Raw genomic sequence first — 55507 nt, 5'->3', positions numbered from 1 at the left:
GGGCATGATCGTCGGCACGGCGGGCCATATCGACCACGGCAAGACCGCGCTGGTCAAGGCGCTGACCGGCACCGACGCCGACCGCCTGGCCGAGGAAAAGGCCCGCGGCATCACCATCGACCTGGGTTTCGCCTATGCCGATCTGGGGGGCGGGGCGATCACCGGGTTCGTGGATGTGCCGGGGCACGAACGGCTGATCCACACCATGCTGGCGGGCGCGGGCGGCATCGACCTGGCGCTGCTGGTGGTGGCCGCCGACGACGGCGTGATGCCGCAGACGCGGGAACATGTGGCGATCCTGGACCTGCTGGGCATCGGGCGCGGCATCGTGGCGCTGACCAAGGCCGATCTGGCCGACGAGGCGCGGCGGGCCGCGGTCGCCACAGAGATCCGCGACACGCTGGCGGGCACCGCCCTGGCCGACGCGCCGATCCTGCCCGTGTCGGCCCTGACCGGCGAGGGCATCGACGCCCTGCGCGCCGCCCTGATCGCCGCCGAGGCGCGGACCACCGCCCGCCATGCCGACGGCCCGATGCGGCTGGCCGTGGACCGCAGTTTCACCCTGACGGGCGCGGGCACGGTCGTCACCGGCACGATGCTGACCGGACGCGTGGCCGTGGGCGATCCGGTGATCGTCGGGCCGCGTGGCCTGCCCGCCCGCGTCCGCGCCATCCACGCCCAGAACCGCCCCGCGGCCGAGGGGCTGGCGGGCCAACGCTGCGCCCTGAACCTGGCGGGGGATGCGATCAGCAAGGATGCCATCGGGCGCGGCGACGTGGTGCTGTCGCCCGGCCTGCACGCGCCCGCCGACCGCATCGACGCCTGGCTGACGGTGCTGCCCGGAGAGCCGAAACCCATCGGCACCTGGTTTCCCGCCCGCCTGCACAGCCACGCGGTCGAGGCCGGCGCCCGTATCGTTCCCCTGGCCGATCCGATCCGGCCCGGCGGCGGCGGCCCGGTCCAGATCGTGCTGGACCGGCCCATCGCCGCCGCCGTCCACGACCGCTTCATCCTGCGCGACGTGTCGGCCAGCCGGACCATCGGCGGGGGGCGGTTCCTGGATCTGCGCCCGCCCGCCCGCAAGCGCCGCACCCCGGAACGGCTGGCCCTGATCGACGCCGCCCGTGCCGACGATCCGGCGGCGGCCCTGGCCGGAATGCTGGCGGTCGCCCCCGTCGACCTGCCCGTCTTCGCCCGCGACCGCAGCCTGTCGGGACCGGCCCTGACCGGCGCCCTGCGCGACGCCGATGCTGCCACGATCGGCGACCTGGCGATCAGCCGGGCGGGCCTGGACAGCCTGCAAGGCCAGCTGGCCGCCACCCTGGCGCAATTCCACGGCGACAACCCCGACCTGCCCGGCCTGGGGCGCGAGCGCCTGCGGCTGGCGCTGACCCCGCGCCTGCCCAAGGATGCCTTTCTGTCGTTCCTGCGTGCCGGGTCGGATGCGGGCCATGCGGTGCTGGACGGCGCCTTCGTCCGCCTGCCCGGCCACGAGGTCCGCCTGTCGCCGGAAGACGAGGCCCTGTGGCACCGCATCGCCCCCCTGCTGGGGGGCGAGGCCCGCTTTCGCCCGCCCCGCGTCCGCGACCTGGCCACCGATTTCGGCATCGACGAACGCGATGTGCGCCGCGTCCTGCACATGACCCAGAAACTGGGCCGCACCGACCAGATCGCCCACGATCATTTCTTTGTCCGCCCGGTTACGGCGGAAATGGTGGCGATCCTCCGCGATGTCGCGGCGCAGGCGCCGGACGGCTGGTTCACCGCCCCCGCGTTCCGCGACCGTGTCCAGAACGGCCGCAAGGTCGCCATCGAGATTTTGGATTTCTTCGACCGCCACGGCGTGACCTTGCGCCGGGGCGATTTACGGCGCATCAACCCGCATCGCGCCGACCTGTTCGGCACGGATGGAAGGGAATCGTCCCCGGTGGGGCGGCCGGACTTCAAATCCGGTTGGGGCAGCGAGACTGTCTCGGGTGGGTTCGACTCCCATTCCCTTCCGCCAGTTTCCTGAAGGGGCTCACAACCAGTGAGTAGCCTGCCTGAGCCACGGAAAATATCAGGGGCGGCTGAAGCCGCCCCGTCTAGTGTTATCGTAAGAGGCGTGCTGCTTGTTCACTCCCTAGGAACCTTCGGCTTTTCAAAACCTCATTCACGCGACCAGGATTCACATCAAAAAAAGCCGCGATGCGATTCTGATATTTACCTCGCCAATGACGCAGCCAGATTTGCACTGCATCGTCGTATGTTAGCCGATGACTCGGCATGCTATTCGCTCTCACGTGAGCGTCTCCTCGGTTAGAGCCGCTAACTAAGGCGCTTGACGTCGGAGTCCTCAAATGCGAGAAACGCAACAGGATATCCTAAATCACCGCCCCTCAACGGCGGACTTGCTTGGTCGCAGGGTGGTAGCACACCCTGCGACTTCTTAATTTACAGCATAGACTCTAGCTGTCGCAAGCTGTCCTGATTAGTTTTCCACACTAAGCTGTGGGCCAAGCTGTGGATAGGTTGTGGGTTATTTTAGTAGAATTCTTGTAGCATAATTACTAGAAATACAGCATGACCGATTTCGACGACTGGCTGCGGGCGACCTTCGCCGAGACCGACGGCTTCACCGTGCTGATCGTGGTGCTGGGCCTCGGCGGCGGGCGGGTGGATCTGCTGAAATCGGCGCATCTGCACGTCATCGGCGATGACATCGACTGGCCGCGGATGGCCGAGCATCTGGACGGGTCCGGCATGGCGTGGGGTGGGGTCGTGATGTTTCGGGCGGGGCGCGAAGGCCTTGTGGCCGACGACATCGCGCGCGACCGATTGGATCAGCTTGCGCGCGCGCTGAACGGCGACCGGACGCTGATCCGCGACGGGGAATTCTTCAACCGCGACGGGCTGCGGATGCGGCTGGACGATGCCGAACCCCAGCCGCCCGTCCTGAACTAATTAGCAGTCCGTCGCAACGGCCTGAACGGCGACGGGTTCGGCCCGACCGGTCAGATCCAGACCGCGCGCGGTCGGCGGCTGCCAGGTCGGCGACGCGGGAAGGGCGCCCTGGGCGTTCGTGCCAAGCTGCGATCCGCCCAAGCCCCCGCTCCAGCCGCTGCTGCCGGAATTGTTGGCGTCGGTGCTGTCGGCGCCGGGCTGCGGGGCGGTCGCGGGCTGGGCGACCGTGTCGGGGGCCGGACAATCGCCTTCGCCGGACTGGCCGCGTTCCTCGGGGGTGGCGGGCGCCCCGGCGACCGCGCGCGGCGGATCGGCGGACGGGACGGCAGCGGGCGGGGTTTGCGCCCATGCCGCGCTGATCGTCACAAGACTGGTTGCAAGAACGGCGCTGAAGCGGACCATGGCGGACACCCGGACGTTTGGAAAGGACGGGGCAAAACGCCCCGCCCGCCGCCGCAGTTCCGGCCGCATGTCCGCAATCCGCTTGCAGCGACGCGTCCCCGCGACTAGAAGAACGGGAATTTTTCAGGCCGCCCCGTCTTCCGGCGGCCCTTATGCCACGAGGACGATGATGCAGGTCAAGGAAACCCGGAACGACGGTCTCAAGCGGGGCTACCAGTTCACTCTGCCCGCAGCCGATCTGGCCGCGACGGTCGATGCGAAGCTGAAGGAAGCCCAGCCCGAAGTCGAGATGAAGGGCTTTCGAAAGGGCAAGGTGCCCATGGCCATGCTGAAGAAGCAGTTCGGCCCGCGCATCCTGGGCGACGCCATGCAGGACGCCATCGACGGGGCGCTGAAAAAGCACCTGGACACGTCGGGCGACCGCCCCGCGACCCAGCCCAAGGTCGAGATGGAGAACGGCGACGGCTGGAAGGAAGGCGACGATGTGGTCGTCAACGTGTCCTATGAAGCCCTGCCCGCCATCCCCGAGGTGGACCTGTCCACGCTGACGCTGGAAAAGCTGACCGTTCCCGCGGAAGACGCCGCCATCGCCGAGGCGCTGGAAAATCTGGCGAAATCCGCGCAGACCTTCGAGGATCGCCGCAAGGGCAGCAAGGCCAAGGACGGCGATCAGGTGGTCATCGACTTCAAGGGCTTTGTCGATGGCGAGGCGTTCGAAGGTGGCGCCGGAGAGGATTATCCGCTGGTGCTGGGATCGAACAGCTTCATCCCCGGTTTCGAGGATCAGCTGGTCGGCGCCAAGGACGGCGACGACGTGACCGTCACCGTCACCTTCCCCGCCGAATACGGCGCCAAGCATCTGGCGGGCAAGGAAGCCACCTTCGAATGCACGGTCAAGGCCGTCAAGGCGCCCAAGGCCGCCGAGATCGACGACGAGCTGGCCAAGAAATTCGGGGCCGAGGATCTGGACGGGCTGAAAAAGCAGATCGCCGACCGCCTGGAACAGGAATATGCCGGGGCCGCCCGCGCGATCCTGAAACGGTCGCTGCTGGATCAGCTGGACGAAAAGGTCAAGTTCGACCTGCCCGAATCGCTGGTCGAGGCCGAGGCGCACCAGATCGCCCACCAGCTGTGGCACGAGGAAAACCCCGAGGTTCACGACCACAACCACGGCAGCATCGATCCGACCGACGAACACAAGACGCTGGCCGAACGCCGCGTGCGTCTGGGCCTGCTGCTGGCCGAGATCGGGCAAAAAGCCGAAGTGACCGTGACCGACCAGGAAATGACCCAGGCCGTGCTGCGCGCCGCCCGTCAGTATCCGGGGCAGGAACGCGCCTTCTTCGAATTCGTGCAGCAGAACCAGCAGGTGCAGCAGCAGCTGCGCGCGCCAATCTTTGAAGACAAGGTCGTGGATCTGATCGCCGAACAGGCGAAGGTCGAGGAAAAGACCGTCACCAAGGAAGAACTGGAAAAGGCCGTCGAGGCCCTGGACGAGTTGTGATCGCCCGCTGAGACCCGTTCTGGAAAGGCCGCGCCGTCCGCGCGGCCTTTTCGTTTCGCCCGGCCTTGTTAGCCCTGCCGAGGCCCCCTATCTTGCGGCCATGTCAGCACATCTCCACCTGATGAAGCTTTGCGTGGGCGCCGAAGGGCCGGACGAACTGATCCATTGGCAGCGGCGTTTCGGCGATGGCCCTGCCGTCCATGTCACCCGCATGTGGCCGCGGCGCGAGGCCGAGCTGCTGGCGGGCGGGTCGATCTTCTGGGTGTTCAAGGGGGTGATGCTGGCGCGCCAGCGCATTGTCCGGCTGGACGAACACCGCCGCGATGACGGGATCCGCCGCTGCGCCCTGATTCTGGACCGCGACCTGGTTCCCGTGACCGCCGTGCCGCGCCGCCCGTTCCAGGGATGGCGTTACCTGGAGCCTGCGGACGCCCCCGCCGACATGGCGCAGAACCGCGCGGGCGACGCGACCCTGCCCCCGCAGATGGCCGCCGCCCTGGCCGAGATGGGGCTGGTCTGACCGCTTGACGCCGCCCCGGCCATCGTTTAGCCAAGGCGCCACGCGGGTGTAGCTCAATGGCAGAGCAGCAGCTTCCCAAGCTGAATACGAGGGTTCGATTCCCTTCACCCGCTCCATCATTTCCGATGATCGTCCAGCCGGCGGAAAATGCCGGAACGTTGCCGCATTGCGGGAAATAAGTCTCTGGCGGCTTTATGACAGGAAAATACCTTGTTCGTAAGCAATGCAGCCATCTGCGGTTGCATTTTGCAAGCCGTTTTCCCTCGCGATTTAGTTGATTCTGAATCAGCTTCCCGTCCAAAAGAACGGGAAATTACCTCTCCTGCCGGGTCAAGGCCGGAAAAAAGCCGCAGCATCAAAGACATCCTTGCGCCTGCGGCGCTGCACAGCCATATCTATATTAACTTATATTAATTCCAGACTGGCTTGCACGAACTGCATGTGTAAATAACATTGCTGTGTGTTAAGAGGTATTCGCATGGGTTTGCGTTCGTTCCTGTGGTCTTTTTTCCCCTATGCCCCCCTTCTATGCCAGGTCTGCGGATGCCTTCACGACATGGCCAAGGCCCTGTCGGTGGATCGTTCCAGCGGCGCGCGCTGCGTGGACCGTGCGGCCTGTCAAAGGCGTGTCAGGATCAACATGGGCACCTGTCCGGGGGGAAGCCCGGATCACATGCAGCCGGACTAGCGGCAGGCCTTTATGTCGCCACCCGCCCGGCTGTCGTGCATCCGCACGTCGTGGAGCGCCGAGGCCGTGCCGTGCCCCCGGCCCGCCCGTTCCTGTCAGAACCCGAACGAAAACCGCCGCACGATGCCCAGTTTCAGCGAGGGCTGGTATTCGTCCTGGACCACCGGCGAATCCGCCGCGTCGCCGATCAGCTTGCCGTATTCGACCTCGCCCAGCAGGGCGGTGTTTTCGGTCAGGGCATAACGCGCCTCGAAGGTGATCGCGGCCTTGTTGAAGCCGCCGCCGATGTCATAGGCGGGACGGCCGGGCGCGGCATCGGCCGCATCCACGCCGAAATAGGTGTCGTTGTATTCGCCGTTGCCATAGCCCAGCGACAGGCCAGACCACAGCGACACGCGGTCCGACAGGTCGGTGCGATATTTGGCGCCCACTTCGCCGGTCAGCCCTTCATGGCCGTCAAAGCCCCGGCGGACCGACCCCGACATCATCACCGGACCCATGCCATAGCTGACGCGCAGGCCCAGTTCATAGGCGCGGCCCAGAGCCTCCATCCCGGCCAGGTCCGGGTTGTCGGACGCCTCGCGCTCTCCCACGGTGCCGAAGGATGGAGAAAGGGCAAAGCCCTCGCTTTCGTTGGTGCCCGGCTGGCCGAAACCGGCGTTGCGCCAGATCAGCCAGGGCCCGGCCTCGGCATCGTCGGAACCGGGATAATCGGGACCGACATCCACGCCGACCCCCAGATCGACCGAGAATTCGCGGCCTGCAAAACCGAAATCCTGCGCGACGGCACCCGTGGCAGCGGATGCGGCAAGAACGGTCAGGGCCAGCAGGTGTTTCATGGTCGAATCCTATGGGGGGGGTCGGCGGGATCACATTCGTCGTAATCGCGAATCGTTACACCGCACAAGGCGCCGCGCGCCGTCTTGTCAGCAATCATCGCGCGGGCGGCGCATTTGCGCAACAGCTAACCCGGAACGGCCCCGCCCCTCTCGGCGCCGTCAAGGTTTTCAAGGGCGTTCATCCAGATATCCTCGGCCCGCGCCATGGCCTGCACGGCCTCGGCCCGCTTGGCGGACCACCGCTTGGCCTCGTGGGGATCGTTGTACAGCGCCGGATCGGCCAGCTTGACATCCAGCTTGCCCAGCATCTCGGCCAGCTTCTGCACGCGTTCCTCGGCGCGGCGAACCTCGGCGCGCAGGGCCAGAACCGCGTCGCGGGGCGCGCGTTTCGGGGCGGGTTTCGGCTTTTCCTCGACCACCCTGGGTTCGTCCCCGCCCAGCAGGAAACGGCGGTAATCGTCCAGATCGCCGTCATAGGGGGCCACCGCACCGTCGCGCACCAGCCACAGCCGGTCGGCCACCAGCCCCAGCAGGTGCATGTCGTGGCTGACCAGCACCACGGCGCCGGTATAGTCGTTCAGCGCCTCGGTCAGCGCCTCGCGGGATTCGATGTCCAGGTGGTTGGTCGGCTCGTCCAGGATCAGCAGATGCGGCGCGTCGATGGTGGCGATCAGCAGCGATAGCCGCGCCTTTTGCCCGCCCGACAACTGGCCCACCTTGGTTTCCGCCTGCGCCTCCATCAGGCCAAAGCCCGCCAGCCGGGCGCGCTGCCTGGCCTGCCCCTCGTTCGGGCGCAGGCTGCGGATATGATCCAGCGGCGTTTCGTCCAGATGCAGTTCGTCCACCTGATGCTGCGCGAAATAGCCGATGCGCAGCTTGCCGGACCGGGTCAGCTTGCCCTCCATCGCGGGCAGGCGTTCGGCCAGCAGCTTGGAGAGCGTCGATTTCCCCTGCCCGTTCCGGCCCAGCAGCGCGATCCGGTCGTCTTGGTCGATGCGCAGGGTCAGTTTGCGCAGCACCGCGCGGTTGTCGTAACCCACGCTGACCCCCTCCATCGCGACGATGGGGGGCGACAGTTCCTCGGGCTGGGGAAAGCCGAAGCGGAACAGGCGGGCTTCCTCGGGCGCGGTGATCGGCTCCATCTTGGCCAGCATTTTCACACGGGCCTGGGCTTGGCGGGCCTTGCTGGCCTTGGCGCCGAAGCGGTCTACGAAGCCTTGCAGATGGTCGCGCCGGGCCTGCTGCTTCTTGGCCTCGGCCGCCTGCAACGCGCGGCGTTCGGCCCGCATCCGCGCGAAATCGTCATAGCCGCCGGTATAGAGCACCAGCTTGCGCGCCTCGAGATGCAGGATATGGCCCACGGCGCGGTTCAAAAGGTCGCGGTCGTGGCTGATGATGATGACCGTGTGCGGATAGCGCGCCAGATAGGTTTCCAACCACAGCGCGCCTTCCAGATCCAGATAGTTGGTCGGCTCGTCCAGCAGCAGCAGGTCGGGCTGCGCGAACAGCACCCCCGCCAAAGCGACGCGCATCCGCCAGCCGCCGGAAAAGTCGCTGGTGGGCCGCGCCTGGTCGGCGGTGGAAAAGCCCAGGCCGTCCAGGATCGAGGCTGCCCGCGCCTCGGCCGACCAGGCGTCGATGTCGGTCAGCCGGGTCTGGATCTCGGCGATGCGGTGCGGGTCATGGGCGGTGTGGCTTTCCGCCAGCAGGGCGGCGCGTTCGGTGTCGGCGGCCAGCACGGTTTCCAGGACCGAGGTGGCGGTCGCGGCCGATTCCTGAGCGACCCCGCCGATGCGGGCGCGGCTGGGCAGGCTGATGTCGCCGCCATCCAGGCCGAGTTCGCCCCGGATCAGCCGGAACAGCGTGGTCTTGCCCGCGCCGTTCGGCCCGACAAGGCCGACCTTGTGGCCTTCGGGAATGGTCGCGGTCGCGCCCTCGAACAAAGGGCGGCCCTGGATGGAATAGGAGATGTCGTCGATGCGCAGCATGGGCGGGGGATGGCCGATGCCGGAGGGCGCGTCAAGCGGCCTTGGCGCCCCCGGCCGCCACCGCGTCAGTTGGCGGGCGGCGTTGCCCCAGCCGCCGGTTCCGCGCCCTCAGCGGGCTGGGGCACGGTGCTGTCCGCCTCGACCGCGGCCTCGGCCGCCGTTTCGGACGTGTCGCGCCCCGACAGCACCATGAAGGCGACCAGGATCAGAAAGCCGATGGGAATAAGGGCATAAAGCAATGCACGAGACATGCCGCGTCTGGGCTGGGGTTCCGGGGCCATGAGGGTTCCTTTCCGATGTGTGGGGAACAACGGGGAAGGGCGTGGGGTGGTTTCAGGGGCAACCACCATGGTTCAGCTAAAGTTTTCTTTCCAGAAGTCGTTGCACCCGCTGTTCAACGACATTCTGCGAAATTTCGAAGCCGTCAAAAGCCCTCATGAGAGGTGCAATCACGTGACCAACCGCAGGCGCTATTGCTGATACAGGAGTACCAGCGGAGACTTCTACAAAACTTTCCACTCGTTGGTCAAATGCCTCTCGCCCGGGAGAGAAATAGGATATTCTGTCGGCCCAAGCATCCAGTGTACGTCCTCGCAATTTGTCCCAGCGGAAAAGGAAACCAAGCCGAGTGTCTTCGGCCTGCCCCAATGCGCGAGCAAAGCTAAGCCCGACTGCAATTGTTTCGGCTACCCGATAGATTATCAAGATCGGATCTAGCTTTGTTAGTGGTTCAACTTTGTTAGTTAAATCATCTTGCAACAACCGCCAGAGGTAGAACACTCCAGATGCATCCATAGTTTGAATATCAAGGTGACTGCTCCAACCAGCGCCAATATTTGCGATAACACTTTGCCAAACGCCGTCCATCAAACGAGGAGCCGCAGATTTGTCTATAAATCTTCTGGAGTCCAGCCATATTGGCCACCCTGTAAGCTGAGGGTTAGCGGAACTGATCGTGTTGAGGAAGGTCCGGTTGGACGCATCGGCTCGAGAAGGAGCAAAGACTAATGCTACACTCCATGAACCCAGACTACCCGCTGCTTTTCTCTCCTCCGCTGTGATAGTTTGGATAAGTTGGTCCCGGCGACGGTCCCCTTCGGCGAGTGCTTCGGCTGCACGTTCCCGTAGAGAGAACTCTTTGGTTCCTTTGGCAGACAAAGCACTTGCCAACGAAGCACGTCCGTTGCCGTCCAGATGTCGCCGCAAGAAACGCCCGATGTCGGCTTCTCTGTTCTCAAAACAAATGTCTGCCAACTCTCGCCAGTCTCCCCAATTAATTGCCGCAGAACTAGGAGTTCCGTTCGCCTGTAGAGTTCTAAAGTAAACTGCGTTTTGATTTAAATGTTTTATTCCATTAACGTGCAGATCAGCCTTACATGCTACAGGCACTATCGATCCTTCAGGCACTCCTATTACAGGAAATTCTTGACCGTCGCGAAAGGCGAACCCGACGCCTACTTCAAATGGAATAGCCGCATATTTCGAAATAATGGCTTGCAGAATGTCGATGTGAAATGCCGTGCGGATATTGGCAGGTCTGCCATCCGTTACTGGCAACATCGTTGAATCATCTAGGCCAATAATCAAGTAGCCGCCGTTCCTATTGCGCAACGCAAGTGCGGCTTTCGCAATCTTGCCCTTACCTTCGGGTGAAGCAGGATCTATCCAGCTTTTAATCTCAACGTTTAGGCTTTCTGATGGAGCCACGAGTAGTGCATTAATCCGGTCTTGCGTGAGGTCCATGCCGCATCTTATCCCTATAAGAAAGGCCCCGCCACCCGGCGAGGCCCCTTTCCTTCATCCTCAGCAAATCAATACCGCCCAGCCATCACCGACAGCGGCAGCGGCACGATCCTGTCGGCATTGCCGGCCGTCCCGAACGCCTCGAAGCGGTCCTTGCAGACCTGCGACATCATCTGCATGGCAGGCTTCAGATACTTGCGCGGGTCGAACTCGGACGGGTCCTCGGAAAACACCTTGCGGATGGCGGCGGTCATGGCCAGGCGGTTGTCGGTGTCGATGTTGACCTTGCGCACGCCGTGCTTGATGCCGCGCTGGATCTCCTCGACCGGGACGCCCCAGGTCGGCTTGATGTCGCCGCCATAGCTGTTGATGATCTGCTGCAGATCCTCGGGGACCGAGGACGATCCGTGCATCACCAGATGGGTGTTGGGCAGGCGGGTGTGGATTTCCTCGATCACATGCATCGCCAGGATGTCGCCGTCGGGCTTGCGAGAGAACTTGTAGGCGCCGTGCGAGGTGCCCATGGCGATGGCCAGCGCATCGACGCCGGTGTCGTTGACGAACCGCACCGCCTCGTCCGGGTCGGTCAGCAGCTGGTCGTGGCCCAGCTGTTCGGTGGCGCCGTGGCCGTCCTCCTGATCGCCCATGCCGGTTTCCAGGGAACCCAGCACGCCCAGCTCGCCCTCGACCGAGACGCCGCAGGCATGGGCCATCTGCACCACCTGGGCGGTCACGTCGCGGTTATAGTCGTAATCGGCGGGCGTCTTGCCGTCGGCTTTCAGCGACCCGTCCATCATCACGGAGGTAAAACCGTTCTGGATCGCGGTGGCGCAGGTCGCCAGCCCGTTGCCGTGGTCCAGGTGCATGCACAGCGGGATGTCTGGGAACGCCTTGGCGAAACCCTGGATCAGCCCGGCCAGCACCAGGTCGTTGGCATAGGCGCGCGCGCCCCGGCTGGCTTGCAGGATGACCGGCGATTTCGTCGCCTGCGCCGCGGTCATGATCGCCAGACCCTGCTCCATGTTGTTGATGTTGAAGGCGGGGACCGCGTAGCCGTTCTCGGCCGCGTGGTCGAGAAGCTGGCGCAGGGTAATCATGGGCATGTCGTTATCCTTCGGTGGGTTCGGCCAGATAGCCGAGGATCGTCTCGACCTCGTCCTTAGCGCCGAATATCAGGGGCGTCATGTCGTGTAGCGTTAACGGTTTGCGGTAACGGATGGGCTGGGCGCCATCGGATGCCCGCCCGCCCGCCTGTTCGATCAGAAACGCGATGGGCATCGCCTCATAGACCAGACGCAGCTTGCCCTTGCCGTATCCGGGGCGGTTGTCGGCCGGATACAGGAACGCGCCCCCGTTCAGCAGGATGCGGTGCAACTCGCCCACGGCGGCGGCGAGCCAGCGCATGTTGTAGGTCTTGGCCAGCGGCCCGTCCCGGCCCGCCCGCAGATCGGCGACCCAGCGTTGCAGCCCCGGCGCCCAGTGGCGTTCGTTGGACGCGTTGTAGGCGATGGTGGACGCCTTGGGCTTCAGCGTCACATTCTCGCGCACCAGGCGGAAGTCCTGCGCCTCGGCGTCCCAGCCGGCGATGTGGGTGCCATCGCCCAATGACCAGCCGAAGTCCATCGAATGGCCAAAGGACGCATAGCCCGCCGCGACCACGCTTTCGCCCGTGCGCAGGAATCCTTCGGGCGCGGCGGGCAGGATGGAAAACAGCATCCCCAGCGGCGCGCCGATGCCAATGCTGCCGGACCCGTCGATGGGATCCATCGCCACGTCCCATGCGCCGTCGGGGTTGAGGTCGATCACCGCCTCGGCTTCCTCGGACAGCACCTGCCGGACGCCCGCCCGGCGCAGGGCCGCGATCATGTGGTGGTGGGCGCCGACATCCAGGGCCTTTTGCCGGTCGCCGGTGTCGTTGACGCCCACGATCTCGGTCGGGTCGCCGTGCAGGCGACCGGCGGCAAGGCGTGCCATCAGCGGGGGCTGCGCCCGCGCGATGGCGCGGACGATGGCGGCAGGGCCATCCCCGGTCAGCACCTGCGACAGCAGGCGGCCCGTGGCCGGGCCGTCGTTCGGCAGTTTCAGCATGCCTCAGGCCTTGTTATATTTCGCATCGACCGCGTCGATGGCATTCACGTTGCCCGCCGACTTGCCGGCCTTGTCGAAGTTTTCCGTTTCCGCCAGGAACGCATCCGCGATGGCCTTGGCCAGTTCCGGGCCGATCACGCGGGCGCCCATGGTGATGATCTGGGCGTCGTTGGACAGCGCGGCGCGGGTGGCGGAATAGGTGTCGTGGGTCAGCGCGGCGCGGATGCCCGGCACCTTGTTGGCCGCGATGCAGACGCCGATGCCGGTGCCGCAGACCAGGATGGCGCGGTCATAGGTGCCGTCCCTGACCTGGCTTGCCACCCGGTCGGACAGGTTGGCGTAGAAAGCGTCGGCGCCCGCGTCGGTGCGGCTGATCTCGGCCACGTCATGCTTGCCCTTCAGGTGATCGGCCAGCACCTTGGCCAGACCTTCGCCCGCGCTGTCGCCTGCGATTGCCAGTTTCATGTCTTGTCTCCGATAGTTGCGGCGCAGCGCGCCAGGATGTCGAGATAGCCGTCCACATTCCAGGCGGACCGGCCGATGAACAGCCCGTCGATGTGCGGGCATCCGATCAGTTCCTGACAGTTTTCAGGATTGACCGAGCCGCCGTAAAGACAGGGCACGGTGCGGCCCAGGACGTTCTGGGCGACCGCGATGATTTCCGCCTGACGGGCGTCGGCATAGTCGGACGTGGCGGGGATGCCGTTCACGCCGATGGCCCAGACGGGTTCATAGGCCAGCAGGATTTCGGCGTTCTTCTGATCGCCCGACAGCCGGGACAGAGCGCCGCGCACCTGCGTTTCCAGCACGTCCTGCGCGCGGCCGGATTCGCGTTCGGCCAGCGTTTCGCCGATGCAGACCAGCGGGATCAGGCCGTGGCGCACGGCGGCCTCGGTTTTCAGGCCGACGGTCTCGTCGGTTTCGCCGAAATGCTCGCGGCGTTCGGAATGCCCCAATTCCACGATGTCCAGGTTGCAGTCGCGCAGCATCATCGGGGACACTTCCCCGGTCCAGGCGCCCTCGTCGGCCCAATGCATGTTCTGCGCCCCGACCTTGACGGATGTATCGGCCAGCCATTCCTTGACCTGCCGCACGGCGGTGAAGGGCGGGATGACAAAGCGCCGGATGCGCGGGTCGCGGTCGGCGTCGGCGGCGGCCAGCCCTTCGGCAAAGACGCGCGCCTCGGCCAGCGTCTTGTTCATCTTCCAGCTGGTGCCGATCCAGAAATCGCTCATGTCAGTCCCCCGTTCAATCCTTTGCGATGGTCAGCCGCAGCCCGGCCCGGTCGATCGCGGCGCGATCCTCGGGGGCGGGGGCGGCGTCGGTGATGATGGCGTCGAAATCGGTCAGATCCGCCAGCGCGTGCAGCGCGGACCGGCCAAAGCGGCTGTGGTTGACCAGCAGCACGGTCCGGTCGGCGGCGGCCATCATGGCGCGCTTGGCGCGGACCGCCGCGTCGTCCATGTGAAACGCCCGCAGCCCCGCCACCGCGGGGGTCGAGATGAAGGCCAGATCCGCGCGCAGCCGCGACAGCGCATCTTCGGTCACGGTGCCGAAAAAGCCGTTGAACTTGGCGCTGTAGGTGCCGCCCAAGGCGATCAGCGTCACGCGGGGCGCGTCCTTCAGCCGGTCGATCACGGCGGCGTTGTTGGTGATGACGGTCAACGGCGCCCTGCCCGTCAGGCTGGCGCCCAGCAATGCGGCCATGGATCCGTCGTTGACCATCACCGTCATGCCGGGTTCCACCAGATCCAGCGCCGCGCGGGCCATGCGCGCCTTGGCGTCGCCGTCCTGCAAGGCGCGGATGCGGAAGTCGCTTTCGAACTGCGTCCCGGCCTCGATGGTGGCGCCGCCGCGCACCTTGCGCAGCAGGCCCGCCTGTTCCAGGTCGTCCAGGTCGCGATGGATGGTCATGCGCGACACGGCGAAGCGGTCGGCCAGGTCGTCCAGATCGACAGCCCGCGCGCCCACCAGAAGATCCATGATCGCCTGCCTGCGGTCGTCGCGCTTCACCTGATCCTCCGTCGTTGGCTTAGTTCTAACATCTGCGGCGCAAATCGCAACATATTTTTTGTGAATTTGTGATGAGAAAATGTGATTATTGTTGTGATCGCGTTTCGTCCGCGTTATGCCATCCCAAACCGTCGGAGGACCACATGCCCCTAGATTCGCCCCAAGACCCCAAGATCGCCGCCAAGGCCGATCTGGATCCGCAGAATTTCGCGCTGGCCAATTGTATCCGCGCGCTGTCCATCGACGCGGTGAACGCCGCGAACTCGGGCCATCCGGGCGCGCCCATGGGCATGGCCGACGCGGCGACCGTGCTGTTCCGTAACCACCTGAAGTTCGACGCCAAGAACCCCGACTGGCCGGATCGCGACCGCTTCGTGCTGTCGAACGGCCACGCATCCATGCTGCTCTACAGCCTCTTGCACCTGACGGGGTATGAGGACATGACGCTGGAGCAGGTCAGGAACTTCCGCCAGTGGGGGTCGATCACGGCGGGCCACCCGGAATACGGCCATGCCCAGGGCATCGAGACGACGACCGGGCCGCTGGGCCAGGGCATCGCCACGGCGGTCGGCATGGCGCTGGCGGAACGCGCGCTGGCGGCCGAATTCGGTGACGATCTGGTCGATCACCGCACCTATGTCTTTACCGGCGACGGCTGCCTGCAAGAGGGCATCGGGCAAGAGGCGATCAGCCTGGCGGGCCATCTGGGCCTGGGCAAGCTGATCGTGCTGTATGACGACAACGACATCACCATCGACGGCCCGACCTCGATCAGCTTTTCCGAGGATGTCCCGGCCCGCTTCCAGGCCTGCGGCTGGCATGTCCAGAAATGCGACGGCCATGACGGCAAGGCGCTGGACGCGGCCATCGCGGCGGCCAAGGCGGAAACCGGCAAGCCGTCGCTGATCGCGATGAAGACAGTGATCGGATTCGGATCGCCCAACAAGGCGGGGACGTATTCGGTTCACGGATCGCCCCTGGGCAAGGATGAGGCCGCGCTGACCCGCGAGGCGATCGGCTGGCCGCACGAAGCCTTTGTGATCCCCGACGATCTGGCCGCCCAGTGGCGCGACATCGGGGTGCGCGGCGCCAAAGACCGCGAGGCGTGGGAGGCGCGTCTGGCCGGGAAATCCGCCGATCTCCGCGACGAATTCAACCGCCGCATCGCGGGCACCCTGCCCGAAGGGTATGACGCGGCCGTCAAGGCCGCGCGCGGCGCGCTGTTCGCGGACCCGAAAAAGGCCGCGACCCGCAAGGCCAGCCAGATGGCGCTGGAGCCGCTGACCGCCGCCCTGCCCGAGATGATCGGCGGATCGGCCGACCTGACCGGATCGAACCTGACCCGCGTCAAGGCCGTGGACAGCCAGTACACCCGTCAGGCGCCGGGCCGTTACATCGGGTACGGCGTGCGCGAATTCGGCATGTGCGCGGCGATGAACGGCATCAACCTGCATGGCGGCTTCATCGCCTATGGCGGGACGTTCCTGGTGTTTTCCGACTATGCCCGCAACGCCATCCGCCTGTCGGCGCTGATGGGGGTCGGCACGATCTTCGTGATGACCCATGACAGCATCGGGCTGGGCGAGGACGGCCCGACCCACCAGCCGATCGAGCATCTGGCGTCGCTCCGCGCCATCCCCAACCTGACGGTGCTGCGCCCCGCCGACACGGTGGAAACGCTGGAGGCCTGGGACATCGCGATCCGCAACCGCCATGTGCCGTCCTTGCTGGCCCTGTCGCGCCAGGACGTGCCGCAACTGCGGCTGGACGCGGGCGACGAGAACCTGACCGCCAGGGGCGCCTATGTCATCCGCCAGTTCGGGGAAGGCCGCGACGTGACCCTGATCGCCACGGGGACCGAGGTCGCGTTGGCCGTGCAGGCCGCCGAGGCGCTGCACGAAGGCGGGCTGGCCGTCGCCGTCGTGTCGATGCCGTCGTGGGAACTGTTCGACGCCCAGCCGGACGATTACCGCAAGGCCACCCTGGGCGACGCGCCGCGCATCGCGGTGGAAGCCGCGGGCAAGTTCGGCTGGACGCGCTATGTCGCGTCCGAGGACGACGTGATCGGCATGACCGGCTTTGGCGCCTCGGCCCCCATCGAGCGGCTGTATCAGGAGTTCGGGATCACCAAGGAGGCTATCGTGGCGCGGGCCAAGGCGGTGGCCGGACAATAATCCATTCCCCGCGCGGGATCAGACGACAGCGAACGGGCCGGGCATCGCGTCCGGCCCGTTTCGCCATCGGTCATCCCGCAAGGGCCGCCGCCGTCACCTCGTCGGTGATAAGCCCCCGCAGCCGCCCGCTGTTCAGCGCGGCGCGGATCGCCTCGACCTTGTCGGCGCCGCCCGCGATCACCACCGTCCGGCTGTCGCCGGGTTCGTCCAGGGACGCGGACAGGGTGCGCGCGGTCAGGGTCGTGTCCAGCACCCTGCCCGTCGCGTCGAAGAAATGGCCCATCATCTCGCCCACGCCGCCGCCCGCGCGGATCTCGTCGATCTCGCGCGGTTCGATCATGCCCGATGCGACAAGCTGCGCGCCGGGATCGACGGTGCCCATGCCCACGAACTTCAGCCCCGCCCCGTTGGCGCGGTCGAACAGGTCGGCCACGCCCGGCTGGGCCAGCAGCACCGCGCGGTCGCGTTCCGAATTGGAAAAGAACGGCACCGGCAGCACATAGGCCTGCGCCCCGGTCTTTTCGGCCAGCCGGTGCATCACGTCGTGGCGGTTGGCCGAATAGCTGCGCGTCAGCCCGCCCAGCAGCGACACGAAGCTGGTGTCGTTGGCGTCGAACCGGGGCATCTGTTCCACCGCGGCCGCCAGCGTGCGGCCATGGCCCAGCCCGATCAGGCTGTGTTCGCCGCGCTCGATTTCCCGGCGCAGAAAGCTGGCCCCGGCCAGGCCGAGAGCGCGCAGGGGCATTCCGTCCTCGCCCAGGTCGGGGGCGACCTCGCAGAAGGCCAGCCCGTATCGCGCGCACAGCCGATCCTCGAGCATGGCGCATTCGACGATGGCGCCGTCGATGCTGACCTTGACCACGCCGTCCGCCACCGCCCGCGCGATCAGCCGGTGCGCCTTGACGCCGGTGACGCCCAGCCGCTTGGCGACCGCGGCCTGGGTCAGGCCGCCCGCGTAATGCAGCCAGGCCGCCCGGATCGCCAGGCTTTGTTCGGGGTCGTTTCCGTCGCGCCGCGCCATCAGCCCGCATCCTCCATCGCCCGGCGCAGGTCGGCTGTCGTCAGCGCCGCCGGATTGGCCTTCATCGAGGATGACGCGGCCGCAGCCTCGGCGGCGGCGGCCTGCGCTTCGGGGCCGATGCCAAGGGCGGACAGGGCGGGCAGGCCGGCGGCATGGGACCAGTCGGCCAGGGCGCGCGCGGCCTCGGGGGCCGAGGCGTGGGGCCGGCCAAAGGCCGCGCCGATCCAGTGGGCGACCTGATCCAGCCGGGCGATGATCGCGGGATCGGCCGCGGCGCGCCGGTTGGCCGCCAGCACATGCGGCAGCAACGCCCCGCAGATCGCGCCATGCGCCGCGCCGGTCAGCCCCCCCAGCGGCCCGGCCAGGCCATGCACCGCGCCCAGCCCGGCATTGGCAAGGGCAAGCCCGCCGCACAGGGAAACCCAGGCCATGTCGTCGCGCGCGGCCGGATCCTCGGCCTCCATCAGCCGCCGGATCGCCACGATGCCGCGCGGAATGGCCTCGCGGCACAGCGCGTCGGTCAGGGGATTGGCGCGGGTGCAGACATAGGGTTCGACGACTTGCGTGATGGCGTCCAGGCCGGATGCCAGCGTCACCGCGCGGGGGCAACCGTCGGTCAGCGCCGGATCGACGATGGCCAGGCGCGGCAGCATCCGCGCATCGCGCAGGCTGACCTTGCGGCGGTGGTCCGGCACGCCGATCACCGCGTTGCGCGTGACCTCGGCCCCGGTGCCCGCCGTGGTGGGGATGGCGACAAAGGGCAGGGGCGGATGGTCCAGCGGCAGGCCCCGGCCCACGACCTCCAGATGGTCCAGCATGGGGCGCGTCGCGGGAACCAGCGCGGCGACGGCTTTCCCCGTGTCGATCACCGCGCCGCCGCCCAAGGCCACGACGACCTGCGCGCCATTTGCAGCCAAGATGCCGTCCTGGACCAGCGGAATATCCGGTTCGCGCGGCACGGCGAATCCCGTGACCGCGCAGCCTTGTGCCGCCAGCGCATCGGCCAGCCAGGACGCGCGGCGCGCGTCGCGGCCATGGACCAGCAGCACCCGCCCGCCCATGTCCGCCACCCGCGCCGCCGCATGACCCGCCTGCCCCCTGCCGAACAGGATCGCGGTCGCGGTGGCGAGGGCGAAGGGCGCGATCATCAGATCTTCAGATCCCTGGCCCCGCTGTCGATATGCGGCGCCCAAAAGGCCACGCTTTCGGCGATCTGGGCGATCACCTGGCGGTCGTTCGGCTCTCGCTCCTTGAAGGACAGTTCCAGGCAGATTTCGTTGTCCACCGCGCCGCCCGCCGCGAACGCCGCCAGCAGCGGTTCGGGCTGAATGGCGCCCTTGGCGTTGTATTCGGCGGTAAAGGGGCGGTGGCCCGACTTGTCCATCATCGACTGCTTGATGTGGATGATCGGGCTGACCCTGGGGACCGCGCGCGCCCAGGCATAGGGGTCGGTGTCGTCGGGGTCGGGGCTGGTCACGTCGCCGTGGTCGATGTCGGCCATCATCCACATCGGCACCGCCATGTCCGCCGCCGTCAGCCGGTCTTGCAGGTCCATGCAGGCCGCGATGGTTTCGCCGAATTCGCGGGCCACGCTCATCGGTTCCCAGAACACATAGTCCAGCCCGGCGGCCTTGGCGTGATCCGCGACCTCGGCCCAGCAGTCGATGGCAGTCTGGATCAGCGCCTCGCGTCGGATGGGATCGTCGTAATCCTGATAAGTGAAGATCGCGAATTGCGTGCCGACCGACGTGCCGCCCAGATCGCCGATGATGTCGGCAAAGGTCTTGAACCAATCGACATAATACCGCCGCACGTCGCGGTCGGGATGGCCGAAATGGTTCAGCCGCCCATAGGGGCCGGTCATGCCGCTGGTGACGCGCACGCCGGTCCGGTCCAGGGCCGCCGCCATCTGGCGCGTCAGGCGGCGGATCACCGGGGCGGACCAGCCTGGGTTGATGAATTCGTGCGTCAGTTGCAGGTCGCGGATGCGAAGGTCGCGCGCGACCATGTCGATCAGGTCGTCGGGATCGGCAAAGCGGTTGACCAGCGGGTTGGTGTTCAGCGACAGCGTCAGGGCCATGGCGGTCACGCGGCCTGCGCCAGATCGGACCGGCCGAACCAGTCGGCAAAGGCGTCGCGTTCCTGCGGCGTCAGGTGCAGGTAATGCTTGGTGCGCCGCAGCAGGATGTCGTCGGGCGTCTGCGCCCATTCGCGGGCGACCAGATAGCGGACCTCGGCTTCATAGAGCGTGCCGCCGAAATGCCGGCCCAGGCCGTCCAGGTTCATCGCTCCGGCCACAACGTCCTTGGTCCGCGCGCCATACAGGCGGGCGTAATGGACGACCAGCGGGCGGGGCATCCAGGGATGCAGTTCGCGCAGCAGGTTCAGAAAGGATTCGAAGTCGGCGTTGGCGATCTCTCCGCCCGGCAGGGGGGCGTCGCCGGTCCAGTCCGGTCCCATCTGCGGAAAGATGTCGCGCAGCCGGTGGATCCCGCGTTCGGCCAGTTCGCGGAACGTGGTGATCTTGCCGCCGAACACGTTCAGCAGCGGCGCCCCCCCGGTCGTGTCCAGGTCAAAGACGTAATCGCGCGTCACGGCGGACGGGTTGCCCGCCCCGTCGTCGAACAGCGGACGCACGCCGGAAAAGGCATGGATCACGTCCGACCGGCGCAGCTTTTCCTTGAAATAGCGGTTCACGGCGGCCAACAGGTAATCGACCTCGGCATCCGTGATCGCCACATCCTCGGCCCGGTCCTCCCAGGGGATGTCGGTGGTGCCGATCAGCGCCTTGTCGCCTTCGTAGGGGTTGATGAAGATCACCCGCTTGTCGTGGTTCTGGACCAGATAGGCCTGCGACCCCGACCACCATTTCGGCACAATGATGTGGCTGCCCTTGACCAGCCGGACATTGCGGCTGGAATTGGCGCCCGCGACGGTGTTGATGACCTGCGACACCCACGGCCCGGCACAGTTGACGATGCAGCGCGCGCGGAAGGTGCGGGTTTCGCCCGTGGATTCGTTGCGGGTCTGGACGGTCCAGGCGCCATCCTCGCGGCGGGCGGACACGCAGGCGCTGCGGGTCAGGACCGTGGCGCCCTTTTCGGCGGCGCCCACCGCGTTCAGCACGACCAGCCGGGCGTCGTCCACCCAGCAGTCGCTGTATTCGAACCCCTTGTGATACCGGTCCAGCAGCGGCGCGCCCTCGGGGTCGCGGCGCAGATCCAAGGTTCGCGTCCCCGGAAGTTTCTTGCGGCCCCCCAGGTGGTCGTACAGGAACAGCCCCAACCGGACCAGCCAGGCGGGGCGGTCGTCGGGCGAATGCGGCAGCACGAAGCGCATCGGCCAGATGATGTGCGGGGCGGCGGCCAGCAGCACCTCGCGCTCGATCAGGGCCTCTCGGACCAGGCGGAATTCGTAGTATTCAAGGTATCGCAGGCCCCCGTGGACCAGCTTGCCGGACCGCGACGAGGTGCCCTGCGCCAGATCGTCCTTTTCGCACAGGACGACCTTCAGGCCCCGGCCCGCCGCGTCGCGGGCCATGCCCGCGCCGTTGATGCCGCCGCCGATCACGAACAGGTCGATCAGGTCAGAATCAGAGGTCATGGTCGGTGTCCTTTCAGGGATCGGGCCGCGGCCAGCGCGTCCCAGGCGGGCGGCAAGGCGCGTCGCGACGCGGCAAAGGCAGGAAACAGCGCGTCATAGGCGGCGACAAGCGCGGGATCGGGGATTTCGGCGTCGCCCAGCAGCGGCGTCACCCAGTCGGCGATGCAGGCCTCCATGTCGGGATAGGCGCCGATGGCGACGGCGGCCATCATGGCGGCGCCCGCCGCCCCGGCCTCGTCCCGGCCGGACACGCGGACGGGGGCGTTCAGCGATGCCGACAGGATCCCGCGCAGGCCCCGCGATCGCGCCGCGCCGCCGGTCAGGCGCAGTTCGGCGGGCAGCGGACCCATCGCGGCGTAACAGTCGCGCATGGCCATGCCCAACCCCTCGGCCACGGCGCGGATCAGGTCGGGATAGCGGTGGCCCGCCGACAGGCCGACAAAGCCCGCGCGGGCATCGGCGTTCACGAACGGCCCGCGTTCGCCCGCGTCCGAGATATAGGGGTGATAGACGATCTGGCCGGGCCGGGACTGCGCCAGCCAGCCCTCGATATGGGCGACCAGATCGCGATGGTTCACGGCATGGCCCATGTCGGACAGGATGCCCGCCGCCAACCCCAGAACCCAGTCCAGGTTCAGGGTCGCGGCCATGTTGGTCTGGACCTGCGTGACGATGCCGGGGATCGGCAGGCAGATGACATAGCCAGTGCCCTGATCGTTCAGATGCACGTCCTGCGACCGCACCGCGCGCAGGTGCACCCCGGTGGATCCCACGGTGGAACAGGCCACGTCGCCCGCCGCCCCGCCATAGACGCCGGCGCCAAGCGCGGTCATCACCATGTCCACATAGCCCAGGCTGACCGGCGTTCCCGCCAGCAGCCCGGTCTGGCGCGCGGCGTCGGCGGTCAGCGGATGCGTGACCTGCGTGCCGTCGATGATCGGGGGCAGCAGGTCGCGGCGATGGGTCAGGCCAAGCGCCGCGATCACCGCGTCGTCGTATTGACGGGTGCGGAAATCGCCGAAGGTGAAGCTGGCCTCGGACGGGTCGGTGGCCCGCACGCCGGTCAGGCTCAGATACAGCCAGTCCTTGCAATGCAGCGCGACCTGCGCCCGGTCCAGCAGGTCGGGCGCATGGGCATCCATATGCGCCATTTGCGCGCCCTGCTGGCAGGTGTTCAGCCCGGTCCCCGTCGCCTCGAACCGCGCGCGGTCGGCCCCGCCGCCCGCCAGCCGCGCGACCGTTGGCGCGGCACGTGCGTCCAGCCACAGCCAGGCGTCGCCCACCGGGCCGTCGCGGCCCACCAGCCACGTCCCGTCGCCCTGCCCCGTCACCGCCAGCGCGGCCGCGCGCGCGGCCAGCCCGTCGACCTTGGCGCCAAGCCCGCGCAGCGCCGTCGCGCAGTCGTCCCAGGTTCGGGCCAGCGACTGCGTGGCCGCCCCGTCCGCGCCCGAATGATAACGGTTGGCAACCGACGATGCCGCGACCTGCCGCCCGCCCAGGTCAAAGGCCACCGCCTTGATGACCGAGGTGCCTGCGTCGATCCCGATCAGCAGGTCACGACCGGACATGGACAAAATCCCCGCGAATGGGATCGAACACGTCGGCTGTCATTCCAAGCCCTCCTGCGCGGGACCATGAACAGGACCGCGCCCCTTGGGAAATCCATACACGAAAGAACAGGGATCGTGAATGCATTTTTTTGCAGACACCGAAATAAATTTCAGATATGGTCGGGGGCAAGCGCAGGTTCTGCCCGAGGAAGCACCCTGCCCGTCCGATGCCTGTGGCCTTTGGCCGCCGACCGGGCGACGAACGCAAAGGGGGGATCGGACATGCCCGGCAGGCCAGCCGCCAACGCGCGGCGACAACGCACGGTTTCCCGCGGCGGCGGTTGTCGTTTCCGCCGGCCCGGCTTTTGCTGATCCCGTCCACCACCATGCAGGGCCACCCGTCATGACGCGAAACATCGCCCCCACCACGCCCGCGCCCAAGGCCCCCGCCCCGTCGCGGCGCGGCCTGACGATCGGGGTCGCCGCCGCCGTCCTTGTCGCTGCGGCGATCGCCTTGGATACCACCGCGGTTCCCATCGGATCGGACGCCGACGTGCGGGTGCAGGCCTTTTCGCCCGATGCCTATGGCCAGACCGAATTTCCGCGCATCCAGGCCTTCGTCAAGGAAAAGGCCGTCGATGCCGCGACGCTGGCCCCCGCCGTGCTGGCCGACAAGGACGCGGCGGCGGCGCAATACGGCACGCCGTCGTCCACCGGCGCGATCCTGTTCGTCAGCCTGACCGGCGTGGCCGGAGAGGCGCGGTCAGGCGTCTATCCCCTGACGGTTCAGGGCATGCCCGAGGACATCACCGTCCGCGTCCAGACCGGCCCCGCGATCAACGGCACCGACCTGCGCGATGCGCCGGGCGACATCGCCTTTGGCGGCTTCAAGAACCAGATCGAATATCAGGACGCCGGATCCGGCATCAACCGCGCCATGAAGGCCGCCGTTCTGGACGGGATCGACACCGCCAGCCTGACCGGAAAGTCCGTGACCGTCACCGGCGCCTTTCGTCTGGTCAATCCCAAGAACTGGATGATTACCCCGGTCGAGGTGGCGGTTCAATGAGCGGGCCAATGACCGCGCAGACCCAGGGCGCCCCCGACGCGCGCGACGTCGTGCTGGCCGCGCGCAACGTCGCCAAGTCCTATGGCAGCGTCCACGCGTTGAAGGGCGTGAACTTCGACATCCATCGCGGCCAGGTCACCACCCTGTTCGGGGAAAACGGTGCGGGCAAATCGACGCTGATGAAGATCCTGTCGGGCGTCATCCAGCCCACCACCGGGGACATCATCCTGGACGGCCGGCCGGTTTCCTTCGCCAACGCCAACGAGGCGCGCGACCGGGGCATTTCCATCATCCACCAGGAACTGTCGCTGGCCCCCAACCTGTCGGTGCGCGACAACATCTTCATGGGGCGCGAACTGCGCGGACCCCTGGGCGTCGACTTCGCCGAGGAGGAACGCCAGACCCGCCGCCTGATGGAGGAGCTGGAGGAGGAGATCGACCCCCTCACCCCGGTCGAGGAACTGCGCCTGGGCCAGCAGCAGATCGTGGAAATCGCCCGCGCGCTGTCGGTGGACAGCCGCATCCTGATTATGGACGAGCCGACCAGCGCGCTTTCTGCCTCCGAGGTCGAGGTGCTGTTCAAGGTGATCCGCGACCTGACCGCCAAGGGGGTCAGCATCGTCTATATCTCGCACCACCTGGAAGAAGCCCTGACGATCACCGACCATGCGGTGGTGCTACGCGACGGCGCCATGACGGCCTATGCGCCGCGTTCGGACATCGACCTGGACTGGATCGTGCGCAACATGGTGGGCGAGAATTACGACCTGGGCAGCCCGCCCGACAGCGACCGGCGGGATGTCGCCCTGTCGATCCGCAATCTGTCGGTGCCGGACGCGACCGGCAAGGATCTGGTGCGCGGCCTGTCGCTGGACGTGCGCGCCGGGGAAATCGTCTGCATCTATGGCCTGATGGGCGCGGGGCGCACCGAACTGCTGGAAACCTGCGCGGGCCGCCTGCGCGCCACGGGCGGCCAGATCGTGCTGGAGGGGCAGGAAGTGTCCCACCTGTCCATCGCCGAACGCATCTCCCGCGGCCTGGCCCTGGTCCCCGAGGATCGGCAGCGCGACGGGCTGGTCCAGACCATGAGCGTGGGCCAGAACCTGTCGCTGGCATCCATCGCCAGCTTCACGCGCGGGCTGTTCACGTCGACCGGGGCCGAGAAGAAGCTGATCGAGGACAGCATCCGCACCGTGACGGTCAAGACCTCGGGCGGCGGCGCGCCCATCGGATCGCTGTCGGGCGGCAACCAGCAAAAGGTAGTGATCGGCAAGATGCTGGCGACGAAACCCCGCGTCATCATGCTGGACGAGCCGTCGCGCGGCATCGACATCGGCGCCAAGGCCGAGGTGTTCCGCCTGCTGGCCGACGGCGCGCGCCGGGGCCTTGCCGTTCTCTATTCCACGTCCGAGGTCAGCGAATGCCTGTCCATCGCCCATCGGATCGTCGTCATGCACAAGGGCCGCATCACGGCCGAATTCGATTCCACCGTCACCAAGGAAAAGATCATGGCCGCCTCGGGCGAGTCCGTGGCCGCCTGACGGATCATGTGAGGGGAGGAAAACCAATGTCTGCCACCACCGCAACCGCATCCGGGGCGCGCGACTTCAGCATCGGCCGCCTGCTTCTGGAGGGCCGGGCCTTTTTTGCGCTGATCGCGATCATCGCGGTCTTTTCGTTCCTGTCGCCGAACTACTTCACGCTGTCGAACCTTCTCATCATGTCGTCGCAGGTGGCGATCTATGGCATCCTGTCCATCGGGATGCTGCTGGTGATCCTGAACGGCGGCATCGACCTGTCGGTGGGATCCATCCTGGCGCTGTGCGGGGTCTGCGCGGGCGCGATGATGCAGGGGCTGGAACTGCCCTGGGCCGGGGTGATCCTGTACATGCCGGTCTGGGCGGTGGTGGTGCTGACGGTCGCCGTGGGCGCCCTGGTCGGCGCGCTGAACGGGGTGCTGGTCGCCTTTTTCAAGGTGCCGCCCTTTGTCGCCACCCTGGGGGTGATGTACGTGGCGCGCGGGGTCGCGCTGCTGATGACGAACGGGCTGACCTACAACAACCTGCGCGGGACCGAGGCCCTGGGCAACACCGGCTTCAACTGGCTGGGCTTCAACCGCATCGGCGGGGTGCCGATTTCGGTGATCGTGCTGGCGGTCGTCGCGGTGCTGGCCGGGCTGATGCTGTCGCGGTCGTCCTTTGGCCGCTGGCTCTATGCCTCGGGCGGGAACGAACGGGCCGCGGAACTGTCGGGCGTGCCGGTGCGGCGGGTGAAGATCACCGTCTACACGATTTCCGGCGCGCTTGCGGCGATCGCCGGGCTGGTGCTGGCCTCGCAGTTGACATCCGCCGGGCCGACGGCGGGCACCACCTATGAACTGACCGCCATCGCGGCGGTGGTGATCGGCGGGGCGGCCCTGACCGGCGGGCGCGGCGGCGTGCGCGGCACGATGCTGGGCGCCTTCGTGATCGGCTTCTTGTCGGCGGGCCTGGTCATCATCGGCATCAGTTCGTACTGGCAGACGGTGTTCACCGGCGCGGTGATCGTGCTGGCCGTGCTGATGAATTCGATCCAATACGGGCGCGGCGGGCGCAAGTCCTGACGGCCCACGCCTTCCTGTCCGGGCCGGGGGGTCCGGGCGGATCGTTCTGCCGAGAGCGGCAGTTTTACCACCCAGAGGGAGAGAGACCATGTTCACACTGACCCGCCGCGCGCTGCTTGCCGCCGCTGCCTCGGCTCCGCTGATGGCGGCTGCGGCCCAGGCCGAGGGGCTGATTACCATCATCGTCAACGACCCGGCGAACCCCTATTGGTTCACCGAAGGCGAGGTCGCCAAGGCCACGGCCGAGGAACTGGGCTATACCGCCAATGTCGCGGCCCACCGGGGCGACACCAACACCGAAAGCACCCTGGTCGATACCGCCATCACCAACAAGTCCGTGGCGCTGATCCTGGATCCGGCCAACGCCGACGGGTCGGTGGGCGCGGTGCAGAAGGCCGTCGATGCGGGCATTCCGGTCTTCCTGGTCAACGCCGAGATCAACCAGGAAGGTCTGGCCAAGGCGCAGCTTGTGTCGAACAACGCCCAGGGCGCGGCGTTGGGCGCGCAGGCCTGGGTCGAGGCCGTGGGCGATGCGGGCAACTATGTCGAACTGTTCGGCGCGCCTTCCGACAACAACGCCCAGACCCGGTCCAACGGCTTCGAGACGGTGCTGACCCAGTATCCCGATCTGGTCAAGGCGGGCCAGGAAGTCGCCAACTGGGACCGCACCCAGGGCTATCAGAAGATGCAGTCGCTGCTGCAAGCCAATCCCGACATCATCGGCGTGATTTCGGGCAACGACGAAATGGCCCTGGGCGCGATCGCCGCGCTGAAGGAATCGGGCAAGCTGGAACAGGTCAAGGTCGGCGGCTTCGACGGTTCGCCCGACGCGGTCGAGGCCGTGAAGGCCGGTGAAATGCAGTACACCGTCCTGCAACCCGTCGCCGTCTTCGCCGAGGAAGCCGTGCGGCAGGCCGACAATTTCATCAAGACCGGCTCGACCGGCGTGGACACGGAAAAGCAGCTGTTCGACTGCATCCTCATCAACGCCGACAACGTGGACCAGATGACGGCGCCGTTCACGCTGGCGCAGTAGGGGTGAGCAAAACGGACAGGGGCGCGGGAAACCGAGCCCCTTTCCTCTTGCTAGTTGACTTCATGAGTGGCTGTCAGCCGACAAACAAGCCCTTGATGCGATCAGCGAACAAGATGACAGCCGACAAAAGCCCGACACCGGTCGCCAATGAGGTAATGATAAATCCCTTCGAAGGGAGATGCGCCACGCGTTCTGAAAGTGTGGCCAAGTTGATCTCGACACCGCGCAGTCGGTCATCGACTTTCTCGACCCTAGCTTCTAGCCTTTGAAGACGGGCTTCCACTCCGTCGCCTCCACCTGGATTGTCTGGACCTTTCGGCTCGTCGGGCGTGCGCCCATGCCGTTCACGAAACTTGTCGGTGAAGCTGGCAACAGCCTTGTCAAGGTCACTCATCTCCACCCTCACTTGGTATATAAGACCTAGCAAGAGCCATCAATGCATTACCATATATTTCTGCTGCTCGGCTCATTGCTTTCTCAACGTCAGCAGCCTCTTCACTAGATGACAGGTCAGGTCGAGCTTTCATCATCAATTCATAGATCGCTAATAATGCTTCCTGCTGTGCAGCCAAGATGCCATAGAGACTTGCAAGTTCGCGAATGGCAACGGGTGTTTCAACCTCTTGAAAAGAAGATAAAATCAGATCGAACAGCTTATCTGCTTCAAATTTAATTATGCCTACCACAGTTTTTTTCTCGCAGTGTTCATCTACAAAATTTTTAACTGACGATCGACCTGATCTTACTCAGTCTGCTCCGCCATCTCCTCTTGACGCCAGGCATGGTCCGGCTCAGGCCGTCCCGCCTCGTCATGCTCGGCCAGCCAGGCTTCCGCGTCCAGGGCGGCCATGCAGCCCATGCCCGCGCTTGTCACCGCCTGGCGATAGATGTGGTCGGTCAGATCCCCCGCCGCGAAGACGCCGGGGATCGAGGTGCGGGTGCTGCCCGGTTCCACCTTGACATAGCCGCCGTTGTGCAGGTCCAGCTGGTCGCGGACCAGTTCGCTGGCGGGCGCGTGGCCGATGGCGACGAACACCCCGTCCGCCGGAACCTGCCGCGTGCTGCCGTCCAGGGTCGAGGTCAGCACCGCCCCCGTCACCCCCATCGGCGTGTCCACCCCCTGAACCTCGGTCAGGGCGTGGTTCCAGATCACCTGGACCTTGGGATTGTTGAACAGGCGCTGTTGCAGGATCTTCTCGGCCCGCAGGGCGTCGCGGCGGTGGACCAGCGTCACCTTGCTGGCGAATTTCGTCAGGAACAGCGCCTCCTCGACCGCGGTGTTGCCGCCGCCGATCACCAGCACCTCGCGGCCCCGATAGAAGAAGCCGTCGCAGGTGGCGCAGGCGGACACGCCGAAACCCTTGAACTTCTCCTCGGACGGCAGGCCCAGCCAGCGGGCCTGCGCCCCGGTGGCCAGGATCACCGCGTCCGCCGTGACCACGCGGCCGCTGTCGCAGGTGGCCGTGAACGGCCGCCGTTTCAGGTCCAGCGACGTGACCAGATCCATCACGATCTCCGCCCCCATCGCGCGGGCGTGTTCCTCCATCTTGACCATCAGGTCGGGGCCTTGAATCTCGGTGTCGCCGGGCCAGTTCTCGACCTCGGTGGTGATGGTCAACTGTCCGCCGGGCTGCATCCCCTGGATCAGCATGGGTTCCAGCATGGCGCGCGCGGCATAGACGGCGGCGGTATAGCCCGCCGGGCCGGACCCGACGATCAGAAGTTTCACATGCGAAATGTCGGTCATCTTGCGTCCCAATCGGAGTTTGTGCATGAGGTAGTCCTTCCCACCGGAAATCGCAACGCGGGCCGAACCAAGAAAGAATGTTGCGTGCAGGGTGCCCGCATTGTAGTTTCCGGCATTCTCTACGACCCCATCAAGAAAGAACAGCATGGCCGGCGCGAAACTGGACGACATCGACCGCAAGATCCTGGCCGAGTTGCAGGCCGACGGCCGGATGACCAACGTCGAACTGGCCCGTCGCGTGGGTATCTCGGCCCCGCCTTGCCTGCGCCGCGTCCGCGCGCTGGAGGAAACGGGCTTCATCCGCGGATACCACGCCGACATCGACGCGCGCGAACTGGGCTTCGAGGTGCAGGTCTTCGCCATGGTGCGCCTGGCCAGCCAGTCCGAACGCGACCTGTCCGCCTTCGAGGCGCTGGTGCAAGGCTGGCCCCTGGTCCGCGAATGCCACATGCTGAACGGAGAGATCGACTTCATCCTGAAATGCGTCTCGCCCGATTTGTCGTCGTTCCAGCGGTTCCTGACGCAGTCGCTGACGGCGGCGCCGAACGTGGCGAGCGTCAAGACGTCCTTGGTGATCCGGGCGGCGAAGGACCAGCCGGGGGTGCCGTTCGAGGTGGTGGAGGAGCGGGTAAGGGAGGCGGGGTGAGGAGCGGGATCAAGGCCATGCGCCGCCTGGCACGCCTAACGCTTCTTTTGTGGGCCGTTGTGCCGGTGATATTGGCGGCAATTGTGATGGCACAGCATCCCTTTGCTTCTCCGATCATTGAAAGGACTACGACCGAAGCACATCTCGCTCTTACTATGGCAGTCGCCAGGACGGTCACACCCGAATGGATCGGGCCTAGAATTGAGCAGGCGTTAAATGGGAAAGACCTCCAGCGCCTCTCACTTCTGAATGACATGGCACGAGAGAATGGGGTGACACTGTCTGCCAGTCAGCGCATCCGCGTTGACGAGGAACTAGCAAGCCTCGAAGGCTGGCGCGCTACGACAGGAAACTGCATTCGCTGTATGCGTGATGTTAACGCGTGTCCCGACCTTACGCTCATAGCGTCATGCACAATTCCCTTTGAATTATCTCCCGCCGGGGATGTCGCGGCTGTGTCGCGGCAAACCCTTAATTGGTTGAAAGGCGAGGAAGTAGATGAGGTTGACGCTGCCCTCGGCGCACTTGGAATTGCGGCAACCGCTACCACAGTAGTTAGCCTTGGAAGCGGCGCACCGGTTAAGATGGGACTCACGACTTTGCGCGTCGCAAGAAAGGCCAATGCCATAAGTCCAGGGCTGCGCCGCTCATTAATTGCCGCATCGAAAACTGAAGGTGGATTGCGCAAGGCGTTGGGCGATGCAAACCGCATTCGTAACTCTACATCATCAGGAGAGGTGCTGGTAATTTTACGTCATGCGGATGATGTGGACGAACTATCCCGGCTTGCACGACTTTCAGAGGTTGCAGGCAAAGACACTAGAAAGGCTTTGGAGGCTTTGGGTAAGCCACGCAGTCTGCGCCTGCTTAATCGGGTAAGTGACCTTACAGTGGCAGCTATTGGATTGCTAGCGCTTATTACCGCACAGATTATTACATTGGCACATTCCATTCTGAAACTGATGCTTCGCCGCGCCATCGCGCCGGGAAGGAACAGATAACGCCTTAATCCCGCTCTACCCTTCCCTCAATCGCCACCCAGATCGCTTCCGCCGCGTTGATCCCGTCGAACCGCTCCAGCTCCTGGATCCCAGTGGGCGAGGTCACGTTGATTTCCGTCAGCCAGCCGTCGATCACGTCGATGCCGGTGAAGATCAGGCCCTTTTCGCGCAGAACCGGGCCGATGCGCTTGCAGATCTCGTATTCCCGCTCGGTCAGGCCGATCTTTTCGGCGCGGCCGCCGACATGCATGTTCGACCGGGCCTCGCCCGTCTGCGGGACGCGGTTGATGGCGCCGACGGGTTCGCCATCGACCAGGATGATGCGCTTGTCGCCCTTGCTGACGGCGTGGATGTATTTCTGCGCGATCATCGGCTCGCGGCTGATGCCCGCGAACAGTTCCAGCAGCGCTGACAGGTTGCGGTCCTCGGGGTCAAGGTGGAACACCCCCGCCCCGCCGTTGCCGTAAAGGGGCTTCACGATGATGTCGCCGTGCCTTTCGCGGAAGGCGCGGATGGCGGCGGGGTCGCGGGCGATGATGGTGGGGGGCGTCAGGTCGGGGAAATCCAGCACCATCAGCTTTTCGGGGCAGTTCCTGACCCAGAACGGGTCGTTGACCACCAGCGTTTTCGGATGCACCCGGTCCAGCAGATGCGTTGAGGTGACATAGGCCATGTCGAAGGGCGGATCCTGGCGCAGCCAGACCACGTCGAAGTCGGACAGGTCCACCTCGGCCCAGTCGCCGAAGGTGACGTGGCCGCCCCGTTCCCGCCGCAGCGTCACGGGGCGGCCGCGCGCGATCACCCGGCCTTCGTCATAGCGCAGCTGGTCCACGGTGTACTGGAACAGCCGGTGGCCGCGCGCCTGCGCCTCCAGCCCGATGCGGAAGGTGCTGTCGGCGTCGATCGAGACGGCCTCGACCGGGTCCATCTGCAAGGCGACATACAGGCTCATGGCGGTTCTCCTTCGGGCGTTGGGCCGGTTGTCGCGCGGCATCGGGCGGGATGCAAGCCGCCGCTTTGCATTGACTTGCACGGGCGTTGTCCCAAGTGATAGACGAAGCGTCAACTTGGACAGGGCGGGCGCAAGGCCCGCAGGAAAGGCACGATCCGCATGGCGATGGAGAAAACCAGCTTCGACCACGACGACCTGCTGGCCTGCGCGCGCGGAGAGCTGTTCGGCCCCGGCAACGCGCAATTGCCCGAACCGCCGATGCTGATGATGACCCGCATCACCGACATTTCCGAAGACGGCGGCGCGCATGGCAAGGGCCATGTGGTGGCCGAATTCGACATCACCCCCGACCTGTGGTTCTTCGCCTGCCATTTTCCGGGCAACCCGATCATGCCGGGCTGCCTGGGCCTGGACGGGCTGTGGCAGCTGACCGGGTTCAACCTGGGCTGGCGCGGCTGGCAGGGGCGCGGCTATGCCCTGGGCGTGGGAGAGGTCAAGCTGACCGGCATGGTCCGCCCCGACCGCACGCTGCTGCGCTATCATGTGGATTTCACGAAAGCCGTGCAGACACGCCGTCTGACCATGGGCGTGGCCGATGGCCGGGTCGAGGCCGACGGCGACACCATCTATCAGGTCAAGGACATGAAGGTCGCCCTGTCGTCAAGCTGACGGCGGCCCATCGATTTCATTGCAAGGAGGAGGCCCCATGAGACGCGTCGTCATCACCGGCCTTGGCATCGTCTCGCCCATCGGCAACAATGCGGGCGAAGTGACCGAAAGCCTGAAGGCGGGCCGTTCCGGCATCGTTTTCGCGCCCGAATACGCCGAACACGGGTTCCGCAGCCAGATCCACGGGATGCCGCAGATCGTGCTGGAGGATCACATCGACAAGCGCAACCTGCGCTTCATGGGTCCGGGCGCGGCCTACAATTTCATCGCCATGGAACAGGCGATCCAGGATTCGGGGCTTGAGGAAAGCGACGTGTCCAACCCGCGCACGGGCCTCATCATGGGATCGGGCGGGCCGTCCACCAGCAACTTTTTCCTGGCGCACCAGACGGTGATCGAAAAGGGCAGCCCCAAGCGGATGGGGCCGTTCATGGTGACGCGCTGCATGTCGTCCACCAACTCGGCCTGCCTGGCGACGCCGTTCCAGATCAAGGGCGTGAACTATTCTATCACCTCGGCCTGTTCGACATCGGCCCATTGCATCGGCAACGGGGTCGAGCAGATCCAGATGAACAAGCAGGACATCGTCTTCGTGGGTGGCGGCGAGGAACTGGACTGGACGCTGTCCTGCCTGTTCGACGCCATGGGCGCGATGTCGTCGAAATACAACGACACGCCGGAAACCGCGTCCCGCCCCTATGACGCCACGCGCGACGGATTCGTCATCGCGGGCGGCGGCGGCGTGGTCGTGCTGGAGGAACTGGAGCACGCCCTGGCGCGCGGCGCGAAAATCTATGCCGAAGTCACTGGCTATGGCGCGACCAGCGACGGATACGACATGGTGGCGCCGTCGGGCGAAGGTGGGGAACGGTCGATGCGGCTGGCGCTTTCCACCCTGCCCGAGGGACGGTCCATCAGCTATATCAACGCGCACGGCACCTCGACCCCGGTGGGCGACATCGGCGAGGTCAAGGCGATCCGGCGCATCTGGGGCGAAGGAAGCACCCCGCCGATCAGTTCCACCAAGTCGCTGACGGGGCATTCGCTGGGCGCGACCGGCGTTCACGAGGCGATCTACAGCCTGCTGATGTTGCAAAATGACTTCATTGCAGCCTCTGCAAATGTGACGACGCTGGACCCGGAAATCGCGCCGGGCGAGATTGCCACCAGCCGGGTGGACAATGCCGGCCTTGATTCCGTGCTGTCCAACAGCTTCGGGTTCGGGGGCACCAACGCCACCCTGCTGATGTCGAAATACCGGGATTAGACGGGGACAGAACCATGGGCGATTTTCTTCAAGGCAAGCGCGGGCTTGTGATGGGGGTCGCCAACGACCATTCCATCGCCTGGGGCATCGCCAGGGCCGTGGCCGGACAAGGCGCCGAGCTGGCCTTTTCCTATCAGGGCGAGGCGTTCGGCAAGCGCGTGCAGCCTCTGGCGGCGTCGGTCGGGTCGGATTTCCTGCTGGATGTGGATGTGGCCGACGACGCGTCGCTGGACGCGGCCTTCGGCGCCATCGCCGACCGCTGGGGCAGGCTGGATTTCGTGGTCCATGCCATCGCCTTTTCCAACAAGAACGAGTTGACCGGCCGCTTTGTGAACACCAGCCGCGCCAATTTCAAGCACAGCCTGGAGATCAGTTGCTATTCGCTGATCGAGGTCGCGCGGCGCGCCCATCCGCTGATGGCCGCCGGCGGGTCGATCATCACCCTGACCTATGGCGGGTCGAACCGGGTGACGCCGTTCTACAACGTCATGGGGGTGGCCAAGGCGGCGCTGGAATCGACCGTCCGCTATCTGGCCAACGACCTTGGACCGGACGGCATTCGCGTGAACGCGATCAGCCCCGGCCCGATGAAGACCCTGGCGGGCGCGGCCATCGGCGGGGCGCGCAAGACCTTTCGCCATACCGAGGCGAACGCCCCCCTGCGCGCCAATGCCACGCTGGAGGCGATCGGCGGCACCGCCGTCTGGATGCTGTCGGACTGGGGCGCCTGCACCACCGGGGAAATCGTGATGGTCGATGGCGGATATCATGTGCTGGGAATGCCGCAGAGCGAGAATTTGTGAGGCCGCACCGGGGGACTTCACGTCCCCCGGACCCCCTGTGGGATATTTGGGTGAAGAAGAAGCATGTTCTTTGCAACGGATGACGGGGCGCGGCTGGCCTATTCGGACGAAGGCGAAGGGCTGCCGGTCCTGTGCCTGGCCGGGTTGACGCGGAACAGGGGCGATTTCGATTATGTCGCGCCGCATCTGTCGGGGGTGCGCCTGATCCGCATGGATTACCGGGGGCGCGGACAGTCGGACCGGACCGGACCCGCGACCTATACCGTGCCGCAGGAGGGGAGCGACGCCCTGGCGCTGCTGGATCACTTGGGGATTGCCCAAGCGGCGGTTCTGGGCACGTCGCGCGGCGGGCTGATCGGGATGCTGCTGGCGGCGGTCGCGCATGACCGGCTGCTGGGGCTATGCCTGAACGATGTCGGCCCGGTGATCGAGCGTTCGGGCCTTGAGCGGATCTTCGATTACGTCGGGCGCAACCCGGCAACGCGGACGCATGAGGCCTTGGCGGCGCGCCTGCCCGAGGCGATGGCGGGCTTTGCCGACGTGCCCGATGGCCGCTGGCTGGCGGATGCGCAGCGGCATTACGACGAAACGCCCGACGGGCTGCGGATCCGGTACGACCCCGCGCTGCGCGAGGCATTCCTGGCTGCGTTCGAGGGCGAGTCCCCGGACCTGTGGCCCTTGTGGGACGCCACGGCGGGCCTGCCGGTGGCGCTGATCCGGGGGGCGAATTCAGATCTGCTGTCGGCCGAGGTCGCGGCCGAGATGGTTCGCCGCCGTCCCGACACGATCTTTGCCGAGGTGCCTGGCCGCGCCCATGTTCCCTGGCTGGACGAGCCGGAATCGCTGGCCGCCATCGACGCCTGGCTGGACCGCTGCGGGCGTTAGAAGCGCATCCCCACGCTGAAGCTGGCGCCATCCGTCCCGATGCCGAAATCGGCGGCGCCGAAACTGAACCCGATCAGCGCGCCGGTCAGCGCCTGCCGCAACGTGTGTTCGCCCGCCTGGACGCGGCTGGCTGCCGTCAGGCCCGCCGCGCCGTAAAGGCCGATCCCTGCCGCGCGGTCGTCGGGAAAGCACTTGCCCGCCAGATCGGCGGCGCCGAAGGCCGCCGAGGCCGCGTGGCCCGAAGGAAAGCCCCGGCCTTCGCCGTCGGGGCGAACCGACAGTGGCGTGCCGTCCAGCCACGATTTCAGGCCCAGCACCAGCACGGCCTGCAAGGCGCCGCGAAGCGCGAAATCCTCCAACCGGTCGTCGCGGGCGGCGCAGACGGCGGCGGCCAGCGGCAGGCCGTATTTCATCGCGGTGCCGAAATCCTCGAACGGATCGGCGGCGGCGGGGGCCGCGGCCAGGGCGGCGATCAGGACAAGGCTACGCAAGGCGGATCACCCGATCCATGCGCTGCGCCAGACCGTGGTTGTGGGTGGCGATCAGCGCCGACAGGCCGGTGTCGCGCACCAGCGCCATCAGCATGTCGAACACCCGGTCGGATGTTTCGGGGTCGAGGTTCCCGGTCGGCTCGTCTGCCAGCAGCAGCGCGGGCTGGTTGGCAAGCGCGCGGCAAAAGGCCACGCGCTGCTGTTCGCCCCCCGACAGCGCCGCCGGGCGGTGATGGGCGCGGTCCGTCAGGCCCACGCGGGACAAAAGATCGGCGGCGCGGGCGGCGGCATCGCGCCCGGCCACGCCGTTGGCAAGCTGCGGCAGGACGATGTTTTCGGCCGCGCTGAATTCCGGCAACAGGTGGTGGAACTGATACACGAAGCCCAGTTCGGCCCGCCGCGCCTCGGTCCTCGGCTTGTCCGGCAGGCCCGTCATGTCGCGCCCGTTCAGGATCACCCGGCCCGTGTCGGGCGTGTCCAGCAGCCCCGCGATGTGCAGCAGCGTCGATTTGCCCGCACCCGACGGCGCCACCAAGGCCACCACCTCGCCCCGCGCGATGGTCAGGTCCAGGCCGTTCAGCACGGGAACCGGGGCGAGACCGTCCTTGCCATAGGTCTTGCCGACCCCTTCCAGCCGCAGCACGTCATTCATAGCGCAGCGCCTCGACCGGGTTCATGCGCGCGGCGCGGCGCGCGGGGAAGATAGTGACAATGAAAGACAGCGCCAGCGACAGCGCGACCGCGCGGAAGATGTCCCATGCCCGCAGGTCGGCGGGCAGGCGATAGATGCCGCGCACCTCGGGCTGCCAGGCGCCGCCCCCGGTCAGCGCGTTCAGCGCCGCCATGATGCTGTCCACGTTCAGCGCCAGCAGCACGCCCAAAACCACGCCCGCCAGCGTGCCGAGGATGCCGGTGAAGGCGCCGCAGAGGAAGAAGACCCGCAGCACCGCGCCCTCGGTCAGGCCCATGGTGCGCAGGATGCCGATGTCGCGGCCCTTGTTCTTGACCAGCATGATAAGCCCGCTGGTGATGTTCATGGACGCGATCAGCACCAGCACCGACAGGATCACGAACATCACGTCATCCTCCATGTCCAAAGCCGCCAGGAAACTGCCGGAGGAGTCGCGCCAGTTCCAGACCTGCGCCCCCTCGCCCGCCGCCCGCAACAGCGGCACCGTCCAGTCGTCCACCCGTTCGGGATCGGCGACGAACACCTCGATCTCGTCCGCGACCCCCTCGCGGTTGAAATAGGACTGCGCCTCGGCCATAGGCATGTAGATGCGGGTGCGGTCGATGTCATAGCGCCCGGCGCTGAAGATGTAGGTGACTTCATAGGCCTTGACGCGGGGGGTGGTGCCGATGGCGGTGCGCGCGCCCTCGGGGGCGATCAGGCGGATGCGGTCGCCCAAGCCCACGACCAGTTCGCGCGCGATGCCGGACCCGATGGCGATGCCCCGGTCGAAATCCTCCAGGCTGCCGACGGATGTTTCCGGGTCCACGATGCGCGGCATTGCCGTGAGATCGGAAAGGCTTATGCCGAAAACCTCGGCCACGTTCGAGCTGTCGTTGGCGGTCGCCATGACCTGCCCGCGCACGACCGGCGCGGTGCGCGTGACGCCGGGCACAGCCGCCAGCGTGTCGGCCATCGCATCGTAATCCGCGATCCGGCCGGGGACGACATACACGTCGTCGGTGAATTCGTTCTCGATCCGCTGGGGCGCCATATAGACGGTGGTATGCGCGTTGGCGCCCAGGATCGTGTCCACGAATTCGGCCCGGAACCCCGCCCGCACGGCCAGCGTGGCGATCAGCGCCATCACCCCCAGGGCAATGCCGATCAGGCTGATCCAGGTCATCACGCTGACCCCGCCTTCGGCCCGGCGGGCGCGCAGGTATCGCCAGGCGATCAGGAATTCATAGCGGGAAAAGGGTCTGGGTGTGGCCATTGGGGGCGCCTTGGTTTTGCGCGCGGAACGTGACCGGGCAACCCGCAAAGATCAAGCCGACAATGGCGTGAGGGCGCCAACTTGCGCCGACCGCCCACAGGTGCCACATACCCGCCATGGCAAAATCCACCAACGCGTTCACCTGCACCGCCTGCGGCGCATCGCACAAGAAATGGGCCGGGCGCTGCGACGCCTGCGGCGCCTGGAACACCATCGTCGAGGAAGCGCCCCTGTCCCAGGGACCGGGCCGGGGCCTTGGCGCGCACAAAGGGCGCGCGGTGCCGCTGTCCAGCTTGCAAACCACCGAAGCCCCGCCCCCCCGCAGCCTGTCGGGGATGGAGGAACTGGACCGCGTGCTGGGCGGCGGGCTGGTGCCCGGCAGCGCCGTTCTGATCGGCGGCGATCCGGGCATCGGCAAATCGACGCTGCTGCTGCAAGGCGCGGCGGCCTTTGCCCGACGTGGTGCCAATGCCGTCTATATCAGCGGCGAGGAAGCGAGCGCCCAGGTCAGGATGCGCGCGCAGCGGCTGGGGCTGGCGGATGCGCCGGTCCGGCTGGGGTCGGAAACCAACCTGCGCGACATCCTGACTACGCTGGACAACGAACGCCCCGATCTGGCGATCATCGATTCCGTGCAGACCCTGTGGTCCGATCAGGTCGAGGCCGCGCCCGGCAGCGTGGCCCAGGTCCGCGCGGCCGCGCACGAGCTTGTGACCTTCGCCAAGCGCAAGGGCGTGGCGATCTTCCTGGTGGGCCATGTCACCAAGGACGGCCAGATCGCCGGGCCGCGCGTGGTCGAGCACATGGTCGATACCGTGATCTATTTCGAGGGCGAGCGCGGCCACCAGTTCCGCATCCTGCGGTCGGTCAAGAACCGCTTCGGCCCGGCCGACGAGATCGGCGTGTTCGAGATGACCGGGGCCGGCCTGGCCGAGGTCGCCAACCCGTCGGCCCTGTTCCTGTCGGAACGCGGCCAGCCGGTGCCCGGCAGCGCGGTGTTCGCGGGAATCGAGGGCACGCGCCCTGTGCTGACCGAAGTGCAGGCGCTTGTCGCGCCATCGACGCTGGCCAGCCCCCGCCGCACGGTCGTGGGTCTGGACAGCGGGCGGGTCAGCACGATCCTGGCCGTGCTCGAGGCGCGATGCGGCATTCCCTTCGCGGGCCTCGACGTGTTCCTGAACGTCGCGGGCGGAATGCGGGTCAGCGAACCCGCCGCGGATCTGGCCATCGCCGGGGCGCTGCTGTCCGCCCGAGAGGACAGCGCCCTGCCGCCCGAGGCCGTGCTGTTCGGGGAAATCAGCCTGTCGGGCGCGCTGCGTCCCGTGGCCCAAGCGGAAAACAGGTTGAAAGAGGCGCAGAAACTTGGTTTTTCACAAGCGATTTTGCCCGACAGCCAAAAGGTCGAGGGCGCGGGCGGCATGGGCGTCAGCCGCATCGCCGACCTGACGGGATTTGTGGGAGAGGTCTTCGGCGCCGGCTGAAGTGCTTGATTCGAAAAGATAACCGGCGCAGGGGCAGGTTCTATGGACGGTTTCACGATCATCGACGCGGTGGTGGCTGCGGTCATCATCCTTTCGGCCATTTTGGCCTGGTCGCGCGGCTTCGTGCGCGAATCGCTTGCGATCCTGGGCTGGATCGGGGCGGCTGTCCTGGCCTTCATCTTCGCCGCCGCCATGCGCCCGCTGATCGCGCAACTGCCGGTTCTGGACCGTTTCCTGGGCGACAGTTGCGAATTGGCCACCATCGCGGGCTTCGCCGTGGTCTTCGCGCTGGCGCTTGTGGTGTTTTCGATCATCACCCCGCTGTTTTCGTCGGTCGTCCAGCGGTCGGCGCTTGGCGGCATCGACCAGGGCATGGGTTTCCTGTTCGGGGTGGCGCGCGGCATCCTGCTGGTTGCCATCGCCTTCATCGTCTATGACCGGGTGATGACAAGCCAGCAGGTCGCGGTCGTGGAAAACAGCCGCAGCGCGCAGGTGTTCGAACGGATGCGCGGGCATATGGACGAACAGATTCCCGACGACGCGCCAGGCTGGATCGTCAGCCGTTACGAACAGATGGTGGCGGGCTGCATCGCGGCGACAGCGCCGCAGGCCACCGACACGCCCCCTGCCGCGGACTGATGCGACAGCCTTGCAACGGCCGCATGGCTGCCTTGCCATGACGCATGGATGACGAAAAACCGCCCCCGCCACCGCGCGGGGGCGTGACTTTGGGACGCACGGGCACTACATACCCGGTGACAGCCCAAAGCCATTCAGGACGCCATGATGCAACCCTTCCTGGCCCACCCGTTCGATTCGGACCGCCTGCACGAGGAATGCGGCATCTTCGGGGCGATCGGCGTGGCAGACGCGTCGAACTTTGTGGCCCTGGGCCTGCACGCGCTCCAGCATCGCGGACAAGAGGCCGGCGGCATCGTCGCCCATGACCCCGAAAGCGGGTTCAACAGCGCGCACCGGTTCGGCTATGTGCGCGACAACTTCACCAAGGCCGACGTGATGGCCACCCTGCCCGGCCCCCTGGCCATCGGGCATGTGCGGTATTCCACCGCCGGGACCAAGGCCGCGACCGCGATCCGCGACGTGCAGCCGTTCTTTGGAGAATTCCACATGGGCGGATGCGCCATCGCGCACAACGGCAACATCACCAACGCCGCCGCCCTGCGCCGCGAACTGATCGAGCGCGGGTCGATTTTTCAGTCGTCGTCGGACAGCGAATGCATCATCCACCTGATGGCGCGGTCGATCCAGCGCAACATCCCCGAACGGATGAAGGACGCCCTGCGCCGGGTCGAGGGCGCCTTTTCCGTGATCGCCATGACCCGGACCAAGCTGATCGGCGTGCGCGATCCGCTGGGCGTGCGCCCGCTGGTGCTGGGCAAGGTCGGCGACGATGGCTTCGTGCTGGCATCGGAAACCTGCGCCCTGGACATCATCGGCGCCGATTTCCTGCGCGAGATCGAGCCGGGCGAGATGGTCGTCATCTCGCGCGGGGCGGTCGAATCCTCGCGTCCCTTCGGGCCGTCCACGGGCCGGTTTTGCATCTTTGAACACGTCTATTTCTCGCGTCCCGATTCGATCATCGGCGGGCGGTCGGTCTATGAAACCCGCCGCCAGATCGGCGTGGAACTGGCGCGCGAGGCGCCCATCGACGCCGATCTGGTTTGCCCCGTTCCCGACAGCGGCACGCCCGCCGCCATCGGCTATGCGCAGGAATCGGGCATTCCCTATGGCATGGGGATCATCCGCAATCAGTACATGGGCCGCACCTTCATCGAGCCAACCGAGCAGATCCGCAACATGGGCGTCCGGTTGAAGCTGAACGTGAACCGGTCGCTGATCGCGGGCAAGCGGGTGGTGCTGGTGGACGACAGCGTGGTGCGCGGCACCACCAGCCGCAAGATCAAGGACATGATCCTGGACGCGGGCGCCGCCGAGGTCCATTTCCGCATCGCGTCCCCCCCCACCGCCTGGCCCTGTTTCTATGGCGTGGACACGCCCGACCGGGACAAGCTGCTGGCTGCGAACATGACGCCCGAGGAGATGCGCGACTGGATCGGCGTCGATTCACTGGCTTTCGTGTCGCTGGACGGACTGTATCGCGCCGTGGGCGAGGCCGGGGGGCGCAACACGGCCAGCCCGCAATATTGCGACGCCTGTTTTTCCGGCGATTATCCGGTCGCGCCGTTCGACCAGCTTGAACGCGGCTTCCGCATGAAGGCCGGGTCGGAAACGGCGGTCAGCGAGGCGGCGGAATAAGCCGGGGGACTTCACGTCCCCCGGACCCCCTGTGGGATATTTGAAACCAAGGCAAAGACCTAGCGGACGATCCGTTCCAGCGGATCGTACCAGGCGGCGTGCTGCCCCCAGACGGCGCGGGCCAGCATTCCGGGCTTGTGGCGCAGCGTGCGAAGGTCCGCGCGCGTGGCCCAGCGGAAGCGGTTGACCACCTTTTCGGGGTCTTCAAGGGTGATCGTGGTGTTGTCGAGCGAGGCGCGGAAGATGATCTCGACCTGATGAAAGCCCCGGTCGGGGTCGTGGAATTCGTTGACCAGGATCGGCGCGCCGATTCTGATGGCAAGGCCGGTTTCCTCGGCGACTTCCCTCATCAGGTTTTCGGGCAGAGACTGGCCGGGTTCGACCCCGCCGCCGGGCAGGCACCACAGGTCCGACTGCTGCCCCGGATAGGCGTTGACCAGCAGCAGCCGGTCGCCCTTCAGGATCGCCGCGCGGACGGCCAGCCGGGGCCGCGTCATCTGGCGATCCGGTTGACATGCCCCATCTTGCGCCCTGGCCGCGGCGCGCCCTTGCCATACAGGTGCACCTGCACGTTGGGGGTTTTCAGCAGATCCGGTACGCGGTCCAGATCGTCGCCGATCAGGTTTTCCATCACCACATCCGCGTAACGCCTGCCATCGCCCAAGGGCAGGCCCGCCACGGCGCGGATGTGCTGTTCGAACTGATCCACCGCGCAGCCCCCTTGGGTCCAGTGGCCCGAATTGTGGACGCGCGGCGCGATCTCGTTCACGATCAGCCCGGCGGGGGTGACGAACAGTTCAACCCCCAGGACGCCGACGTATTCCAGCGCGTTGGCGATGCGCCCGGCGATCAGCACGGCATCGGTGACGATCTTGGCGGGCAGGCCGCATGGGACGGTGGTAGTGCGCAGGATGCCATCGCAGTGGACGTTCAGGCCCGGATCGAAGGCCGCCACCTGCCCGTCCGCGCCACGCGCGACGATGACGCTGATCTCGGCGCTGAAATCGACGAAACCTTCCAGCACGGACGGGGCGCCGGTCCATTCGGCCGGGCCGTCACTGATGCGCACCTGACCCTTGCCATCATAGCCCATGCGCCGGGTCTTCAGGATCGCGGGGCGGCCGATGGCCGCGACGGCGGCGTCCAGGTCGGCCTGGGTCGGCACGTCGGCAAAGGGCGCGGTCGCCAGGCCGATGCCGTTCAGAAAGGTCTTTTCCGTCAGCCGGTCCTGCGACACCGCCAGGGCGCGGCGGTTCGGGCGGATCGGGCGGATCGATTCCAGCAGATCGAGCGCCGCGGTCGGCACGTTCTCGAATTCGTAGGTGATGACGTCCACGCTGTCGGCGAAGGCGCGCAGCGCGTCCGTGTCCTCATAGGGCGCGGTCGTCACCCGCCAGGCCACGTCGCCCGCGGGCGCGGCGCCCGGTTCATAAATGTGGCAGCGCAGGCCCAGGCGGCTGGCCGCGACCGACAGCATCCGGCCCAATTGGCCGCCGCCCAGGATGCCGATGGCGCGAACCTCACTCATCGCGCGGCGCCTCGGGGATGGACTGGGACAGGGCCTGGCGCCAGGCGTCCAGACGCAGGGCCAGGGCGGGGTCGGACAGCGCCAGGATCCCCGCCGCCATCAGCCCGGCATTGGCCGCGCCCGCCGACCCGATGGCCATGGTGGCGACCGGATAGCCCTTGGGCATCTGCACGATGGAATACAGCGAATCGATCCCGGACAGCGCGCGCGTCTGGACCGGCACGCCGATCACCGGCAGGCGGGTCTTGGAGGCCATCATTCCCGGCAGATGCGCCGCCCCCCCGGCGCCGGCGATGATGACGCGCAGCCCACGCGACACGGCGGTCTTGCCGTATTCCCACAAACGGTCGGGGGTCCGGTGGGCGCTGACGATGCGGGATTCGTAGCCCACGCCCAATTCGTCCAGGATCGTCGCGGCGTCCTTCATCGTGGGCCAGTCGGACTGGCTGCCCATGATGATGCCCACAGGTTTGTCCATCCTTGTCCCCCGGTTTTGCCCGCCCGTCCTATCGCGCAGGGCAGCAGGCCGCAATCAGGCGATGATGTCGGGGGTGATCTCGTCCTCGATCCGGGCGATCTGGTCCTTGAGGACCAGTTTCTGCTTTTTCAGCCGCTGCAACGCCAGCGAGGATGTCAGTTGCTGGGCCGACAGTGCCGCGATCGCCTCGTCCAGGTCGCGATGTTCGCAGCGCAGGGCGATCAGCCTGGCGCGGATGATCTCGTCGTGGGACATTTCGTGGTGCATGTTCATCTGGCGTGGCCCGGCTGGACGTACGAGACGTCGTTTTTCCAACCATAGCGCGTCTGTGTGGCGCTGTTAACAGGCAGCCGTGGTCAACGCTGCAAATCCCGCACAGGCGCCTGCCTTGCGTCGGGCGGCGGCACCACACATATAATCCCTGACGGGTTGCCGGATCGGGGCCTGACACACAGTCGCTTTGCCGCGAAAGGGCTGGCCATGACGAAGATTTCACTGGGGGCGCATCCCTATCTGCTGGGTTTCGACCAGCTGGAGCGTCTGGCCGAACGCGCAGCCAAGGGCGCCGAGGGCTATCCCCCCTGCAACATCGAACATATCGCGCCCGACGGGTTTCGGATCACGCTGGCGGTGGCCGGGTTTTCCGACGCGGATCTGTCCGTCACGACCGAGGACCGGCAACTGGTCATTCGCGGACGGCTGGCCGAACCCGACACGGATCGCGTCTTCCTGCACCGGGGTATCGCCGCGCGCGCGTTCCAGCGCAGCTTCGTTCTGGCCGATGGGGTCGAGGTCGCGGGGGCCGAAATCGCGAACGGCCTGCTGCATGTCGATCTGATCCGCATCCAGCCCCAGCAGGTTGTCCAGACCATTCCGATCAGCCGCAGATAAAGGGGATCATCATGGATACCAAATTCGACTTCGGCGGCATCGACGCCGAAAGCACCGTCTATATCCGGCAGGTCGAAACCCGCACCCTGCCTCGGGAAATCCGCGACCAGCTGGAAGGCATCGACAGCATGTATGCCGTCCACGATGCCGACGGGGAACGCCTGGCCCTGGTCAGGGACCGGTCGCTGGCCTTTGTTCTGGCGCGCCAGAACGAACTGACGCCGGTCAGCGCCCACTGACCGGCGGCTTGGGCGCCGATGTCCCGACGGCGCCCCGCGACAGCTTGCGCAGCGCCAGGATCGCCAGGATCGCGGCAAAGGCGCAGATCTGATAGATCAGCGCATGGGACATCGCAGCGGCGTAATCGCCGCCCGGCTGGCCGCGCAGCCTGACGAAGAACAGGCTGGACACGACCGCGATGCCGACCGCCGCCCCCACCTGCTGAAACGCCTGCATCGCCCCCGATCCCGCGCCTGCGTCCTGGGGGGGAACCGATTGCAGGACGGTCTGGAACAACGGCGAGATCGTCAGGCCCATGCCGAACCCGCAGACCGCCAGCGGCGCGATCAGCGTGGCCGCCGTGAACGGCGACGGCGGGCGGCCCGTGACGTGGCGCAGATAAATCATGCCCGCCAGCATGATCCCGACGCCCACGGCCATGCGCAGCGACATGACCTTCGTGCCGAATCGCCCGGTGACATAGCTGCTGACCATGATGCCCAGGGGGAACGGCGCCGTGGCGATGCCCGATTGCAGCGGGGTCAATCCGAACCCGGTTTGCAGATAGATCGCCAGCACTAGGAACATCCCCGGTATGGCCGAGAAATGCAGCATCACCATCGCCACGCCCGACAGGAACCCGCCGTTGCGCATCAGCGTCACCGGCAGAAGCTGCGCCCGTCCCCGACGCGCCAGAACCGCCTGCCGCCAGACGAACAGCGCGCCGGTGGGCAGGGACGCGGCCAGCATCGCCAGGCACCACCAGGGCCAGCCCAGCAGCGCGCCCTCGATCACCGGCAGGACGACCAGGATGACAGCCAGCGAAAACAGCGCGATGCCGGGCCAGTCGATCTGCATCCGCCGGTCCGACGACAGCGCCGGGATCCAGCGGATCCCGGCCAGGATCACGAACAGGCCCACCGGCAGGTTGACCAGAAAGATCGGGCGCCAGTCCAGCCCGGCGATGTTGCCGGTAATCAGCGCGCCCCCCATCAGCGGCCCCGTCACCGCCCCCAGGCTGGCCACCACACCCGCCAACGCAAAGGCGCGCGCCTTTTGGTCGGGCGGAAACATCACATGCATGATCGCCATGACCTGCGGCACCATCATCGCCCCGCCGATCCCCTGCAAGGCGCGCGACCAGATCAGCATGGGCATGTCCAGCGCAAAGCCGCACAGGGCGGATGCCATCGTGAACAGCCCGATGCCCATCAGGAACAGCCGCTTGCGCCCGAACTTGTCGCCAAAGCGGCCGAACGGCAGCAGGCCCGCCGCGAAAGCCAGCACATAGGCCGCCGAAACCCATTCGATCTGCGCGGCGGTGGCGTCCAGGTTCGCCTGGATCGACGGCAGCGCGACATTGACGATGCTGACATCGATCAGGTTCATGAAATTGCCCAGCAGCAGCAGCACGGTCGCCAGCCAGGGGTTGAAACCGGGGTCGCCTGGGCATGTGGGGGTCATGGGCCTGCCTTGTTGCAGAGCGTGAACTTGCGGCGGGTCTAGAGGTTCCTGCCGTCTTCCGCCAGCCTCACGCTGATCCGGTCCTGATGGGTCCGATAGAACCGTCGCGCGGCCGGATCGGCCAGCACCAGATGCGTGGCGCCGTGATTGCCCGCCACCATGCCCCGCCACAGCACGCCCTGGGATCCGGGCGGCGGGGCGACCGGCAGCGGCGCCAGGACCGCCCCGTCGGGCACCCGGACCGCGACCCCCGGAAAGGGCTGCACCAGCAGCAGGGCGTCCAGCCGCTTCGACAGGTCGGATGCCGCCTCGATCTGGTCGGAACGGTCGGGCTGGATCGCCAGAACCCGTTCGGCGCCCCGGTCGCGGAACAGCGCGCGCAGGGCGTTGGGGCGGGCGCCGCCGGACGGGCGCCCCAGCCCCTTGACCTTGCCGCCCAGCAGCACCGGATCGCCCCATTTGTCGGTCACGGACAGGATCGCCAGCACCGCGCCCCCGGCATCGCGCAGGGCGATGTCGTCGCCGGGCTGCACGTCGCAGGCCAGGGCGCCGTCCACCGGCAAGGCCAGCGGCACCGGCCAGGGGGATACCGCCCCGTCCCGGACCGCCTGGTGGTCCGCCTGGGTCATGTAGCCGCGAAGGGGGGCAAGGCCGCCGTTCGTCAACAGCGCAAGCTCGCCTGCCTGCCGGTCGTCCAGCGTCCAGGCGCGCAGCCTTGCGGCCTGGGCCAGCAGGGCGCCTGCGGCCTCGGGCGATACATGCAACTCTCGGATCGGGGCGTGGTGGGGACGGGTCATGCCCTTGGCCTAGCGCAGGCGGCGGCGTTTGTCATCCGGGTCCGGGGCGTGTAGGAATGGCGCCGTTAACGCCATCAGAGAGACCCCATGACCAGCATTCGCGCCGTGATCTTTGACATGGACGGCTGCCTTGTGGACAGCGAACCGATGTCGCTGGAAACCCTTGGCGACATGATGGGGGCCGAGGGCCTGCCGACCACGCGGGACGAACTGCGCCAGCGGTTCCTGGGCGTGTCGATCCAGGCCATCGTCCGCCAGATCGGCGAGGCCCTTGGACGCGACGACCTGCACGATTTCGCCGCCACCTTCGAGGAACGGCTGCTGGCCCGCTATCCGTCCGAACTGCGGCTGATTCCCGGCATCTGCGGCCTGCTGGACGACCTGGCCGCGCGGGATATCGCGGTGGCCATCGCCACAGGCAGTTCGGTGCGCAGGCTGGGCATCACCTTGCGGGTGGCGGGGCTGGCGGATCGGTTCGGAAACATGACCTTCAGCGCCGACCAGGTGAACCGCGGCAAGCCCGCGCCCGACCTGTTCCTGCTGGCCGCCGAGCGGCTGGGCGTCCGGCCCGATGCCTGCGCGGTGATGGAGGATTCGCCCCACGGCATCGCGGGCGCCCGCGCGGCGGGAATGCGCGCCGTGGGGTTCACCGGCGGCAGCCACCTGCATGGGATGCAGGCCGATCACGCCCGCCGTCTGCGCGAGGCGGGGGCCGCGGCGGTGCTGCCCGACCTTGCGGGCATGGCGGATGCGCTGCTGGACCGGCAGGCCACGGGCGTTTGACGCAGAAACGGCCTTTCGGCCAGATAGGGCGGCGGGATGGGGGACGCGCGACATGAGCTTTCTAGGAATCGACCTTGGCACATCCGGCCTGCGGGCGCTGCTGGTGGACGGCGGCGGCAGGCCGGTGGGATCGACCGAGCGGCATTATCCGGTCAGCCAACCCCATTCCGGCTGGTCCGAACAGGATCCGGCCGACTGGATCGCGGCGCTTGACGCCGCCGTCGCGGACCTGCGCGACCGGCACCCGGAATTTTCCGCGCTGCGCGGCATCGGCGTGGCCGGCCACATGCACGGCGCCACCCTGCTGGACGCGGACGACCGGGTGATCCGCCCCTGCATCCTGTGGAACGACACCCGCAGCCACGAACAGGCCGCCCGCCTGGACGCCATTCCCGGTGTCCGCGACCTGTCGGGCAACATCGTCTTTCCGGGCTTTACCGCGCCCAAGCTGGAATGGGTCCGTCAACACGAACCCCGGAACCACGCGCGGGTCGCCCGCGTGCTGCTGCCTGCCGCCTATCTGAACCTGCATCTGACCGGCGATCATGTGACCGACATGTCGGACGCGGCGGGCACGTCCTGGCTGGATACCGCCGCGCGCGACTGGTCGGACGCGCTGCTGGCCGCAGGGCACATGCGCCGCGACCAGATGCCCCGCCTGGTCGAAGGATCGGCCCCCGCTGGCCAGTTGCGCGGCGATCTTGCCCAACGCTGGGGACTGTCCCACCCGGTCGTGGTGGCGGGCGGGGCGGGCGACAATGCCGCCGCCGCCTGCGGGATCGGCGCGATGGCCGAAGGCCAGGGCTTCGTGTCGCTGGGCACCTCGGGCGTGCTGGTGGCGGCGCGGGACGGGTATCATCCGGCGCCCGCCACGGCGCTGCACACCTTCTGCCACGCGGTGCCCGACACCTGGTATCAGATGGGGGTGATGCTGTCGGCGACCGACAGCCTGAACTGGCTGTCCCGCATCACGGGCGCATCCCCGGCGGATCTGGCGGCGGGGGCGGGGGACAGGCTTCAGGCGCCGGGCGCGGTGCGGTTCCTGCCTTATCTGTCGGGCGAACGCACGCCGCACAACGACGCGGCGATCCGCGGGGCCTTCACCGGCCTGGGGTCGGGGACCACCCGCGATGATTTGACCCGCGCCGTGCTGGAGGGCGTGGCCTTCGGCCTGCGCGACAGCCATCAGGCCTTGCAGGACACCGGGGCGCGGCTGGACCGCATGATGGCCATCGGCGGCGGGGCGCGGTCGCGGTACTGGCTGCGGGTGATCGCCACCGCGCTGGACGTGACGCTGACCCTGCCCGCCGACGGCGAATTCGGCGCGGCCCTGGGCGCGGCTCGCCTGGGGATGGCGGCGGCCGGGTCCGGCAGCGTTGCCCGGATCATGACCGCCCCCGACGTGGTCGAGGAGATCGCCCCCGATGCCGCCCTGCGCGAGCCGTTCGATGCGGCCTATCAGGCATTCCGGGCGGCTTATCCGGCGGTGCGCGCCATCCAGTGACGCGATCGCCCGCCGACGGGCCTGCGGCGCCGGTTCCGCCACCCGCGGTCCGCAGGGTCGCCAGGCCGGCGGACGCGGCCAAGGCCCTTTCCGGCGATATGCCGGCGGTGTTCGAAAAAACCGCCGAAAAAAGCGGAAACCGCGAAACGGCTTCCAAAAAAGCATTGTGTCCCGTTCGGATGCTGGCGCAAGCTGGCGCCAGCGTGACGGCGCAGCAAAGCGCCGCATAACCAGTCTGGGAGGACACATGACCGCATCGAAGCTGATAGGCGCGCTTTTCGCCGCCACGATCCTGACCGCGCCCGCCTTTGCGCAAACCTATCCCGAACGCCAGATCACCATGGTCGTGCCGTTCGCGGCGGGCGGTCCGACCGACACGGTGGCGCGCCTGGTGGCCGAACGCATGTCGGCCGACCTGGGCCAGCAGATCGTCGTCGAAAACATCGGCGGCGCCGGGGGCACGCTGGGCGCGGGCAACGTCGCCAAGGCCGAACCGGACGGATACACGGTTCTGCTGCACCACATCGGCATGGCCACGTCCGAAACCCTTTACCGCAATCTGGCCTATGACACCCTGGACGCCTTCGAATACGTGGGACTCGTGACCGAGGTGCCGATGGTCGTCACCGCGCGCCAGGATTTCGAACCCGCCGATTTTCCGGCCTTCGTGGACTACGTCAAGGCCAATGCCGATTCGCTGACGCTGGCCAATGCGGGGATCGGGGCGGCCAGCCACCTGTGCGGGATGCTGCTGATGCAGGCGCTCGAGGCGCCGCTGGTGACGGTTCCCTACAAGGGGACGGGTCCGGCGATGACCGACCTGCTGGGCGGGCAGGTGGACATCATGTGCGACCAGACCACCAACACCACCCAGCAGATCAAGGGCGGCACGATCAAGGCCTATGCCGTGACCACCCCGGAACGGTTGGATCTGTTCCCCGACCTGCCGACCGCCGCCGAATCCGGGTTCGAGGCGATGCAGTTCGGCATCTGGCACGGCATCTATACCCCCAAGGGCACCCCGGCCGAGATCAATCAGCGCCTGTCGCAGTCGCTGCAAACGGCGCTGGCCGACGAAGGCGTGGCCAAGGCCATGGCTGATCTCGGCACGTCCCCGTCAAGCCCCGAGGACGCCACCCCCGAGGCGCTGAAGGCCAAGCTGGAATCCGAGATCGCCCGCTGGAAGCCGGTGATCGAGGCCGCGGGCGTTTACGCAGACTGACCGGCCTTGCCCCGCCGCCGGGAATGTGGCGGCGGGGCGTCCGGCATCCAGGGGGGGATCATGTCCACGAAACCGAACGACACCACCGACATCGCTGCGGGCCTGCTGTTCATGGCCTTTGCCGCGTTCTTCGGATTGCAGGCCACCGGGCTGGAGATGGGCACGTCCCTGCGGATGGGGCCGGGATATTTTCCGGCCGTGCTGTCGGCCGTTCTGTTCCTGCTGGGCGCTGTGATCCTGTTCAAGGCGCTGGGCCGCCCCGATGACGAACCCTTTGGCCGGATCGCCTGGCGGGGCATCCTGTTCATCCTGCCCGCGCCGATCTTCTTCGGCCTGACGGTCCGCGGCCTGGGCTTCGTGCCCGCGCTGTTCATCACCACGCTGATCGCGTCGCAGGCCTCGGTGCGGATGCGGCCCCTGTCCGCGCTGGTCCTGGCCATCGTGGTCACGATCATGTCCACGCTGATCTTCAGCTATGGCCTGGGGCTGCCGTTCCGGCGCTTTGGCCCCTGGCTGCCGTTGTAGGGGGCGATCATGGACCTGCTGTCAAATCTGGCCCTTGGCTTCGGCGTCGCCTCGTCGCTGGCGAACCTGGCCTTCTGCCTGATCGGGGTGCTGCTGGGCACGCTGATCGGCGTGCTGCCGGGCATCGGCGCCACCGCCACCATCGCCATGCTGCTCCCCATCACCTTCCAGCTGGAACCCGTGTCCTCGCTTATCATGCTGGCCGGCATCTATTACGGCGCGCAATACGGCGGATCGACCACGGCCATCCTTATCAACATGCCCGGCGAAAGCAGTTCCGCCGTGACGGCCATCGACGGATACCAGATGGCCCGCCAGGGCCGCGCGGGAACGGCGCTGGCGACCGCCGCCATCGGGTCGTTCTTCGCGGGAACGGTTGCGACGTTCCTGGTCGCGATCTTCGCGCCGCCGCTGACCGCCATCGCGCTGAAGTTCGGCGCCGCCGAATACTTCAGCCTGATGGTCATGGGCCTGGTGATGTCGGTGGCGCTTGCCCATGGATCGGTGCTGAAGGCCCTGGCGATGGTGGTGCTGGGCCTGCTTTTGGGCATGGTCGGCACCGACGTTTATACCGGCGCGCCGCGCTTTACGATGGGCATCACGCAATTCGCCGACGGGCTGAATTTCGTCGCGGTCGCCGTGGGCGTCTTCGGAATCGCGGAAATCCTGCGAAACCTGGAAGACGAGCACGACCGAGAGGTGATGACCAAGAACATCAGCCGCCTGTTCCCGACGCGCGACGAATTCCGCCAGATGATCGCCCCGGTCCTGCGCGGCACGGGCATCGGGTCGGTCCTGGGCATCCTGCCCGGCGGCGGCGCGATCCTGGCGTCCTTTGCCAGCTATACCGTCGAAAAGAAGCTGTCCAAGCACCCCGAGGAATTCGGCAAGGGCGCCCTGGCCGGCGTCGCCGGACCGGAATCGGCCAACAACGCGGGCGCGCAGACCAGCTTCATCCCGCTGCTGACGCTCGGCATCCCGGCGAACCCGGTCATGGCGCTGATGATCGGAGCGATGATTATCCAGGGCATCGTGCCCGGCCCGAACGTGGTCAGCGAACAGCCCGCGCTGTTCTGGGGCATCGTCGCGTCGATGTGGATCGGCAACCTGATGCTGGTGGTGCTGAACCTGCCGCTGATCGGTCTGTGGGTGAAACTGCTGACCGTGCCCTATTACATTCTGTTCCCGATCATCATGGCGATGTGTTCGATCGGGGTCTATTCGGTGAATTCGAACACCTACGACCTGTTCGCCGTCGCCGGGTTCGGCCTGCTGGGATACGTTCTGTCCAAGCTGCGCTGCGAACCCGCGCCCCTGCTGTTGGGCTTCGTGCTTGGCCCCCTGCTGGAGGAAAACCTGCGCCGCGCCATGATCCTGTCGCGCGGCGATCCCACCACCTTCGTCACCCGCCCCATCAGCGCCACGCTTCTGGTGCTGTCGCTGGCCATTCTGGTGCTGGTGTTCCTGCCCCAGATCCGCAAACGCCGCGACGAGGTGTTCACCGAAAGCGACGGTTGACGCCCATTCCCCTGCCCCGAAAGGACAAACCATGACTTCGATCACCCGTCGCATCCTTCTGGGATCGGCCCTTGCCCTTGGCCTTGCCGGAACGGCCGCCGCCGAATATCCCGAACGCCAGATCACCCTGGTCATTCCCTTTGCCGCTGGCGGGTCCACGGACGTGGTGGGCCGCATCGTGGCCGAACGCATGGGCCGGGAACTGGGCCAGCAGATCGTCGTGCAGAATGTCGGCGGCGCGGGCGGCAGCCTGGGGGCGCAGCAGGTGGCCCAGGCCGATGCCGACGGCTATACGATCCTGATGGGGACGGTCGCCACCCATGCTCTGAATCCGCTGATCCTGACGCAGAAACCCTATGACCCGGTGGCGGATTTCGCGCCCGTATCGCTACTGGTGCTGGTGCCGAACGTGCTGGCGGTGAACCCCGAACTGCCCGTCAACACGGTCCAGGAACTGATCGACCTGGCCAAGGAACAGCCGCTGGCCTATGCCTCGTCGGGCAACGGCACCCCCCTGCACCTGTCGGGCGAACTGTTCAAGTCGATGGCGGGCGTGGACATCACCCACATCCCCTACAAGGGATCCGGTCCCGCGCTGACGGATGTGCTGGGCAACCAGGTGCCCATCATCTTCGACAACCTTCCCTCGGCTTCGGGTCACATCGCCAGCGGCAAGCTGCGGGCGCTTGGCGTCACGACCGCCGAACGCGCCGCCAGCTTTCCGGACATCCCCACCATCGCGGAAACCCTGCCGGGATACGAAACCTATACCTGGAACGCGCTGTTCGCCCCCGCCGGCACCCCGCCCGAGGCGATCGAGACGCTTGCCGCCGCCGCCAAGGCCACCATGGCCGATCCCGCGGTGGTCGAACGCATGGCCGAATTTTCCGCCACCATCGTCGCGTCCGGCCCCGATGAACTGGCCGCCCATGTCCAGGCCGAAATGGCGAAATGGGAACCCGTGGTCAAGGACGCCAACGTCAGTCTGGACTGAGGCGCGCGCGCCGGGGGTTTGCTTCCGGCGCGATCTTTGCCAATGATCGCGCCCGACACGGTGGATGAGGATTTCATGAGCGGACTGCTGGCACTTCTGGACGACGTGGCCTCGATCTCCAAGGTCGCGGCGGCATCCATCGACGACGTGGCGGGCCAGGCCGTCAAGGCCGGGGCCAAGGCCGCGGGCGCGGTGATCGACGACGCGGCGGTGACGCCCAAATACGTCAACGGCTTCGACGCCAGCCGCGAATTGCCCATCGTGTGGAAGATCGCGCGGGGGTCGCTGTTCAACAAGATGGTGATTCTGCTGCCGATCGCGCTGCTGCTGTCGGCCTTCGCACCCTGGGCGATTTCCCCCCTGCTGATGCTGGGGGGCGCCTATCTGTGTTACGAAGGGGCCGAAAAGGTCGCGAACGCCTTCGGCTTTGGCGAAACCCACAAAAGCGAAAAATACACTCGTCCCAAATCCGGCGGCGCCGCGCTGGAGGAACAGCGCGTCGCGGGCGCGATCAAGACCGATTTCATCCTGTCGGCCGAGATCATGACCATCGCCCTGTCCACGATTCCCGCGGACGACACGCTGTGGATGAAGGCGTTGATCCTGACCCTGGTGGCCGTGGCCATCACCGCCGCCGTCTATGGTTTCGTGGCGCTGATCGTCAAGGCCGACGATGTGGGCGTCTATCTGGCCACGCGGCAGAACGGCCTGTCCGCGACCCTCGGGCGCGGCATCGTCAAGGTCATGCCCGGCTTCATGAAGGTGCTGACCATCGTCGGCACGGCGGCGATGATCTGGGTGGGCGGGCAGATCGTCTTGCACGGCCTGTCCGAACTGGGATGGAGCGCCCCTTACGACTGGATCCATCGCCAGGCCACGGCAGCGGCCACCGCCGTTCCGCAGGCGCCAGGCGTGACGGCCTGGGCCGTCACCGCGTTCTTCGACGGCATCTTCGGCCTTGCCCTGGGTCTGATCCTGATCCCGATCGCGCACAAGGTCATCAATCCGGCGCTGGCCGCCACGGTCCTGCCGCTGATCTCCCGCCTTCGCGGGGGCGTGAAGACCTGATCGGCGGCGACTTCGGTCATCAACCGCAGGCAGACACATGCCTGCGCCGCGCCGCCGCCGTTGCCATGGCGGCGGCCGGACCTTGATACGATCAGGCCGCCGTGCGTCCGGCGCCCTTGTCCAGATCAAGGCGCAACGACACGCCGTCGCGCAACCGCATGCTGGCCAGATGATCGCCCATCATCGCATTCACTTTCGATCCGATTTCGCGCGGCAACGCTGCGGCAGCGTCCGCGATCTGAACGACTGACGCCAGCTGTTGCTGCTGGGCTTCGTCCAGGCCGATGGCCTCGATCCAGGCGATCCTGCGGCCGCCAGCCTGTTCGTGGACCGGGCCGACAAGATCGCTGAGGTCGATTCCGCCGAACCGCCTGGGATCGGGATCGGGAAAGCGCCGCGCGACCTCGACATACAGCGGAATGCAGATCCTCTGGCCAATCATTTCAAAACAGATTTCGGCTGGCATGGTAAAAGATAGTGTCCCAGCACGTGGTGTAGGAGGCCGCGCGCGGAGCCTTCGGCGTAGCGCAAGCCGCGCGGCCGTGGGTTACGCTGGCGGTCACCGCCG

At 66.6% G+C, this 55507-nt stretch carries 57 protein-coding genes, 2 tRNA genes and 1 pseudogene (1 of these 60 cut by a window edge); 30 read left to right on the top strand and 30 right to left on the bottom strand.

Annotated elements, in window-relative coordinates:
* From selA to CHB77_RS13330, 4 genes and pseudogenes are all read left to right on the top strand, one after another.
* On the top strand, positions 1-8 hold the final stretch of the coding sequence (selA, locus tag CHB77_RS13345) for an L-seryl-tRNA(Sec) selenium transferase (protein WP_089388715.1). Its footprint begins 1360 nt before the window's first position; 8 of the gene's 1368 nt are visible here — the last part of the coding sequence; the start codon falls outside the window, past its left edge; its stop codon occupies positions 6-8.
* Positions 5-1861: pseudogene (gene selB, locus CHB77_RS13340) on the top strand (selenocysteine-specific translation elongation factor); the annotation flags it as partial. The gene selA and the pseudogene selB, both read left to right, overlap by 4 nt.
* Positions 1862-1909: 48 nt before the next feature.
* Positions 1910-2005, top strand: a tRNA-Sec gene (locus CHB77_RS18365).
* Between the two features lie 557 nt (positions 2006-2562).
* Positions 2563-2943, top strand: coding sequence for a hypothetical protein (locus CHB77_RS13330; RefSeq protein ID WP_089388712.1), 381 nt, complete (start codon positions 2563-2565; stop codon positions 2941-2943).
* Here CHB77_RS13330 and CHB77_RS18105 read toward each other — a convergent pair whose 3' ends face one another.
* A complete protein-coding gene (locus CHB77_RS18105; protein ID WP_131023366.1) occupies positions 2944-3414 on the bottom strand; it encodes a hypothetical protein in 471 nt (156 codons plus the stop codon).
* Positions 3415-3514: 100 nt separating this feature from the next.
* Here CHB77_RS18105 and tig point away from each other — a divergent pair, with 100 nt between their 5' ends.
* The 3 genes from tig (at position 3515) to CHB77_RS13310 (ending at position 5485) form a co-directional block, all read left to right on the top strand.
* A complete protein-coding gene (gene tig, locus CHB77_RS13320) occupies positions 3515-4849 on the top strand; it encodes a trigger factor (protein ID WP_089388774.1) in 1335 nt (444 codons plus the stop codon).
* Between the two features lie 100 nt (positions 4850-4949).
* Positions 4950-5369, top strand: coding sequence for a DUF1489 family protein (locus tag CHB77_RS13315; protein WP_089388711.1), 420 nt, complete (start codon positions 4950-4952; stop codon positions 5367-5369).
* 42 nt (positions 5370-5411) lie between these two features.
* Positions 5412-5485: transfer RNA gene (locus CHB77_RS13310), tRNA-Gly, on the top strand.
* Here the strand turns inward: CHB77_RS13310 and CHB77_RS18100 are convergent.
* The 10 genes from CHB77_RS18100 to CHB77_RS13270 form a co-directional block, all read right to left on the bottom strand.
* Positions 5486-5725: a hypothetical protein gene (locus CHB77_RS18100; RefSeq protein ID WP_131023365.1), complete on the bottom strand. Its 240-nt coding sequence runs from the start codon at positions 5723-5725 to the stop codon at positions 5486-5488.
* A gap of 427 nt (positions 5726-6152) precedes the next feature.
* Positions 6153-6896 carry a MipA/OmpV family protein gene (locus tag CHB77_RS13305; RefSeq protein ID WP_089388710.1) on the bottom strand — a complete coding sequence of 248 codons (744 nt, stop codon included), beginning with the start codon at positions 6894-6896 and terminating at the stop codon, positions 6153-6155.
* Positions 6897-7021: 125 nt separating this feature from the next.
* A complete protein-coding gene (locus CHB77_RS13300) occupies positions 7022-8884 on the bottom strand; it encodes an ABC-F family ATP-binding cassette domain-containing protein (protein WP_089388709.1) in 1863 nt (620 codons plus the stop codon).
* A 65-nt stretch (positions 8885-8949) separates the two neighbouring features.
* Positions 8950-9165: a hypothetical protein gene (locus CHB77_RS13295; protein ID WP_089388708.1), complete on the bottom strand. Its 216-nt coding sequence runs from the start codon at positions 9163-9165 to the stop codon at positions 8950-8952.
* Positions 9166-9241: 76 nt separating this feature from the next.
* Entirely contained in the window at positions 9242-10627 is a 1386-nt protein-coding gene (locus CHB77_RS18095) for an AlbA family DNA-binding domain-containing protein (protein WP_131023364.1), read from the bottom strand.
* A gap of 68 nt (positions 10628-10695) precedes the next feature.
* Positions 10696-11730: a class II fructose-bisphosphate aldolase gene (fba, locus tag CHB77_RS13290; protein ID WP_089388707.1), complete on the bottom strand. Its 1035-nt coding sequence runs from the start codon at positions 11728-11730 to the stop codon at positions 10696-10698.
* Between the two features lie 4 nt (positions 11731-11734).
* Positions 11735-12715 (bottom strand): class 1 fructose-bisphosphatase, encoded by a 981-nt coding sequence (locus CHB77_RS13285; protein ID WP_089388706.1) that lies wholly within the window; start codon positions 12713-12715, stop codon positions 11735-11737.
* A gap of 3 nt (positions 12716-12718) precedes the next feature.
* Positions 12719-13180 carry a D-erythrulose-4-phosphate isomerase gene (gene derI, locus CHB77_RS13280; protein ID WP_089388705.1) on the bottom strand — a complete coding sequence of 154 codons (462 nt, stop codon included), beginning with the start codon at positions 13178-13180 and terminating at the stop codon, positions 12719-12721.
* Complete coding sequence (locus CHB77_RS13275) at positions 13177-13950, bottom strand: triose-phosphate isomerase (RefSeq protein ID WP_089388704.1); 774 nt, start codon at positions 13948-13950, stop codon at positions 13177-13179. The genes derI and CHB77_RS13275 overlap by 4 nt, the downstream gene beginning before the upstream one ends.
* A gap of 13 nt (positions 13951-13963) precedes the next feature.
* Positions 13964-14728: a DeoR/GlpR family DNA-binding transcription regulator gene (locus CHB77_RS13270; RefSeq protein ID WP_089388703.1), complete on the bottom strand. Its 765-nt coding sequence runs from the start codon at positions 14726-14728 to the stop codon at positions 13964-13966.
* A gap of 143 nt (positions 14729-14871) precedes the next feature.
* On the opposite strand from CHB77_RS13270, the gene tkt reads away from it, so the two are divergent.
* The gene (gene tkt, locus CHB77_RS13265; protein ID WP_089388702.1) at positions 14872-16902 is read left to right on the top strand and encodes a transketolase; all 2031 of its coding nucleotides are present in this window, start codon (positions 14872-14874) and stop codon (positions 16900-16902) included.
* Between the two features lie 70 nt (positions 16903-16972).
* Here the strand turns inward: tkt and CHB77_RS13260 are convergent, their stop codons facing one another.
* The 5 genes from CHB77_RS13260 to CHB77_RS13240 are packed head-to-tail and all read right to left on the bottom strand — an operon-like array spanning position 16973 to position 23094.
* On the bottom strand, positions 16973-17923 hold the full coding sequence (locus tag CHB77_RS13260; protein ID WP_089388701.1) for a sugar-binding transcriptional regulator: 951 nt from the start codon (positions 17921-17923) through the stop codon (positions 16973-16975).
* Positions 17923-19068 carry an iron-containing alcohol dehydrogenase gene (locus tag CHB77_RS13255; protein ID WP_423212899.1) on the bottom strand — a complete coding sequence of 382 codons (1146 nt, stop codon included), beginning with the start codon at positions 19066-19068 and terminating at the stop codon, positions 17923-17925. The genes CHB77_RS13260 and CHB77_RS13255 overlap by 1 nt, the downstream gene beginning before the upstream one ends.
* Positions 19069-19070: 2 nt before the next feature.
* Complete coding sequence (locus CHB77_RS13250; protein WP_089388699.1) at positions 19071-20003, bottom strand: sugar phosphate isomerase/epimerase family protein; 933 nt, start codon at positions 20001-20003, stop codon at positions 19071-19073.
* A gap of 5 nt (positions 20004-20008) precedes the next feature.
* The gene (locus CHB77_RS13245) at positions 20009-21526 is read right to left on the bottom strand and encodes a glycerol-3-phosphate dehydrogenase (RefSeq protein WP_089388698.1); all 1518 of its coding nucleotides are present in this window, start codon (positions 21524-21526) and stop codon (positions 20009-20011) included.
* Complete coding sequence (locus tag CHB77_RS13240; RefSeq protein ID WP_089388773.1) at positions 21523-23094, bottom strand: FGGY-family carbohydrate kinase; 1572 nt, start codon at positions 23092-23094, stop codon at positions 21523-21525. Before CHB77_RS13240 ends, CHB77_RS13245 begins: the two co-directional genes overlap by 4 nt.
* Before the next feature lie 385 nt (positions 23095-23479).
* On the opposite strand from CHB77_RS13240, the gene CHB77_RS13230 reads away from it, so the two are divergent.
* The 4 genes from CHB77_RS13230 to CHB77_RS13215 all read left to right on the top strand — a co-directional run bounded on the left by CHB77_RS13230 (position 23480) and on the right by CHB77_RS13215 (position 27783).
* Complete coding sequence (locus tag CHB77_RS13230; RefSeq protein ID WP_089388696.1) at positions 23480-24145, top strand: DUF2291 family protein; 666 nt, start codon at positions 23480-23482, stop codon at positions 24143-24145.
* Positions 24146-24153: 8 nt separating this feature from the next.
* Entirely contained in the window at positions 24154-25686 is a 1533-nt protein-coding gene (locus CHB77_RS13225; protein WP_089388695.1) for a sugar ABC transporter ATP-binding protein, read from the top strand.
* A gap of 26 nt (positions 25687-25712) precedes the next feature.
* Complete coding sequence (locus CHB77_RS13220; protein WP_089388694.1) at positions 25713-26747, top strand: ABC transporter permease; 1035 nt, start codon at positions 25713-25715, stop codon at positions 26745-26747.
* Between the two features lie 88 nt (positions 26748-26835).
* Positions 26836-27783, top strand: a complete 948-nt coding sequence (locus tag CHB77_RS13215; protein WP_089388693.1) for a D-ribose ABC transporter substrate-binding protein — start codon at positions 26836-26838, stop codon at positions 27781-27783.
* 73 nt (positions 27784-27856) lie between these two features.
* Here CHB77_RS13215 and CHB77_RS13210 read toward each other — a convergent pair whose 3' ends face one another.
* The 3 genes from CHB77_RS13210 to trxB are packed head-to-tail and all read right to left on the bottom strand — an operon-like array spanning position 27857 to position 29557.
* Complete coding sequence (locus CHB77_RS13210; protein WP_131023363.1) at positions 27857-28177, bottom strand: hypothetical protein; 321 nt, start codon at positions 28175-28177, stop codon at positions 27857-27859.
* Complete coding sequence (locus CHB77_RS18090) at positions 28170-28469, bottom strand: hypothetical protein (protein WP_131023362.1); 300 nt, start codon at positions 28467-28469, stop codon at positions 28170-28172. Before CHB77_RS18090 ends, CHB77_RS13210 begins: the two co-directional genes overlap by 8 nt.
* Positions 28470-28525: 56 nt before the next feature.
* Complete coding sequence (trxB, locus tag CHB77_RS13205) at positions 28526-29557, bottom strand: thioredoxin-disulfide reductase (protein ID WP_242626651.1); 1032 nt, start codon at positions 29555-29557, stop codon at positions 28526-28528.
* Positions 29558-29675: 118 nt separating this feature from the next.
* Between trxB and CHB77_RS13200 the strand changes: the two genes are divergently transcribed.
* A complete protein-coding gene (locus tag CHB77_RS13200; RefSeq protein WP_089388691.1) occupies positions 29676-30176 on the top strand; it encodes an Lrp/AsnC family transcriptional regulator in 501 nt (166 codons plus the stop codon).
* 17 nt (positions 30177-30193) lie between these two features.
* Complete coding sequence (locus tag CHB77_RS18085) at positions 30194-31177, top strand: hypothetical protein (protein ID WP_131023361.1); 984 nt, start codon at positions 30194-30196, stop codon at positions 31175-31177.
* A gap of 4 nt (positions 31178-31181) precedes the next feature.
* Here the strand turns inward: CHB77_RS18085 and gshB are convergent, their stop codons facing one another.
* Positions 31182-32129 (bottom strand): glutathione synthase, encoded by a 948-nt coding sequence (gene gshB / locus CHB77_RS13195; RefSeq protein ID WP_089388690.1) that lies wholly within the window; start codon positions 32127-32129, stop codon positions 31182-31184.
* 159 nt (positions 32130-32288) lie between these two features.
* Between gshB and fabA the strand changes: the two genes are divergently transcribed.
* From fabA to CHB77_RS13175, 4 genes are all read left to right on the top strand, one after another.
* Positions 32289-32798 carry a bifunctional 3-hydroxydecanoyl-ACP dehydratase/trans-2-decenoyl-ACP isomerase gene (gene fabA, locus CHB77_RS13190; RefSeq protein ID WP_089388689.1) on the top strand — a complete coding sequence of 170 codons (510 nt, stop codon included), beginning with the start codon at positions 32289-32291 and terminating at the stop codon, positions 32796-32798.
* Between the two features lie 37 nt (positions 32799-32835).
* Complete coding sequence (fabB, locus tag CHB77_RS13185) at positions 32836-34065, top strand: beta-ketoacyl-ACP synthase I (protein WP_089388688.1); 1230 nt, start codon at positions 32836-32838, stop codon at positions 34063-34065.
* Positions 34066-34079: 14 nt separating this feature from the next.
* Complete coding sequence (locus CHB77_RS13180) at positions 34080-34868, top strand: enoyl-ACP reductase FabI (RefSeq protein ID WP_089388687.1); 789 nt, start codon at positions 34080-34082, stop codon at positions 34866-34868.
* Between the two features lie 63 nt (positions 34869-34931).
* Entirely contained in the window at positions 34932-35753 is an 822-nt protein-coding gene (locus tag CHB77_RS13175; protein WP_089388686.1) for an alpha/beta fold hydrolase, read from the top strand.
* Here CHB77_RS13175 and CHB77_RS13170 read toward each other — a convergent pair.
* The 3 genes from CHB77_RS13170 to CHB77_RS13160 are packed head-to-tail and all read right to left on the bottom strand — an operon-like array spanning position 35750 to position 38190.
* Entirely contained in the window at positions 35750-36244 is a 495-nt protein-coding gene (locus CHB77_RS13170) for a phosphatase PAP2 family protein (RefSeq protein ID WP_242626650.1), read from the bottom strand. The genes CHB77_RS13175 and CHB77_RS13170 overlap by 4 nt on opposite strands.
* The gene (locus tag CHB77_RS13165; RefSeq protein WP_089388685.1) at positions 36237-36896 is read right to left on the bottom strand and encodes an ABC transporter ATP-binding protein; all 660 of its coding nucleotides are present in this window, start codon (positions 36894-36896) and stop codon (positions 36237-36239) included. Before CHB77_RS13165 ends, CHB77_RS13170 begins: the two co-directional genes overlap by 8 nt.
* The gene (locus tag CHB77_RS13160) at positions 36889-38190 is read right to left on the bottom strand and encodes a lipoprotein-releasing ABC transporter permease subunit (RefSeq protein WP_089388684.1); all 1302 of its coding nucleotides are present in this window, start codon (positions 38188-38190) and stop codon (positions 36889-36891) included. Before CHB77_RS13160 ends, CHB77_RS13165 begins: the two co-directional genes overlap by 8 nt.
* A 116-nt stretch (positions 38191-38306) precedes the next feature.
* Between CHB77_RS13160 and radA the strand changes: the two genes are divergently transcribed.
* The 3 genes from radA to purF all read left to right on the top strand — a co-directional run bounded on the left by radA (position 38307) and on the right by purF (position 41948).
* Complete coding sequence (gene radA / locus CHB77_RS13155) at positions 38307-39671, top strand: DNA repair protein RadA (protein WP_089388683.1); 1365 nt, start codon at positions 38307-38309, stop codon at positions 39669-39671.
* A 42-nt stretch (positions 39672-39713) separates the two neighbouring features.
* Positions 39714-40310 carry a CvpA family protein gene (locus tag CHB77_RS13150; RefSeq protein ID WP_089388682.1) on the top strand — a complete coding sequence of 199 codons (597 nt, stop codon included), beginning with the start codon at positions 39714-39716 and terminating at the stop codon, positions 40308-40310.
* A 147-nt stretch (positions 40311-40457) separates the two neighbouring features.
* Positions 40458-41948 (top strand): amidophosphoribosyltransferase, encoded by a 1491-nt coding sequence (purF, locus tag CHB77_RS13145; protein WP_089388681.1) that lies wholly within the window; start codon positions 40458-40460, stop codon positions 41946-41948.
* A 59-nt stretch (positions 41949-42007) separates the two neighbouring features.
* On the opposite strand, the gene CHB77_RS13140 is transcribed toward purF, so the two are convergent.
* From CHB77_RS13140 to CHB77_RS13125, 4 genes are read right to left on the bottom strand one after another with little or no spacing between them, the layout of a single operon-like run.
* Positions 42008-42445 (bottom strand): NUDIX domain-containing protein, encoded by a 438-nt coding sequence (locus tag CHB77_RS13140; protein ID WP_089388680.1) that lies wholly within the window; start codon positions 42443-42445, stop codon positions 42008-42010.
* Positions 42442-43476 carry a 5-(carboxyamino)imidazole ribonucleotide synthase gene (locus tag CHB77_RS13135; protein WP_089388679.1) on the bottom strand — a complete coding sequence of 345 codons (1035 nt, stop codon included), beginning with the start codon at positions 43474-43476 and terminating at the stop codon, positions 42442-42444. The genes CHB77_RS13140 and CHB77_RS13135 overlap by 4 nt, the downstream gene beginning before the upstream one ends.
* On the bottom strand, positions 43469-43954 hold the full coding sequence (purE, locus tag CHB77_RS13130; protein WP_089388678.1) for a 5-(carboxyamino)imidazole ribonucleotide mutase: 486 nt from the start codon (positions 43952-43954) through the stop codon (positions 43469-43471). The genes CHB77_RS13135 and purE overlap by 8 nt, the downstream gene beginning before the upstream one ends.
* 54 nt (positions 43955-44008) lie before the next feature.
* Positions 44009-44227, bottom strand: coding sequence for a YdcH family protein (locus tag CHB77_RS13125; RefSeq protein WP_089388677.1), 219 nt, complete (start codon positions 44225-44227; stop codon positions 44009-44011).
* A 207-nt stretch (positions 44228-44434) separates the two neighbouring features.
* Here CHB77_RS13125 and CHB77_RS13120 point away from each other — a divergent pair, with 207 nt between their 5' ends.
* Positions 44435-44845: an Hsp20 family protein gene (locus CHB77_RS13120; RefSeq protein WP_089388676.1), complete on the top strand. Its 411-nt coding sequence runs from the start codon at positions 44435-44437 to the stop codon at positions 44843-44845.
* A gap of 11 nt (positions 44846-44856) precedes the next feature.
* Complete coding sequence (locus CHB77_RS13115; RefSeq protein WP_089388675.1) at positions 44857-45084, top strand: DUF1150 family protein; 228 nt, start codon at positions 44857-44859, stop codon at positions 45082-45084.
* Here CHB77_RS13115 and CHB77_RS13110 read toward each other — a convergent pair.
* Both CHB77_RS13110 and CHB77_RS13105 read right to left on the bottom strand, forming a co-directional pair.
* Positions 45071-46528 (bottom strand): MFS transporter, encoded by a 1458-nt coding sequence (locus CHB77_RS13110; RefSeq protein ID WP_089388674.1) that lies wholly within the window; start codon positions 46526-46528, stop codon positions 45071-45073. The genes CHB77_RS13115 and CHB77_RS13110 overlap by 14 nt on opposite strands.
* A 38-nt stretch (positions 46529-46566) precedes the next feature.
* Positions 46567-47325, bottom strand: a complete 759-nt coding sequence (locus CHB77_RS13105) for a bifunctional sulfate adenylyltransferase/adenylylsulfate kinase (RefSeq protein ID WP_089388673.1) — start codon at positions 47323-47325, stop codon at positions 46567-46569.
* Between the two features lie 87 nt (positions 47326-47412).
* On the opposite strand from CHB77_RS13105, the gene CHB77_RS13100 reads away from it, so the two are divergent.
* The 7 genes from CHB77_RS13100 (at position 47413) to CHB77_RS13070 (ending at position 54939) form a co-directional block, all read left to right on the top strand.
* Positions 47413-48108 (top strand): HAD family hydrolase, encoded by a 696-nt coding sequence (locus tag CHB77_RS13100; protein WP_089388672.1) that lies wholly within the window; start codon positions 47413-47415, stop codon positions 48106-48108.
* 52 nt (positions 48109-48160) lie between these two features.
* Positions 48161-49612, top strand: coding sequence for a xylulokinase (xylB, locus tag CHB77_RS13095; protein ID WP_089388671.1), 1452 nt, complete (start codon positions 48161-48163; stop codon positions 49610-49612).
* Between the two features lie 247 nt (positions 49613-49859).
* Positions 49860-50834 carry a tripartite tricarboxylate transporter substrate-binding protein gene (locus CHB77_RS13090; protein WP_089388670.1) on the top strand — a complete coding sequence of 325 codons (975 nt, stop codon included), beginning with the start codon at positions 49860-49862 and terminating at the stop codon, positions 50832-50834.
* A gap of 60 nt (positions 50835-50894) precedes the next feature.
* Positions 50895-51359 carry a tripartite tricarboxylate transporter TctB family protein gene (locus CHB77_RS13085; protein ID WP_089388669.1) on the top strand — a complete coding sequence of 155 codons (465 nt, stop codon included), beginning with the start codon at positions 50895-50897 and terminating at the stop codon, positions 51357-51359.
* A gap of 9 nt (positions 51360-51368) precedes the next feature.
* Positions 51369-52877 (top strand): tripartite tricarboxylate transporter permease, encoded by a 1509-nt coding sequence (locus tag CHB77_RS13080; protein WP_089388668.1) that lies wholly within the window; start codon positions 51369-51371, stop codon positions 52875-52877.
* A gap of 31 nt (positions 52878-52908) precedes the next feature.
* Positions 52909-53871, top strand: a complete 963-nt coding sequence (locus CHB77_RS13075) for a Bug family tripartite tricarboxylate transporter substrate binding protein (protein ID WP_089388667.1) — start codon at positions 52909-52911, stop codon at positions 53869-53871.
* A 75-nt stretch (positions 53872-53946) separates the two neighbouring features.
* Positions 53947-54939, top strand: coding sequence for a DUF808 domain-containing protein (locus CHB77_RS13070; protein WP_089388770.1), 993 nt, complete (start codon positions 53947-53949; stop codon positions 54937-54939).
* A gap of 125 nt (positions 54940-55064) precedes the next feature.
* On the opposite strand, the gene CHB77_RS13065 is transcribed toward CHB77_RS13070, so the two are convergent.
* The gene (locus CHB77_RS13065) at positions 55065-55364 is read right to left on the bottom strand and encodes a GspH/FimT family pseudopilin (RefSeq protein WP_479724570.1); all 300 of its coding nucleotides are present in this window, start codon (positions 55362-55364) and stop codon (positions 55065-55067) included.
* Between the last annotated feature and the right edge of the window lie 143 nt (positions 55365-55507).

Source organism: Paracoccus sediminis, assembly GCF_900188295.1.
In the GTDB taxonomy this organism is placed as follows: Bacteria; Pseudomonadota; Alphaproteobacteria; order Rhodobacterales; family Rhodobacteraceae; genus Paracoccus; species Paracoccus sediminis.
Note: the sequence above shows the minus strand (reverse complement) of the source record. Positions and strands in the feature narration are given on the sequence as shown.

Bases quoted from the DNA above. Each gene is read 5' to 3' on its own strand.
- CHB77_RS13210 (WP_131023363.1), bottom strand. From the start codon at position 28,177: ATGAGTGACCTTGACAAGGCTGTTGCCAGCTTCACCGACAAGTTTCGT.
- CHB77_RS13230 (WP_089388696.1), top strand. From the start codon at position 23,480: ATGACGCGAAACATCGCCCCCACCACGCCCGCGCCCAAGGCCCCCGCC.
- CHB77_RS18085 (WP_131023361.1), top strand. From the start codon at position 30,194: ATGCGCCGCCTGGCACGCCTAACGCTTCTTTTGTGGGCCGTTGTGCCG.
- CHB77_RS13090 (WP_089388670.1), top strand. From the start codon at position 49,860: ATGACCGCATCGAAGCTGATAGGCGCGCTTTTCGCCGCCACGATCCTG.
- CHB77_RS13110 (WP_089388674.1), bottom strand. From the start codon at position 46,528: ATGACCCCCACATGCCCAGGCGACCCCGGTTTCAACCCCTGGCTGGCG.
- CHB77_RS13165 (WP_089388685.1), bottom strand. From the start codon at position 36,896: ATGAATGACGTGCTGCGGCTGGAAGGGGTCGGCAAGACCTATGGCAAG.
- CHB77_RS13275 (WP_089388704.1), bottom strand. From the start codon at position 13,950: ATGAGCGATTTCTGGATCGGCACCAGCTGGAAGATGAACAAGACGCTG.
- radA (WP_089388683.1), top strand. From the start codon at position 38,307: ATGGCAAAATCCACCAACGCGTTCACCTGCACCGCCTGCGGCGCATCG.
- CHB77_RS13105 (WP_089388673.1), bottom strand. From the start codon at position 47,325: ATGACCCGTCCCCACCACGCCCCGATCCGAGAGTTGCATGTATCGCCC.
- CHB77_RS13180 (WP_089388687.1), top strand. From the start codon at position 34,080: ATGGGCGATTTTCTTCAAGGCAAGCGCGGGCTTGTGATGGGGGTCGCC.
- CHB77_RS13150 (WP_089388682.1), top strand. From the start codon at position 39,714: ATGGACGGTTTCACGATCATCGACGCGGTGGTGGCTGCGGTCATCATC.
- fabA (WP_089388689.1), top strand. From the start codon at position 32,289: ATGGCGATGGAGAAAACCAGCTTCGACCACGACGACCTGCTGGCCTGC.
- xylB (WP_089388671.1), top strand. From the start codon at position 48,161: ATGAGCTTTCTAGGAATCGACCTTGGCACATCCGGCCTGCGGGCGCTG.
- trxB (WP_242626651.1), bottom strand. From the start codon at position 29,557: ATGCACAAACTCCGATTGGGACGCAAGATGACCGACATTTCGCATGTG.
- CHB77_RS13260 (WP_089388701.1), bottom strand. From the start codon at position 17,923: ATGGCGCGGCGCGACGGAAACGACCCCGAACAAAGCCTGGCGATCCGG.
- CHB77_RS13285 (WP_089388706.1), bottom strand. From the start codon at position 12,715: ATGCTGAAACTGCCGAACGACGGCCCGGCCACGGGCCGCCTGCTGTCG.
- CHB77_RS13160 (WP_089388684.1), bottom strand. From the start codon at position 38,190: ATGGCCACACCCAGACCCTTTTCCCGCTATGAATTCCTGATCGCCTGG.
- CHB77_RS18100 (WP_131023365.1), bottom strand. From the start codon at position 5,725: ATGCTGCGGCTTTTTTCCGGCCTTGACCCGGCAGGAGAGGTAATTTCC.
- purE (WP_089388678.1), bottom strand. From the start codon at position 43,954: ATGGACAAACCTGTGGGCATCATCATGGGCAGCCAGTCCGACTGGCCC.
- CHB77_RS13115 (WP_089388675.1), top strand. From the start codon at position 44,857: ATGGATACCAAATTCGACTTCGGCGGCATCGACGCCGAAAGCACCGTC.
- CHB77_RS13250 (WP_089388699.1), bottom strand. From the start codon at position 20,003: ATGGCCCTGACGCTGTCGCTGAACACCAACCCGCTGGTCAACCGCTTT.
- CHB77_RS13295 (WP_089388708.1), bottom strand. From the start codon at position 9,165: ATGGCCCCGGAACCCCAGCCCAGACGCGGCATGTCTCGTGCATTGCTT.
- derI (WP_089388705.1), bottom strand. From the start codon at position 13,180: ATGAAACTGGCAATCGCAGGCGACAGCGCGGGCGAAGGTCTGGCCAAG.
- CHB77_RS13070 (WP_089388770.1), top strand. From the start codon at position 53,947: ATGAGCGGACTGCTGGCACTTCTGGACGACGTGGCCTCGATCTCCAAG.
- CHB77_RS13225 (WP_089388695.1), top strand. From the start codon at position 24,154: ATGACCGCGCAGACCCAGGGCGCCCCCGACGCGCGCGACGTCGTGCTG.
- CHB77_RS13245 (WP_089388698.1), bottom strand. From the start codon at position 21,526: ATGACCTCTGATTCTGACCTGATCGACCTGTTCGTGATCGGCGGCGGC.
- CHB77_RS18095 (WP_131023364.1), bottom strand. From the start codon at position 10,627: ATGGACCTCACGCAAGACCGGATTAATGCACTACTCGTGGCTCCATCA.
- CHB77_RS13125 (WP_089388677.1), bottom strand. From the start codon at position 44,227: ATGAACATGCACCACGAAATGTCCCACGACGAGATCATCCGCGCCAGG.
- CHB77_RS13080 (WP_089388668.1), top strand. From the start codon at position 51,369: ATGGACCTGCTGTCAAATCTGGCCCTTGGCTTCGGCGTCGCCTCGTCG.
- CHB77_RS13305 (WP_089388710.1), bottom strand. From the start codon at position 6,896: ATGAAACACCTGCTGGCCCTGACCGTTCTTGCCGCATCCGCTGCCACG.
- CHB77_RS13240 (WP_089388773.1), bottom strand. From the start codon at position 23,094: ATGTCCGGTCGTGACCTGCTGATCGGGATCGACGCAGGCACCTCGGTC.
- CHB77_RS13100 (WP_089388672.1), top strand. From the start codon at position 47,413: ATGACCAGCATTCGCGCCGTGATCTTTGACATGGACGGCTGCCTTGTG.
- CHB77_RS13200 (WP_089388691.1), top strand. From the start codon at position 29,676: ATGGCCGGCGCGAAACTGGACGACATCGACCGCAAGATCCTGGCCGAG.
- CHB77_RS13315 (WP_089388711.1), top strand. From the start codon at position 4,950: ATGTCAGCACATCTCCACCTGATGAAGCTTTGCGTGGGCGCCGAAGGG.
- CHB77_RS13215 (WP_089388693.1), top strand. From the start codon at position 26,836: ATGTTCACACTGACCCGCCGCGCGCTGCTTGCCGCCGCTGCCTCGGCT.
- purF (WP_089388681.1), top strand. From the start codon at position 40,458: ATGCAACCCTTCCTGGCCCACCCGTTCGATTCGGACCGCCTGCACGAG.
- CHB77_RS13085 (WP_089388669.1), top strand. From the start codon at position 50,895: ATGTCCACGAAACCGAACGACACCACCGACATCGCTGCGGGCCTGCTG.
- CHB77_RS13140 (WP_089388680.1), bottom strand. From the start codon at position 42,445: ATGACGCGGCCCCGGCTGGCCGTCCGCGCGGCGATCCTGAAGGGCGAC.
- fabB (WP_089388688.1), top strand. From the start codon at position 32,836: ATGAGACGCGTCGTCATCACCGGCCTTGGCATCGTCTCGCCCATCGGC.
- CHB77_RS13120 (WP_089388676.1), top strand. From the start codon at position 44,435: ATGACGAAGATTTCACTGGGGGCGCATCCCTATCTGCTGGGTTTCGAC.
- fba (WP_089388707.1), bottom strand. From the start codon at position 11,730: ATGCCCATGATTACCCTGCGCCAGCTTCTCGACCACGCGGCCGAGAAC.
- CHB77_RS13220 (WP_089388694.1), top strand. From the start codon at position 25,713: ATGTCTGCCACCACCGCAACCGCATCCGGGGCGCGCGACTTCAGCATC.
- tkt (WP_089388702.1), top strand. From the start codon at position 14,872: ATGCCCCTAGATTCGCCCCAAGACCCCAAGATCGCCGCCAAGGCCGAT.
- CHB77_RS18105 (WP_131023366.1), bottom strand. From the start codon at position 3,414: ATGCGGCCGGAACTGCGGCGGCGGGCGGGGCGTTTTGCCCCGTCCTTT.
- CHB77_RS13075 (WP_089388667.1), top strand. From the start codon at position 52,909: ATGACTTCGATCACCCGTCGCATCCTTCTGGGATCGGCCCTTGCCCTT.
- gshB (WP_089388690.1), bottom strand. From the start codon at position 32,129: ATGAGCCTGTATGTCGCCTTGCAGATGGACCCGGTCGAGGCCGTCTCG.
- CHB77_RS13330 (WP_089388712.1), top strand. From the start codon at position 2,563: ATGACCGATTTCGACGACTGGCTGCGGGCGACCTTCGCCGAGACCGAC.
- CHB77_RS13300 (WP_089388709.1), bottom strand. From the start codon at position 8,884: ATGCTGCGCATCGACGACATCTCCTATTCCATCCAGGGCCGCCCTTTG.
- CHB77_RS13135 (WP_089388679.1), bottom strand. From the start codon at position 43,476: ATGAGTGAGGTTCGCGCCATCGGCATCCTGGGCGGCGGCCAATTGGGC.
- tig (WP_089388774.1), top strand. From the start codon at position 3,515: ATGCAGGTCAAGGAAACCCGGAACGACGGTCTCAAGCGGGGCTACCAG.
- CHB77_RS13175 (WP_089388686.1), top strand. From the start codon at position 34,932: ATGTTCTTTGCAACGGATGACGGGGCGCGGCTGGCCTATTCGGACGAA.